Raw genomic sequence first — 57,671 nt, 5'->3', positions numbered from 1 at the left:
AACAACAAGGAATTTACCGCAAAAGCCTTCAATAAGGATGGCGACGAATTGAAGGTGGAAATCAACAGAAAAGGACTTCTTTTCCGTGTTCAGTTCCCGGACTACACCCATGACATCGCTTATCAAAATGCTATGTTAAGCCTTAGCTTTAAGTTCGAGGAAAATGCTCCGGAAGAAAAGGAAGAAAACGAGAAAGTAAATCCGGAAACACCAAATCCCGAAAAACCTAAGGAGGAGAATCAGCTGACCGATGGGATTTACTATGGAACCGCCAAGGAAGGCATCCATTTTCAGGAAAAGGGAGCGAATATCGTAAAGGTTCGGATTGAAAACGGAAAGATTGCTTCCGCAGAAAGTGTTGTTTTTACCGATGACACACAGCCGGATTTTTTTGCCAAATACAGAGATCAACTTTTGGAAAGAGTCAAGGGCCTGAACTCTGTTGACGAAGTGAAAAAATCCGTTAACGGTAAGAGTGGAAAGTATTATGACGGATTGGCAGGAGCCACCAGAACCCTTCGTTCCCATACCTCCGCCCTGGAAAATGCTTTAAATCAGGCGAAGAAGCAAGAAGGTCGGGAGGCTTTCCCCTTTAGCTATATGGAATTTGCAAGCCGCCCTAACCCCAGTCAGAGCGGTAAGACTTTGGATTTAAGCGAAACTCGCCTAAAGCTACATTTTCCCAATGGAGAAACGAAGGTTGTAAGTCCCGAGGAATTTACGCAGTACGGTATCAGCACCAGTCCTGCACAGGGCTCTCCCATTAAGGAAGGAACCAAGGAGATTCTGGTACATTTTCTGCAAAAGGATATGGATATCGACTTGGTCAGCGCCATCGTACCGAGAGCGGAGATTCGCAAGAAATATCCTACAGAAATCCACGTACATTACGCAAATGGAGACAGCTACACCATTTCACTGGATAAAGAGAACTTCCGGTATACCATTCCCGCCAAGGGAAAGATTGACCACATGCACTTAATGGATGGAGACAAGGAAGTGGCAAGATCCGTTTACGATGCCACAGCCAACCAGTGGAGCTTCTCCTTAAAGAACGTACCTCACGAAGGCTTCAGCTCCTGGGGTTATGAGCTTTACACCGTAAAGGTGGACACGAGCAAGGATAACTCCCCCATCGCTTCCTTTAAGCTGGACTCTCATTTGGCAAAGAAGGAATATCATGTGGGAGATGCTCTAAAGATTGATGATTTAATCGTAGAAGCTGTAACGGAGCAGGGTAACAATAAGCTGTACCAAAACTGGGAGCTGGCAAAGGCCGCAGGCTTTAGCTCCACTCCGGAAAATAACACAAGCTTAAATACTGTAGGCGAAAACACCGTTACCGTTCACTATCAAAAGGGCGACGTGGATTTATCCCAGAGCTTTACCGTAAATGTAAAGGATCTGGCTAATCAGGTTCCCGCCAAGGTGGAGATTCGTACCAAGGCAGGAGAACTGGTAAAGCGCTATAGCTTTACGCAGGAAGAATGGGAACAGAGTAGCGGAGGAATTAAGCGTTTTAATCAGTCTGTTCCCAAGAAGTTCCAAGAAGCTTGGAACGCCAAGGAGTTTATGGCAAAGGCCTATAATAAGGACGGTGAAGAGTTAACAGCAGTGAGTACCAGCAGGGGAATTATGTTCCGTGTAGAATTCCCGAACTACAGCTCCAGTAACTTTGTAGGAACCGGAACCTTCTCTTTAAACTTTAAGTTCGAGGAAAATGCACCGGTTGAAAAGGAAGAAACTGAGAAGCCTAAACCCGAAACACCAAAGCCAGACACTCCAAAACCTGATACGAAGCCGGAGACTCCTAAAGAGGAGACTCCGAAAAAGGACGAGACCGCGTCCTCTTCTACCATTGAGAAGCCAAAGGATAGCACTACCACCACGGAAGAATCCGTTGAAGCAGTAATCCCGAGACACGTAGAAGTATATTGGCGTGGAGAAAAGATTGTAGATAAAGACTACAGCTTGGAAGAAGTGAAGAAACGCAAAGGACAACTTATCTTCAAAGGTGTAAAGGTTCCTGCAAAAATGAAAGGACAGAACAAAGAGGATAACTTTACCATAGTAATAAAAAACAGCAAAGGTGAAAATCTCCCCTTTGAACTTAAAGACTATAGCTCTAATAGTCATGCCAGAATTCACATCCAATTGAAAAAGGTAAATCCTGAATGGACTCCCATGCGGATAGACTATGTCTGGAGCTATGAAGAGGATCCGACGGAAACTAAACCTTCCACAGGAGATGAAAGCTCAGTAGATGATCTTCTTCCCAGCCATGCAGAAGTTTTTTGGCACGGAGAAAAACTTGTGGAAAAAGACATTTCCAAAGAGCAGATTCAAGCTGCAAAGGGACGTTTAACATATGATGTTTCTATTCCGGGCAAAAAGAAGAGAAATTTCACCAGCGATTACAGCGTAGTTGTTAAAAACCAAAAGGGCAAGGAGCTTCCCCAGAATCATGTCGCTTGGAATCCCGATAAAATATCCAGCCTTATGGTAAACCTTAAGAATCCCCATCCTCAGTGGGGAAAAATGAATTTGACCTTCATTTGGAAATATGAGGAGGATACGGAAAATACCACTCCCGAAGATCCTAAGAAGGAGGAGGAAAGCAATCCGGCAGAGAAGCCTAAGGAAGAGACAGATCCCAGCTATATCAAAACCTTCTATGGAGAAAGCGAAGTTGTCCCCTATGACTACACCGTAAAGGTAAAGGTAACTTGGGATAGCAAGGCAAAGAAGATTCTCAAGGTAGAGGATAATGATACTTTTTCCGGAAGCAATTCCGGCTTCTGGGACAATGTAAGAAGAAGTTCTATGCCTGCTTTAACGGGAAAGAACAGAGATACTGTAGATGACATCGATGCAGTTGCGGGATGCACTTTTAGTAGAAATGCTTTGGTAGAAGCTGTTCGAAAGGCTATTCCGGAGGAATAAATGTAATAGAAATACAGGAGGTAGAAGCTTTTCTTCTACCTCCATTTTTCTAAACAATTTCAAAATTTTTATGATCAAAATTCTGAAAATTCTATTGACAAAATATTCACTTTTAGGGTAATATAACGACGTTCCTTTCCTCTACGGAAGGAACTCCGAGGTGTGGCTCAGTTTGGTAGAGCACCTGGTTTGGGACCAGGGGGTCGCAAGTTCGAATCTTGTCACCTCGATTTTTTATTGGAAAATTAGTTTTATTAAAACCATTAAAGGGGCTTTTATAAAGCCTCTTTTTCTTTTTGTTTCTTCTTTATTTCCATTTGCACATTTCAATGTAGTATTTGCACAAAAAGCTATTTTACAGTATATTTCAACAAATAAAACCAAAAAAAAGGATATAATATAGCATAATATTTCTATGGAAAATACTTTTTAGGGAGCGCAAAGAATATGAATCCATCAAAAATACAGCTTTCTTTTGAAGATATTTTATTAGAGTTTAATCAAGACACCCTACGATACTCTATTGACACCGGAAAGACCAAATGGGAAACAAAGGCAGATTTTTCTCCTTATATTGTTTTGCAGGAAAAGAAGGTTAACTTATCTACCGGAGCCAAACAGGGTAACGAGATCGCTACGGTAGGGAAAAAGCAAGATGAACCGGCAAGGTCTCTTCTCTACTTTAAAGATGCCAAGAGCAAAAGCCATGAGCTGATTCATACCGGTGTAGGGGAAGGAATTCGTAGCATTTACAAAGATTTTATTCTCCCTTCGTCCTATAACAATAAAAAAGAAGAGCTTCTCTCCTTCTCTTTTGAAACCTATGTCTGGATTGAGTACAGCACAAAGCAGGTCTATTTTGAATGGATTCCCTTAACAGAAGCGCCTATAGATTATATTGATAAAATCCTCTTTCCGGGACCTTTCTCTTTTCAGAAGGAAAGCTCTTCCTGGTACAGTATTATCCCTAAGGAGCAGGGCCTCCTGATTCCCAATACCTGGGACGTAAGCTTTCATCAGGACGGCTTTAAGGGACGCTTCGGTACAGCCAGCGCCTACCTCCCAATTTTCGGACAAATCAAGGATGGGGAGGGCTATCTTGCGGAAAGTCTTACCCCTTGGAACATGGGCTATGAAGCGGTACATGAAGCAGGTAGCATGGAAACCAGCATAGAATTTCGTATTGAACCCAGTCTTGGGCAAATGGAATATCGGCGGATTGTGCGCTATCTCTTCCTATCAAATTGCGACTACAACAGTCTTTTAAAGACTTATCGGAAGCTGGCAAGGGAGGAAGGCAAGCTAAAAACACTAAAGGAAAAGGAAGTTGCTAATCCTTCTATAGGAAAACTTTTGGGAGCTTCCTTTGTCCATAAAGGGATTAAAACCTGTGTCCAGCCGGATTCGGAATTCTTTGACAAGAATGCTCCGGATAAAAATAACCACCTCACTACTTTCCGAAAAAGGGCAGAGGAAATGAGAGCCCTAAAAGCGGATGGCGTAGAGAAGCTCTACTTCCATTTGGATGGCTGGGGAGATGCTGGCTACGATAATAAGCACCCGGATGTGGGGCCTGCCTGCATAGAAGCCGGTGGTTGGGAAGGTATGCGGGAATTGTCCGATACCATGAAAGAACTGGGCTTCCTCTTCGGTATCCATGACCAGTACAGAGATTTCTATAAAAAGGCGGAAAGCTATCAAGACGACCTTGCCTGCAAAAGTCCCGATGGCAGCATTTTCACCCACGCCCGATGGGCAGGCGGTCCCCAAGCCTACCTCTGTACCAGTCAGGCTACCTACTATGTCCGAAGAAACTTTGAGAGACTCTTGGGAGAGGGAATACATTTAGACGGAGCTTATCTTGATGTCTTTACCTGTAACGAGGGAGATGAATGTGCAAATCCCAGGCATAAAATGCGCCGCAAAGATTCCTATGAATACCGATGCCAGTGCTTCCGTTATCTTCTGAGTAAAGACATTTTGCCAAGCTCCGAAGAGGTAAATGATTGGGCTGTCCCTTGGCTGGTTTTCTGCCACTACGCTCCCTATGACTTTATGCTTCGGGAGCCGGGAAGCCCCAAGTACGGAATCCCCATCCCCATGTTTAATCTGGTCTACCATGACTGTCTGGTTATTCCCTGGATGATGGAAAAGCTGCCAGAGGAGGATTATATGCTTTATGCCCTGCTAAACGGCGGTGCCCCTTATCTTATTCGAGATCCGGCCTATCTCGGCATTGACGGAGCCTTTACTTTGGAAGAGGAAATGCCTTGGGAAAAGCATTTGGAAAGGGTACGCATCGTTAGCGATTTCCATGAAAATGTGGGAGATACCGAGCTTGTAAAGCATGAAATTCTGGATGATAAGGGATATCGGCAACGATCTACATTTGCAAACGGATATGCTGTAGAGGTGGATTTACAGACAGGTAGTTATAGAATTTCTAAAGACTAAGCCGGACTATTCCGCTAGGAAAGAAGCTTTGGATGCCTCCATTTCGCTTCAAAAATGTATCTTGTTTCACACAGAACATTCCTTTTTATAAAGTATATGCCTCTTCATAAAGCATATACCCATTCATAAACTGTAGTTCGTTTCAGAAAAAATTGGTTCATCGCAAGTGCTTGCAAATCACTTTTGCAAGACTTGTAAAGAATAAAGCAAGAGCAAAGGAGAAAATTATGAAAAAAAGAACAGAAAAACTCTTGGCATTGGCTACCCTATTAGCCATGGGAACTACTGCATTGGCTTCCTGCGGGAATAAGGCAGCAAGCGGAGAAAGTGCTTCCGGAGAAGCAAAGTCCGAAGGAAAAGTAGCCCTTTCCATGGCAATTTGGGATGAAAAGCAAAGAGCCATGACCGAGTCTTTAGCAGAAGCTTATACCAAGGCTCATCCGGATGTCAGCATTGAAGTACAGCTTACCCCCTATAAGGGCGGAGAATACTGGACCAAGCTGGAGGCTGCTGCCACAGGCGGAAAGGCTCCTGATGTATTCTGGTTAAATGTACTCCATACCGACAGCTATGTGGATGGGGGAATCCTGGCAGATCTTAGCGATGCTATCGCCAAGTCCGATATTAAGGATAATTTCCCTGAGTCTTTGGTAAACAACTATGTTCGTGACGGAAAGAACTACGCCGTTCCTAAGGATTTTGATACCAATGCCCTTTGGTACAACAAGGAAATCTTTGATGAGGCCGGTGTAAGCTATCCCACAAACGATATGAGCTATGAGGACTTGGTAGCTAAGGCTGAGGAGTTGAAGCAGGCAGGTCTGGATGAGGGTGTTTATCCCTTTGCCTGCCCTGTAGACTTCCAAACCTGGTACTATCAGACCGTTTTTGCCAACGGTGGTTGGATTCTCAGTGAAGACAAGAAAACTTCCGGATATGAGGATCCCAAAACCCAGGGCGGAATTCAGTGCTGGATTGATATGATTGATAAGGAACTATCTCCCAGCTCTGCAGCTCTTTCCGAGACCTCTGCAGATGCCATGTTTGAAGGGGGACAGCTGGCAATGACCTTTGCCGGATCCTATATGGTTCCCGAGTATACTTCCAACGACAATATCAAGGATAAGATTGATTGTGTAGAGCTTCCCAGCTTTAATGGAGTAGACACAAACTGTATCAACGGTTTGGGCTTTGCGGTTTACGAGGGAAGTAAGAATAAGGAAGCAGCTACAGATTTCGCCATCTGGCTCAGCAGTAAGGAAGCTATGGACATTCAAGGAAATACCGGTGTGGTTATTTCCGCAAGAAATGAATCTCAGGATCTCTTTGCCAAGTCCAGCGACAAGTATGCTTTAGCAGTCTATACCGCCCACACAGACAAGGCATATCCCCTTCCTGTATGTAAAAATGCGGCACAGCTCTACGATATGGAATCTAAGGCTTTACAAAAGGCCTATAGCGGAGAGGAAAGTCTTGCAGAGGCTTGTAAGGCTTTAAAGACGGAAGCTGATGCATTCCTTGCCAAGAATCAATAAGCTTTACTATCCCGGGAGAAAAAGCTTCCGGGATATTTTCTCTTTAGGGTAAAGGAGTAAATATGAAATCAGCGGAGAAATTACAAGGGAAAAAGGCCGGACTATCCTGGAAGGTAAAAGACTGGATTGCAGCTTATATTTTTATTGCCCCGGTCACCATAGGACTTATGGTCTTTTATATTTGGCCCTTCATCCAAAACTTTTGGTTCAGTTTTAACGATGTCAATAAGTTCAATGTAACCCATTTTATCGGCTTGGATAACTATCGCCAGATGCTTTCCGACAAAGAGGTTTTTCAAAGCTTTGGAAACACCCTGAAATATGTGGTAGTGACCGTGCCGGTAGGCCTCTTTCTTTCTCTGGTCATTGCGGCCTTGCTGAATGCCAAGATAAAAGGAAAGTCTATTTACCGCACCCTATACTTCCTTCCCTCCGTCACCATGGCGGCGGCTGTTGCCATGGTTTGGAAATGGGTTTTTAACGAGAAAATGGGCATTTTAAATGCTGTAATCACCTCCTTCGGAGGCCCTCGAATCGGCTGGCTAACCAATTCCAAAACCGCTATTTTCGTCATTATGCTGGTAGGACTTTGGATGACTGTAGGTTATAACATGATTATTCTTCTAGCCGGTATGCAGGGAATATCCAAAACCTATTATGAGGCGGCAGCCATTGACGGTGCAGGTTCCCTGACTCAGTTTTTTAAGATTACCATCCCCTTACTGACCCCCACCATTTTCTTTGTCATGATTACCTCCATTATCAGCGCCTTTCAGGTCTTTGATGTAGTGTATATGATGGTATTGAAATCAAATCCTGCCTATGAATCCACCCAGACTGTGGTGATGCTCTTCTACCGACAGGCCTTTGATTACGGCTATAAGGGCTATGCGGCGGCCATTTCCATCTTGATTTTTGCTGTAATTATGCTGATTACCTTGATACAGTTCTCTGTACAAAAGAAGTGGGTAAATTATTAGAAAGGAGGAACATGATGAATCAGAAATTTTCTTGGAAAAAGCTCCTTGTTCATTTGGTTTTATTTGCCGGTCTCGGCGTAACCATCTTCCCCTTTCTTTGGATGGTGCTGACCTCCTTTAAGACCAGCGGTGAAGCCATGCAAATACCACCCACCATTTTCCCAAAGAAATTTATTACTGTGGCTTATACCCAGATTGTAAGTTCCCTGCCCTTTGCAAGGATTTATTTTAATACGATTTTATCTACAGTGATTACGGTAGTGGCACAGCTACTCTTCTGCGCCATGGCGGGCTATGCCTTTGCCAGAATAAAGTTTCCCTTTAAAAATCTCATCTTTATTCTGCTGCTTTCCGTCCTTATGGTGCCGGGACAGATTTTCCTGATTCCTCAGTATCTGATTATTCAGAAAATGGGGCTTTTGGATAGTATCCCCGCCCTCTTTATTCCGAACCTTTTCAGCGCCTTCGGAACCTTCTTGATGCGGCAATTTTTCCTCTCCCTACCGGAGGAACTGGAAGAAGCGGCCATTATTGACGGTTGCAACCGCTATCAGATTTTCGGGAAAATCATGTTACCCTTGGTGAAACCGGGGCTTGTGACCTTAAGCATTTTCACCTTTAAATTTGCTTGGAATGACTTTATGTGGCCCCTCATTGTAAACACCTCTCCCAAAAACATGATTCTGGGACCTGCCCTCTCCACCTTACAGGGCCAGTACACCACCCAGTATCCCATGCAGATGGCGGGAGCGGTGATGGCGGTGATTCCCGTCATTTTGATTTTCTTCCTCTTCCAAAAACAGTTTATCGAAGGGGTGGCACAATCAGGAATTAAGGGATAAAAGAGGATGCCTTCCCCTTTCTTTTCTTCTCCGGCATTTTCCTGTATAATTTGGAAATACTGTATGTACTAAGGGGGATTTCGATATGGAATGGCAAAACTTTACATTAATCGGCTTGGGTTTGATCGGGGGATCCATTGCGAAAGCCATCAAAAAAAAGTACCCGCAGGCAAAAATTTCCGTACTGGATAAGGATCAACATTCCGTAGACATGGCCATTTCGGAGGGAATCGTGGAGAAAGGACTGCAAAGTATTGAAGAAATCCCTTCGGATACGGAGCTTCTCTTTTTGTGCACTCCGGTGGAATGGAACCGAATATTCTTACGGGAACTGGCACCTAAGCTTTCCTCTCATACCCTGCTGACTGATGTGGGTTCCACCAAACGCTCCATTATGGAAGAAGCGGAAGCTTTAGGACTTGCCTCCCGTTTTTGCGGTGGACACCCTATGGCAGGTTCGGAGTCTTCCGGATACCAAGCCTCCGACTATCTTCTTTTGGAAAATGCTTATTATCTCCTGACTCCGGGGCAGGGCTTTCCTACAGAGTCTATCGAGAAAATGAAAAGTTTCCTCTCCTCCATTGGCAGCATTCCCTTTGTGATGAGTCCGGAGGAGCATGATAAGGCTGTAGCCTGTGTGAGTCATCTCCCCCACCTGATTGCTGCAAGTCTTGTAAAGCTTCTGAAGGAAGAGGATGAGAAGGGGACCATGAAAAAGCTGGCTGCCGGAGGCTTTAAAGACATTAGCCGTATCGCCTCCTCTTCTCCCATTATGTGGCAGCAAATCTGCCTCAGTAATAAGGAACCGATTCTGCAAATGATTGCCCATTACCAAGATTTACTGGAGGAAATCAAAGCTTCCATAGAAAAAGAAGAGCCCCAGGGTATTGCAGAGCTCTTCCGGGAATCCGGAGAATACCGGAATTCCATGGACAGCTCCGCCCAGGGGCTGATTCATAGCGAATATGCAATTTCTCTTCATGTGCAGGATCATCCGGGAGCCATTTCCATTATTTCCACCATTCTGGCTTCCAATATGGTCAGCATCCGAAATCTCGGCATCAATCATAACCGTGAAAAAGGGGAAGGTGCCCTGCAAATCTCCTTCTACACTGGAGAAGATTGTGAAATGGCGAAGAAGCTTCTCCATAAATATGGCTTTATCTTCTAAAGCTTGGGATTAGCTTCTTCGTCTTCTACAATTTCTGCCTTAAATACCATAATGGTATCTGCATCGGAACAGCAAAACTCTGCTGTTCCTTCTTCTTGTCCGGGAATCTTTCCGCCGTAACGTAATATATCAATATAAGGAAAGGCACAGTGCATGGCCATAGGGCAAATCTCTCCCCGCTCCGTATCAAAATCAAAGGTCTGTCCTACATGGTGTCCTCTATGGCAGCCCATCTTGCCTCTTCTGTCGGTAACCGTTAATTTGATTCTTGGTCTCTTTCCCATAGCGCCCTACTCTTTCTCAACAAAAATGTATATAAAACTGCATCTAAACAGCTTGGTTTATCTTCTTTATATTAAGACAAAGCAAGAAAAAAGGCTAGGAAAAAGCAAAAATTATGTTTATAATTTTATGCAGTGCATTTATCAAATATTCTTATACTATCCCTAAATTCCGGGGAGCCATTAAAGCTAATGATAAAAAATCCGGAAATATTTTCTTCTTACAGCTCCATTTGCGCCCTAAGCTCTTCCTGCAAGGACTTCTTCTGATCCTGCAATAAAAGGTACTGGTTATACTGTGAATAGGTTTCATTTCCTACCTCGGACAAGAAGGCCAAGGCATACTTACTCTTACTAAGCTCCGATAAGAAGAGCAGCAACTCCTGTCCTTCTCCAAAGACTTCTCCTAAGAAGTGAAGAGCGTTGCTGAGCATCTTCCCGGTTTCTTCCACATCCTTCTTTCTTGCCTCTTCTTTCTCTTGGAAAGCAAACTTCAGAAGCCCGAACTTTTCCTCCTCTGAGGCTTGGCTTTGTTCCTGTAAAAGCTTTAAGTACTCCGACAGGGTGCTAAGCAGATGGGCATAGCGCTTTTCCTGATCTTTGGAAAGCATTTTTGCTTCCTTAGCCCGTTTTCTCTGTTGCTCCAAAGTCCTTTCTTCCTGCCCCAGTACCTGCTCCAAGGGAAGCTCCTGCATTTTCTCCTTCGCCTTCTTTAAGAGACCGAAGATATGCTCCTGTTCTTTTTGTTCCTGCTTGTAACGATAAAATCCATTCTGCAAAGCCTCCACCAAAAGGGATAGCAAGCTGATTTTTTCGTCAAAGGGAGCCTGTACAAAGAGACTGACATCCTTGATTTCTTTTCCTGCCAAAATATCCGGTACATGATAGATTTCTCTGTATTTGCAATACAGGTCATAATAAAGGGCAAAGTCCTTAGCCACCTCTTCATCTGCAAGATATTCCGCCATCAGCTTTTCTTCCAAAGGATAATGAAGCTCCTCGTAGACCTGCATAATTTTGGACAAATCCTCCCAGGCTCTGGCGGTAACAAAGCGTTTTCCGTCTAAATCCTGCTTTACAAAGTAGAAATTTTCCTTCTTGATTTCCAGGTAGGAAAGGATGGCAGAATGAAGCCCTGCATTATAGGCATAGTTTTTAAAGCTGGAAAAATCCTCCTGAATCTCGATTTTTCGCAGTCTGTCCAAGGTTACAATGTCAAAGTCCCGAACGGATTTGTTATACTCTGTAGGGTTTCCTGCAGTCACCAGCACAAAGCCCTCCGGAACCTGATGCATACCGAAGGTCTTATACTGAAGAAATTGCAGCATGGTAGGTGCCAATGTTTCCGACACCGCATTGATTTCATCCAGGAAGAGGATTCCTTCGGAAATGCCGGTCTTTTCAATTTGTTCATAAACGGAGGCCACAATCTCCGACATGGTATATTCCGTAATAGAAACCTCCCTGTCTCCATACATTTTCTTGGAAATATAGGGCAGTCCGATGGCAGACTGTCTGGTATGGTGGGTAATGGTGTAGGAAATCAGATTGATGCCCAGCTCCTCTGCCACCTGCTCCACGATAGCGGTTTTTCCGATTCCCGGAGGTCCCATCAAGAACAAAGGTCTTTGCCTTTCCACCGGAATTTTATAGCAACCGGAGGCATCCTTTTGGTGATAGGCCTTCACCGTCCTTTTGATTTCTTCTTTTGCTTCTTCTATATTCATAAAGTTCTCCTTATAGTCTCTTCGCTTTTTTACTAATCCTTCTCCCTTTGGTACAGCTTCATCGCCCAGAAGGGAACATTGTCATCATCAATATCCTCTCCCTTGGGGAAGACAAAGGCGGTAACATAGGGCGGTGCCTCCTTGGGATAACGCCCCTTCCCATCGGTAAAATACATTAGCCCCTTTAAATTCTTCAGTTCTCCCCGTTTCTGTAAATCCGAAACATAGCGGAAAACCGGGCGGAAGTCCGTTCCGTAGCCTCCCTTTACCGCAAAATTTTTGCTGTATTGTTCTAAATCCTCTACATTTTCCAGACAAATGTCTTTCCGTAATTCATCATCACATTCCAGGATATGTACCTTTACCTTTTGGAAAAAGGCGTCCTTTTGCTTTAAAATGCCGGCAGTTTCCTCCAAAAAGCCCTTAACCATCTCCCCCTTGGTGGAATGAGAGGTGTCAATGGCAATGACCAGCTCCTGCAACTTTCTGCCTTCTCTATACTCGTTTTCCTCGATAAGGGGCATATTTCCGTACTGCTCTAAACCATAGTAATAATAGCCGTAGTCAAAGGAATCCAAATCTACTTCCATCTCTTCCCGATCCACGGACAACCTCCTAAGAAAATCCCTAAAATCCGTATATTTCTTCTGTTCCAAACGCAAAAACCAAGCCAGACTCCCCTGTTCCTCTTGTTTTTCCTTAGAGGAATGTTCGATTTCCTGCTCCGTCCTTTTACTGATGTCCTCCCATTCCTTGGAAAGCGCATCTCGCTTTTTCTTTGCTTCCCGCTCTTCTCTCTCCTCCTGCTCCTTACGCTGTCTTTCTTCCTCTTTTCTATCCCCCTGCTGTCCCCTAGAAGAATCCTCTCCTTGCTTATCTTCATGAAAAGGAGCTTTCCTGTCCCCGGAAGAGTCTTTAGAAGGCATAGATTCCTGAGCAGAACCATCCTTCGCATTAGGATCTATATCTTTAGAATCTGTATTTTGAGATTCGGTATTTTGGGATTCTATATCTTTGGAATCTTTATTTTGAGAATCTGTATTTTGAGAATCTCTATCTTTGGAATCTTCGTCCTTAGAATCCTTCTCTTCAGAATGCTCAGCCGAAGTATTATCACCACTGTCCTTTTTCTCCCCCTCATTCTCTTCCCCGGAAGGGTTGTCATTGGGCGTAAAATCCTCCGGCAAAGGAAGGGGCGCCCCATCGCTATCCCCCTCTCCTTCCTGTCCGGGAGCATCCTTTCTGTCTATGACCTTCCAAAATACATGGTCGTCCTTGTAAAACTCCCGTTCTAAGCGTTCCCAGGCATCATAATCCAAATCCGCCTCTTCCAAATACTGATAAATTCGCTCCGCACTTAAGGTTTTGATTTTCTCTTCCAATCTTTGGAAGGTATTCTCCCGATATTCCCCCGCAGGTCTTTTCAGTAAATCCACATCCAAAGAATCCAACACATATTCCACATGAATATCACAGGCCATGTTCCAAAGCTCTTCCTTCTTATCTTCATTTTTAAACATATGCCGAAAAAGGCAATGGAGCAGGCTATGCATATAAAGACGATTTAACTTTTGGGGGCTTTCCATAAAAAGCTGGAAGATGAACTCGGGATGAAAATGAATCCGCTCCCCCTCTGTTCCCATCCTTTGGGTATTAAAATCCATCTCATAGGGAAGCCTATCCAAAGCTCTTGCCAAATGCCGCATGGAAAGACTTAGTTCATAACGAGATTGATTTAAAATCCTGCTGCCAAGGTCATTTAAACTTCCCTGGGCGGTAGGACGTCTTTCTTCCCTCTTTCCCTTCATTTTCCTTCCTTTCCATACACAATTTCACAAAATTACTATATCCACGAGAATTTCGCTCAATCAGCGAGCATTATCCCGCATCATTTCTTCCAAATCATTCTTCCCTAAACTTTTCCTCTTACAAATCCGAAATATCAAAGAACATCTCCTCCTTTTTCTTGGGAAAATGCTTTTCCTGATAAGCTAAAAACAGGGCCGTAAGCTCCGGATGCTCCTGCTTCCACAAGAGAGAAAGAGCCTTCTCGCAGGCCTCCTTAGACAAAATTTCCAAAGACAAATAATAACGAATCCACTCCTCTTCTCCCTCTTCCAAGAGAAAGGAAATGGAGAATTCTCCTTCTTCTTTCAAAAAATGAAGATACTCTTCCTTGGCCCAGTCCAGTAATTCCATAGGATATCGGAGTCTGCAAAGGGCAATCAACACCGCCGCCTCTTTGGTATCATAGGTAGCCCTTTGGAAATGCTTATCATAAAGACGAAAATCTATTTGGGAACGACCTACTGTTTGCCTGTAGCTGTAGCCGCAGCCCTCTATCGTATCGTGAATCTGCCTGGCCATGGTATTTTCCCGAACCTTATCCACATATCCGGGAAAAAGCAGGGCACACTCCCCTTTTTCCATCGTCAGATGCAGAAGAATCTGCCTGTCACTGTCCCCTAAGATATCTCTAAGAATCTGAAAACGTCCCTCTCTAAGCAAATGTACATCAATTTCCTGCAGACTTCTGCACTGCCGGAAGCTGCCGTCATAATAATCTTCAATGCTGTCAAAGAGACGAATATGAGAAAGGTGAACACAGTTAAAAAAGGAAAAACTTCTTAGGGTGTGCACCGTCTCCGGAAGCTCCACCGAGCATAAATCCTCCCTGCCGTCAAAGGCATGGCTGCCAATCACCCGCACCGGAAGGATGAGTCCCGCTTCGTTTTCCACCATTTTCGGAATCAGCAAATGACGGATACGTCCCTCATATCCGGTGATTTCCGCATATTTTCCATTCCTATCTTCTTTCTCTTCAAAGAGAAATCCCATACTTTCCCCTTATTCCCCTATATTTCTAAACTATATTTCTAAACTATATTTCTAAACTATATTTCTAAACTATATTTCAGAAGATTTATAATCTCACCCTACATTTTATAATCTTCCCCTACATGAAGAAGTTCATAGCAAACGAGAGATTGCACGCTACCCGTAGGATACTCGTTAAGAATAAAAAATCCCATTCGCAGAATTCTAACACAGAATTGCGAATGGGAAAATCTCTTGATTCAATTCTTTATTAAATCTTTCCAACTAAGTCAATTCCGGGCTTTAAGGTCTTTTCTCCCGGTGTCCATCTTGCAGGGCAAACTTCATTGCCATGCTCAGCTACAAACTGGCAGGCCTGAACCTTACGAAGAAGCTCATCCGCATTTCTTCCGATATTTCCGGCACTTACTTCATAGGTTACAATCTTTCCTTCCGGATTCACAATGAAACTTCCTCTTTCTGCAAGGCTTCCGTTCTCCGGAAATACTTCAAAGGCCTTGGAAAGGCTATGGCTGGGATCGGAGAGCATCGGAAAGCTTAATTTTCCAATCTTGGAAGATGCATCGTGCCAAGCCTTATGCACGAAATGAGTATCGGTAGATACGGAATAGATTTCACAGCCAATCTTCTGAAACTCCGCATACTTGTTCTGCAAATCTTCCAACTCTGTAGGACAAACAAAGCTAAAATCCGCGGGATAGAAAAAGAATACGGACCACTTTCCTAAAATGTCCTTCTTCTCCACAGTGCAAAAGCTGTCCTTGTGGTAAGCGTTAACGGAAAAATCCTCCACTTCCTTGTTTAATAATGACATACTACCTCCTTTTTCTATAAGCTGTTACTACTATGGAGTAACAGAAGTTTTAAAACAATAATTATTATCATTATTCTATAGGAGTATTCTATCATTGTCAATGCAAAAATACAGTCGACTTTTTATTTTTGCTGTTGCTCTTTTATTTTTGCAAAATAGATTCCGTAAGTTCATCCAGCGTCTTTCCGTAGGCCGGTAAAAACTCCTCCATAAAAATACGAAGCTCCGGAAGCTCCTTCGCCAGATTTTCTATGATCTTTTCTGTGGATTGTAAAGCTGTGGAAAATTCCTGATTGCCGGCTCTGATTTCCTCCCTACACTTAATTAAGGCGGAAAGCTTATCCGCCGCCTTTAAGAGCCTATTTTCATAGACAGCATTCTCCTCCTCAGCCGGGAAGAACAGTTCCCTGTACGCCCCCTGCATATCCTTAGGCAAAGCCAGAAGCAATTGCTCCTCCGCCTCCTTTTCCACTTCTTTATAGGCGGCACGAAGAGTTTCCTTTCCATATTTTACGGGAGTGGGCATATCTCCGGTGAGAATTTCGGAGGCATCATGATACAAGGCTCTCAAGGCTAATTTTTCCGGAGAGAGCTTCTTTCCCAGGCGAAGATTTCCTATGGTCGCCAGGGCATGGCTTAAAATTGCCACCTCCAGGCAATGCTCGGAAAGATTCTCTTCCCTGGCATTTCGCATCAAAGCCCAGCGGTCAATGTATTTCATTCGGGAAAGCAGGGCAAAAAAGGAATAAATCAAGTTGTTCTCCTTTCTTAGTTCCTTCAATTATTCAAAGGCTTTTCTTCTTTCATAATTCCTTCGATTATTCAGAAGCTTCTCTTCTTTCATTGTTCCTTCAATTATTCAGAAACTTTTCTTCTTTTCTATCCATCTTCATTTTCCGAAAATCAATAAAAGGGCAAAAAGCAGAGTAATAATAAAGCAAAATGCAGAATCAGGAAGAAGGAAAAATGGTTCTTCTCATTTTCATTCAGAAGGAAGTAAATGGTAGCCGGGGGGCAAAGATAAAACAAGCTCCTGTAACCTTCCCCCAGTGCCTTCCCCTTCTCCTCTTTCCAACGCTTGGCAATGCTTCCTTCCAAAAAATACGCTAAGGCCATGGAAGAAAGGCAGTAGACGAAAAGAATGGTTATCTGCCAGGGCAGAAATCCTGTGGAAGAAAAGAGAAGACGAAAGATTACCGCCGCAAGGGGCGGACAAATGCTTAACATCAGACATAAAAATTCCTGATCCGGAGCACTTGGCTTTGCCTCCTTTCCCTTTTTGGAAAAGAGAAGAATTTCTCTTTTTTCAGAAGGATTCTTCTCATGCTGCATAGACTCTTCCGCTCCTATCTTGTTCCGCTGTTCTTCCGCATTTTGGGAAGACTTTGCCTCTTCCGCCCAAAGCTTTAAAAGCTCCTCCGGAATCTTCCTGCCACAGCCTTTACAAACCTTATCCCCCTTCTTTAACTCCGTGTAGCAATACCCGCAGACCTTTTTCGGCGTAATACGAATGACGGGAGTCTTACAATAGGGGCATACAGTAGCCGAATCTTCAATTTCCCTTTGACAATGCTTACATATCATGAAACACATCCTCTTCATAGGCATAGGGAAGAATTCTCTTCTTCCACTCCGCTTCTTCCAGTTCCTCAATTCTTCTTTGGAGGGAAAAATATCGTCCCTCTCGTCCTTCTTCCTCCCACCAAACCCGAAAGACTTCCGCATCCGATTCCTGATGCTTTAACAGCATCTCCTGCATCAATATCCTAAGTTCTCTTTGCAACTCTTCTATTTGCAGACTCTCTATCTCTATCTGCGGATTTTCTCTTCGAGAGACCGTACTTCGCAGATTTTCTCTTTGCAACGCTTCTTCTTTCATTCGATTCTCTTTTCGTTTACTGTGCTTATTTTCTTAAAAACACAATACTTTCTTTGCGAGAAAAAAGGAAGACCAACATCCCTGTCTTCCTTTTCCTTGTTAAATTCCTTTAAAAATTCCGAACTTATTACGAATACGAAATATCCTTATTCTGTTCGCTTACTTACAGCTCTTTCGTTTCCTAGTATTATCTTCTTCTACCCATCAAGCGAAGGATACGAATAAAGAGGTTAATGATATTCATATACAACTGTAAGGCAGTGTAGCAAGCATAGCTTGGAGTGGAGGGGAACTGCTGTCCTCTAGCCCAATCATATCCCACATACAAGGAGAAGATAAAAATACCGATTAGTAAGAAAATATCGGGATAAAAAATTCCCATAAAGAAAGTTACCAGCTCAGCTACCGCCAAGCCGATTAAAGCTATGAACAGTACTTTTCCTATGGATAGGAAAGCATTCGGCATAAATACCGCCGCAACCGTCATAGTAAGAACCACCACAAAGGTTAATACCGCCGCAATAAAAATCAAATGGGCAGGATAAAACATCAAGGTCAAGGAGAGAATAGCTCCAAAGCCTAAAACATTCATAGCGTAACCGATGATGGACAGAAGGTAATTTCCCTTTGTCGCAATCCAGCTCCCTACCAAACAGGTGACGAAAAACCCTATTGTAAATATTACAGGGTGAACAGAATAAACCTGCGGAAATACGTAGGGCAGTCTGAAGCACAAAAACGAGGTAAGTGCTAAACCGAAGAGCAGATGCACACCAATCAGTACATTATACTGCCTTCTGGAAAGCTCACGCTGGTAGGAAGGAATTTCCTGCTGCCAGTTCTGCATATTGTCATTCTCATAATTGTTCATGTTGTTCATATTCTCCATGAAGTCCTCCTTTCAGAATCTTCTACAGTATAGCATAGAAATACTATTTTGCACCAAAATTTCAAGAAAATTAATTTTTTCTCATTTCCCCCTTTTCCAAAGTAAACCAAAAGTCCACTCCGGTTAAAGTATTCTTACAGCCACATTCCTGATGATGGCTGTCCATAATAGCCTTTACAATGCTAAGCCCCAGGCCGGAACCGCCGTAGGAACGGGAATGTGCCTTATCCACCTTGTAAAATTTCTCAAACACTCTGGGTAAATCCTCTTCGGGAATGGGATTTCCGGTATTTCGCACATGGATTTCCACCGTCTTTGGTCCACGATTTTCCGTATAAATGCTGATTTGCTTCGGTTCTCCCACATGGTGAATGGCATTTTGTAAATAATTCATCAAGACCTCTTCCACCTTGAACTCATCTCCCCAAAGGAAAAGTCCCTCCGGAATATCCACCTCCACGGAAATCCCTTCCTGTTTCAAAAGAATCTCCATAGTGCTGAGCACTCCCTTGGTAAGCTTTGCCATATCCAAAAGGCTGAAATCCGGCAAATCCTTTCCCTGCTCCATGGCGGAAAGGCTCATCAGCTCTTTTACCATATGGTTCATTCGCTTCGCCTCATCCACAATGACGGAGGAATAATAGGCTCTGCTTTCCTCGTCTTCACAAAGTCCCTCTCCCAGTCCCTCCGCATAGCCCATAATCAGAGCAATTGGGGTCTTTAGTTCATGGGAAACATTGGCCACAAATTCCTGTCTTTTTTGGTCGATGAGATTTTTGTTCTCTATATCGCTTTGCAGTTCATTGTTGGCTTTTTTTAAATCTCCTATGGTATCCTCCAGCCTTTGAGAAAGGCTGTTCATGGACTCTCCCAAAACCTCGATTTCCTCCAGATTGCTCCCCTGAAAACGGGCGGTAAAATCCAGTTGGCTCATCTTTTGGGACAGCTTAGCCAGCTCCTTTAAAGGTCTTGTCACTCTTCGCCCGGTAAAATATACCGCCAGGGTACCGAAGAACAGAATACTGCCCCCTAAAAATAGGAGAAGGTAATTAAAGAAGGATACCGCTTCCTTTAAGCTGGCCAGGGGCATGGACATCATAAAGGAGGTACTGTTATTGGAAAAATATCCCCAGGCTTCCAGATATCCTGTTTCTTTATTCTCCCCCTTTGTTTTCAATATCGTGAAATTATCTCCCTTATTTAAAATCTTCCTTGTATCCTCATCCGCTTTTCCGAAAATATAGGAAGATAGTCTATGAATCAGGGACTGGGGATTGGCAGAGGAGGTATATACCCCGTCGCTACTGTCATCCATCACGATAATGGAGATATTTTCCTTCTCCGTTAAAAAGCGAACATATTTGCTGGCGGCAGTTTCCTTCCCTTCCTGACTTTCCGCTTCCGTAGGAAAGTCCTTGGAAAAGCCCTCTCCCTGCTGCAAAATCCGGTCCAGCTCCATATAAGCCTTCTCCAGCACATGCACCTTTCGTTTTTCATAAAGGCTTTCCAGAAAAAAGCTGTTTCCCACCAGAAGAAGAATCAAAAGCATGGAAAACACAAAGGCAAAAAGCAGGGTAAAGCGCCTTTGCAAACTGTTTCGTTTTCGACATTTTTCAGCCAAGATACCCTCCTATTCCACCTCGAATTTATAGCCCATGCCCCAAACTGTCTTGATATACTCTCCCTTGTCCATTAACTTGGCACGAAGCTTTTTCACATGGGTATCGATGGTTCTGGCATCTCCAAAGTAATCGTAATTCCAAACGTTGTTAAGAATTTTTTCTCTGGACAAGGCAATACCTTTATTTTCCACAAAATACTGCAAAAGCTCATATTCCTTAAAACTAAGCTCTATAGGCTTTCCGTTCACCGTAACGCTGTGGGCCGCCTCATCAATCACGATGCCTCCCACCTCCAAAAGCTCTTCCTTCTGCACCCCGGAACGGCGAAGTAAAGCTTCCACTCTCGCCACCAAAATCTTCGGGGAGAAGGGCTTGGAAATGTATTCATCCGCCCCGTAATCAAAGCCCTTTAACTCATCATTTTCCTCGGAACGGGCAGTCAGCATAATCACCGGTACCTTGGAATGCTCACGAATGGTCTTTAAGGTGGTCCAACCGTCCATCTTAGGCATCATCACGTCTAAAATAATCAGGGCAATGCTTTTCTCCTTGAAAAATAAATCAATGGCTTCCTCTCCGTTTCCGGCCAAAAGCACTTCGTAGTCCTTCATTTTCAGAAAGTCCTTCAGCAATTTCTGCATTCTTTCTTCATCATCCACCACTAAAATCTTAATCTTTTCCATTGCGCCCCTTCCTACCCTCCTAAAAGCTCCGGAATAAAGCGGGAGGGTTTCACCTTTTTACTGTATCGTTCTTTTGTGACATAGATGTGAATTTTCTTTCTGGCTCTGGTCAATGCCACATAAAAGCTTCTTCTTTCTTCTTCCAGTTCTTCTTGGGTTTTGGCTCTTCCGTCCGGAATAATTCCCTCGATGCAGTCCGGCAAAAAGACCTCATCAAACTCCAATCCCTTTGCCCCGTGGTAGGTCATGATTCGAACCCCTTCCCCGCTTTCTTCCTTCTGCCTTTGCAGGCAGTCCGCATTGAATTTTTCCACAAATCGGAAAAAGGCTTCCACCCCTTCCGTCTGCTCCGCCATGGCCGTAAGCTCCTCCAAAAGACTTTGTAATTCCTCAAAGTCCCGATTTCTCTTCTTGGCAAAGCTTTCTAAATACTGCTCATAGCCCATATCTTTTCGGATATAGAGGATTCTTTCCTGTACCGGAAGCTCCTGCATTTTCTGAAGCTGAGCTTCCAAAAGAAGCAGGGCTCTTTCCTCTTTTCTTCCTCTGTAAGCCTTTTTCAAATCTGAAAAGGGCCTTTCTTCCCTTTGGATTTTCTCCCGAAGCAAACCCCGATAGGGTTTATTCAGGATTTGCAGAAGCTCTCCCCTGCTTTCAATATTCATGCTCAGGCGAAGATAGGCCAGAATATCCTTTCCCACAAAGTGCTGAAAGACATTTTGCACCTCTTCCGTAAGGCTGTAGGGAATACCTCGCTCCATAAAGAGAGGCAGTAGGGCGGGGATTTGCTTTCTGCTTCTGCATAGAATAGCCATCTCTTCCAAGGGACAGCTTTCTTCCTTCGCTTCTTCGATATGCTGTACCAAAAGTTTTGCTTCTTCCTTTCCCGTGGCTAAGGCGTAATACTTAGCCTTCCCCCCGCTTCCCTGCCTGCCCTGAAGCTTCTTTTGAAAACGCTCCTTATTCTTTCCGATGAGCCTCTTGCTTAGCTCCACGATTTCCCTATAGGAACGGAAGTTATCGCTTAAAAAAATCCTTTCGCAGTTCGGGTAATCCTTGGTAAAGGAGAGAAGAATGCCGGGACTTGCCCCTCTGAAGCCGTAAATGCTTTGATCCTCATCTCCCACCACAAAGAGGGCATTGGGAGATTTTGCCAAGGCCTTGATAATCTCATACTGTACCAGGGAAAGGTCTTGAAATTCATCCACTAAAATATGGGAAAAACGACCTTGCCAGGCCTTTGCCAAGTCTCCCTTTTCCATCAGGATGCGGAGCACCTCTAAAAGCAGGTCCTCAAAATCCAGTTTTCCCCTCTTCTTCCTGCTCTCTTCATAAAAATGATAGAGAGCCAGAAAATCCTCCTGCTTCTCCTTTTGCAGGTAGGCAATTCTCTCCCTTTCCCCTATGGATTTAAAGTAGGAAATCCGGGCAATCAGGCCGGGAAGCAGCTCCTGCACCTCCTCCCGAAGAATTCCCTTTTCCAGATAGTATTGAGAAAGCCAATCCATCTTCTCATAAAGGTTCACAAGATCTTCTTTTTTGTAGCCCAGATCCTCTCGAAGTAAGGAAAAGCAAAGGGCATGAATGGTAGAAAATCTCGGTCTTCCCGCCCTAATCCCCATTTTTCGAAAAAAGCGTTCCTCCATCTCCTTACTGGAAGCTCTGGTAAAGGAAAGAAGCAGGATTTTTTCCGCAGGAACTCCCCTTTCCAAAAGGGTGCAAAGTCGTTCCGTAAGAACGGTGGTTTTCCCGGAGCCCGGTCCCGCCACCACCAGGGCCTTCTCCGCCCCTGTCTCTATCGCCTGTCTTTGCTCCCGGGTAAATTCCATGAATTCCTGCCTGCTCCTTTCCTAATGTTTCTTCTTTTTATCATTCATCTCTTTATGTAAAAGAATTATAGGCGATTGAGGGAGGGGCTTCAATCTATTCTTAAAAATCTCCCTTACAAAAAGTCAAGGCTTGCTTTATGTCATTTTTTATAAGCGAGATGTAAACAAATGAAAATAGTGATTATCCCTATAGGTCTGTAAGAGGGTAGTCTGAGCCCGTCGGTACTTGCGAAAAACAAAGGCACTGCCGTTTTTCGCTTAGTATCCGCTACGTGGCGAAGCTAGCGAGAGCGTGCCCGATTACAGACCTATAGGGAATAATCACGTTATAGATTATTTACAAATTCCTATAAAAAAAAGACAAGGCAAGCCTTGTCTTTTCCTTCAAATCTTACTGCTTGGGAACCGCCACGAAAACTTCCTCGTAAACTCTTCCCTTCTGGGTAAGGGCTCTGGCTTCCGCCATGGTGTCAAAGTAAATATCCACCATCTTTCCCTTTACACCGGAACCAATGTCTTCCACGGTATACACGGTATCACCGATAAAAATCTTGGTTCCCAGTGGCAGTACCGTTAAGTCTGCCGCAATGGTATGCTTCGCTTGGGTTTTTGCTCCGGAATAGGTCATTCCGTCTCCGCTGTATCCTACCAGCTGGAACTTTCCAAGGGATGCACCCTTCGTATAGTTTGCACTTTCTGCTGTTCCCTGACTGATTTCATTGGCAAGTCCTTCAGGGATATCGGTAAATTCAATAACATCTTCTTTGGCTACAGGGGGCGCTCCCACTTCTTCCGCCCTTCCCACGATGGAAAAGGAAGAAAGTAACATCAGGCTACTCAAGGAAAAAACGATTCCTTTTTTGATTTGTTTAAGCATAAAAATCCTCCTTGCTTTTTGCATTCTAGCACAGAGGAATTCTGTTTTTCTTTCATTTATCTTACAAAATCGCAAAAAAATCCGTTTTTTATGAATTTATGGTGATTTTCTCTAAAAAATCCTGCTTCTTTCCCCATAGAAAAACCACTAAAAGGAGTATTTCTTCCGGGGCAGAGCATGAAAAAAGCTCTTAAGGCAAAAGATTCTCCGCCTGATTCGCCAATAGAAGCTCTAAAGCCAAGCTGTCAGAGATTCTTCCCTTTCTGTTCTCTTCTTCTAAACGAAGTAAACTATGGAAGAGATTTTGCAAGCCGGACTGAGTATAGGTTCTGGCCTGGCCGATATACTTTCGAACTCTCCAGGAATCCATGGAAAGCCGAGTTTCCATCTCTCTCTCCCGAAGTCCCTCTGTCAAATATTCTCTGACGATAAGAAGCTTTTCCACATTTTTCCGAATCAGATTCTGAATTTTCGCCGGTTTTTCCTCTAAACGTAGAAGGTCTCCGTAATATTGAAAGACCTTTTCCTGATCTCCCCGGCCTAAGGCCTCAATCAAGTCAAAAACTCTGTCCTCCGGCAGCTTCTCCACCACCGCTTCCACCGCCTCTTGGGTAATTTCTTCCCCATCTCCGATATAGTCCACACAGTTCTTACAGGCATTCACAATACGATACAGACTGCTGCCGCTTCTGGAAAGGAGGAGACCAAGGACATTTTCCCGAATCTTCTTTCCTTCCTTTTTTAACTGCTGCAAAGCAAAACGCTGAAGAAAGGCCTGGTCCTGCTCCATGCAGGCAAGACAAAGCCCCCGTTCCTTCACCACTTTATAGAGGCTACTTCGTTTGTCTATCTTCTCTTCAATAAAAAGGAGCACCGTTTCCTTGGGACTGTTTTTCAAATACTGAATAAAATCTTCCGAAAGCTTTTTTCTACCGGTGCATTTTCCCTCAAAAACCATAAGTCGGTAGGGAGCAAAGAAGGGCAGAGTTTCCACCGCGGAAATCAGCTCATCCGTAGGGGGAAGCTCCTCCACCACCATGCAGTTAATGCCTTCATTTTCCGAAAATGCTTGGAAGAAGGCTTTCTTATAATAGGACAGCAAATAATCCTCCTCCCCATAGAGGAGATAAAGGGGCAGAAAATTCTTTTCTTTCAGATGTTCCTGAATCTTCTTCTGAGCCTCCAGAAACTCTTCTCTTTCGCCTTTTTTATATCCCAAACTGTCCTCCTTGCCGAAAAAAATGCTCTGTGCTAAAGTGGAGAAAACATTGAAAGGAATCTCCATGGAAAAGTACCGTACTCTGCTGGAATCATTTGAAAAACGAGGGAAAAAACCTCTTGCATTATATCTACATATCCCCTTCTGTGCAAGAAAATGTGCCTACTGCGATTTCCTCTCCTTTCCTTCCAAGGAGGAGCAAAAAATTGCCTACATGGCAAAGCTTCGGGAGGAATTGGAGTGGCGAAGCAGGGATTTTCAAAAGGGGCAGTATGAGGTCCTCTCCCTCTTTATCGGCGGAGGCACCCCCAGTGCCGTTCCATACGAAGAAATCGAAAAGACCATGGAAGTCATCCGAAACTGCTATCCGATCTATTCCGATTGGGAGGCCAGCATTGAGTGTAACCCGGAATCCGCAAGCAAGGAAGCCTTGGAGGCTTATCAGCGTTCCGGAATTAACCGTCTCTCCTTCGGTTTACAAAGTACCCAGGAGGAGGAGCTTCGTTTTCTGGGAAGGGAGCATCAGTTCTCCACCTTCCTCACCGCCTATCAGGAGGCCAGAAAGCTGGGCTTTAAAAATATCAATATCGATTTAATGAACGGAATTCCTTTGCAGACTCCCGAAAGCTATAAAAGGACCTTAAAAAACATCAGCCTCCTAAAGCCTGAGCACCTTTCCATTTACAACCTAATCATCGAAAAAGGAACCCGCTTTTATGCTCTGGCCAAGGAGGGGAAGCTGCCTCTTCCTTCCGAGGAAGAGCTTTTGGAAATGGATGCCCTTACGAAGGAATGGACCGGTAAAATGGGGATGTCCCCCTACGAGGTGAGTAATTATGCCAAGGAGGGCTTCTTTTCCGTGCATAACTACGGCTACTGGTCCAATGTTCCCTACCTGGGCTTTGGTATTCATTCCTCTTCTTATTTTCAGCATAAGCGGTGGAAAAATACAAATAAGCTCCCCCTATACCTCTCTTTACCCTTTTTCGAAAAAGGAGATTCTTCCGCTGTCCAGTCGGGGCAAAGGCCTGTTGAAAAAAGCCTTGACGAGACTTTTTCCTCTTCTACTTTTCTAAGTTTGCAAAAGCAAAAAAGCCATCCCTCCATCGAGGAACAGCTTTGTGAAGATGTGCAAGTCTTAACGAAAGAAGAGGAAATGGAAGAGTTCTTCTACCTTGGCCTGCGAAGAACCGCCGGCGTTTCCGAAATCGACTTTGTGAAACGCTTTTCCGTGGATATGCATAAGATTTTCGGTGCTGTGCTGGAAAAGCAATGTAAGGAAGGCTATCTGCTCCATGACAATGCCCACTATCGTTTTACCGAAGTGGGCATGAATCTTTCCAATGTTTTGCTGGCAGAATTTTTACTTTAAAAACTTTCCGGCGGCCGGCTTCAAAAATCGCAGGGCTTACGGAGACATTATGACATCTAACGATCTCGGTAAATATCATTTTCTTCATCATACATCATGGCCTGATTTCTGCCATGATACTTTGCGTCATACAGAGCCCGATCTGCCCGTTTTACCACCTCTTCCGCATCCTCATCGCTTTCATGAAAGCCGGAATAGCCTATGGAAACGGTCATATTCAGCTCTTCCTCTCCATGCTTAATCGGGTGGCTTGCCACCGCTTCACAAATTTTGTTGCAAACCTTTTCCGCATAAAGATCATTTAAATCATACAGTACACAAAGGAACTCATCTCCTCCCCATCGAATCACATCGTCGGAGGAACGCACCGTCTCCTGAATCACCTTCACCAAGTGCTGTAGACATTGGTCTCCAAAGCTGTGGCCATAGCGGTCATTATAGCTCTTGAAATAATCCACATCCATCATCAAAATCTTGGCATTGACTCCTATGGTTTTATAACGGTTATAACTATGCTCCAGAATACGCTTTCCGGCCTTTCGGCTTTTTGCCCCGGTAAGCTCATCCATGGCATTTTCCTCTGAAAGCTCCTGAATTCTGGAAACATACTTCCGTCTGGAACGGTAAAACAGCACCAGATTCAAAGACACAATCACAAAGGTGAAAATACCGCCTAAAAAGAACAGAATTCGATAGTTAATCTTCTGTATGGTTTTATCCATGAAATGGACATCCTTCTTAATATCCTCCACATCCAAATCCATGGAAATAACCCAGTCATAGGGCTTATAAAGCTTAGAGTAGATGATTTTTTCATCCACCTCTTCTCCCGCCTCATTACGGAAAACGATCTTGGTAAAAACCTGTCCATCCCGTAGAATTCCATCTAATTCTTCCTTATTATGAAAAATTCCGGAAAGCTTCTCGTTGGTGGAAAGGTATTTCCCCTCCATGCTCTTGTCTCTGGGGTGCATCAGGGTGACTGCATAATTGTCTCCCCCTTCATAGTTCAAGACCTTTTTCACCCAGATATAACTGTTTTCCCCATAATAATGCTGGTCAATACTTTGTCGGAAAAGCTTTTCCGCCTGCTCTTTCGGCAAAGCATCATGCAGATCATCCAAATCCTGCACCAAATTATCTACAGTTTGCTGGATATATGCCTTTTTCTGATCCAGGGTGATTCCCACCATGGATCTCCGGTAAGAGGTCCGGATATAGACCAAAAGCAAAAACAAAAACAGAATAGCCTGTGTAGAAGCTATCACAATTAAAAACGCAACTGAGCCTATTCCCTTTTCTTCTTCTTTTTTATTCATCTTCTTCCTTTAGTTTTTCTCTGTAGAAAGGGCAGAATAAGCTCCTGTACTTTCCCTGATTTTTCGGACAATGTCCTTTCCCCGGCACTTCCCTGTGCAGGGCGTTTACTTACTGAATATGGCGAATCCAACCCTCCGGGGCTTCCATTTCTCCATCCTGTATCGCAATAAGGGTTCTATATAACTCATCCATAATTTTTCCGGGCTTCTCCATACCGCTGGGGAAGCAAATTTCTTCCTCATGATTCTGAATTTTACCTACCGGAGAAATCACTGCTGCGGTACCGCAAAGTCCGCACTCCTTAAAGCTTTTCAGTTCCTCCAAACGGACAGCTCTCTCCTCCACCGGAATGTGAAGAATATGCTCTGCTACGTAGATTAAAGATTTTCTGGTAATGGAAGGTAGAATAGAATCGGACTTCGGTACCACCAAACGATCCTTTTCATCTACGAAAAGCACATTGGCACCACCGGTTTCTTCCACAAACTCCCTCTTTCCCGCATCCAGATAAAGATTTTCCGTAAATCCCTTTTCCACCGCAATTTCATGGGAATGTAAACTCATAGCATAGTTTAATCCTGCCTTAATGGCTCCGGTTCCATGGGGAGCCGCCCGGTCAAAATCGGAAATCATCAGCGCGATGGGTACCGCCCCTCCCTTAAAATAAGGGCCAACAGGGGTGGTAAAAATACGGAAGGTATATTCATCCGCAGGCTTTACCCCGATGACGATGCCGGAGGCAAATTCATAGGGACGGATATACAGAGTCGCTCCGGATCCAAAGGGAGGAACCCAGTCCGCATTGGCTTTTACGGTTTCATCCAAAGCCTCTAAGAAACGATCCTTAGGAAAGCCCGGCATCTCCAAAAACTCGGCGGAATGAAACATTCTTTCCGCATTCATATCCGGACGGAAGCAGACGATGGAGCCATCCTTCCAGCGATAGGCCTTTAAGCCTTCAAACACCTGCTGGCAATACTGCAGAATTCCTGCGGACTCATTGAGCACCACGTTACTGTCTTCGCTAAGACAGCCTGCATCCCAAGCCCCCTCCTTCCAATAGGAAATGTAACGCTTATCGGTTTTATGATATGCGAACCCAATGTTTGCGTAATCCAAGTTCTTTGCCATCTTCTTACTCCTCCTATTATTCTCGTCTACTTTTCTTACTATTATTAATATTGTTTCAAAATGAATGGAAAAAATGCCGTCTAGTCCTCATCCAGCTTTAGCACGGACATGAAAGCGCTTTGGGGAATTTCCACGTTACCGAACTGTCGCATACGCTTCTTTCCTTCCTTCTGCTTCTCCAAAAGCTTCTTCTTTCGAGAAATATCTCCGCCGTAGCACTTAGCCAAAACGTCCTTTCGAAGGGCTTTCACAGTTTCTCTTGCCACCACATGACCGCCGATTGCCGCCTGAATGGGAATCTCAAAAAGCTGTCTGGGGATTTCATTCTTCAGCTTCTCACACATTTTCTTTCCTCTTTCGTAGGCAGAGCCTGCGTGGACAATGAAGGAAAGGGCATCAATCTGCTGCTTGTTCACCAAAATATCCAGCTTCACCATCTTACCTTCCTGATAGCCCTTTAATTCATAGTCGAAGCTTGCATAGCCCCGGCTCCTGGATTTTAGGGCATCAAAGAAGTCATAGATAATCTCGTTTAAGGGTAAATCATACTTCAAAACCGCTCTGGTTTGATCAATGTATTCCGTACTCTTATAGATGCCTCTTCGCTCCTGACAAAGAGTCATAATGGCTCCCACAAATTCCGAGGTCACCATAATTTCCGCCTCCACAATGGGCTCTTCCATATGGGCAATCTCCGCCGGATCCGGAAGATTGGAAGGATTGGTCAGCTCCATCATGGAGCCGTCCGTCTTATACACATGGTAAATAACGGAGGGCGCCGTGGTTACCAGATCCAAATCGTACTCTCTTTCCAATCTTTCCTGTACCACATCCAGATGCAGTAAGCCTAAAAATCCGCAGCGAAAGCCGAAGCCCAAAGCCGCAGAGGTTTCCGCCTCATAATTCAGTGCCGCGTCATTTAATTGCAGCTTTTCCAAAGCATCCCGAAGATCCGGATATTTCTGGCTGTCGGAGGGATAGATTCCGCAGTATACCATGGACTGCACCTTCTTATAACCGGGAAGGGCTTCCTTCGCAGGCTTATCCACAGTGGTGACCGTATCACCCACCCTGGCATCCCGGATATTTTTAATGGATGCGGTAATATAGCCTACCATACCGGGAGTCAATTCCTCCCCGGGGATAAACTGTCCAGGCGCAAAGGTTCCCACCTCTGTTACGGTAAATTCCGCACCGGTGGCCATGAAACGAATATTGCTGCCCTTTTTAACGCTACCTTCCTTAATTCTGCAGAAAATGATAACCCCCTTATAGCTGTCATATAAGGAGTCAAAAACCAGGGCCTGCAAGGGATTCTCAATGGAACCGCCGGGAGGAGGAAGACGCTTTACCACCGCTTCCAATACCTCTTTCACATTCAAACCGGTTTTCGCGGAAATCCGGGGGGCATCCAAGGCTTCAATACCGATAACGTCCTCGATTTCATGGGCTACCAAATCCGGATCCGCGGAGGGCAGGTCTACTTTATTGATGACCGGAATAATTTCCAGATTATGATCTAAGGCCAAATAGGTATTGGCCAAAGTCTGGGCTTGAATTCCCTGTGTGGCATCCACCACCAAAATAGCACCGTCACAGGCCGCCAATGCACGGCTTACCTCATAGTTAAAGTCCACGTGTCCGGGAGTATCGATAAGATTGAAGATGTATTCTTCCCCATCCTCCGCCTTATACACAATACGAACGGTCTGGGATTTGATGGTGATTCCTCGTTCCCGCTCAATGTCCATATTGTCCAGAACCTGAGACTGCATCTCTCTTTCCGTCAAGGTGCCTGTCATTTCAATGATACGATCCGCCAAAGTGGATTTTCCGTGATCGATATGGGCGATAATACAAAAATTGCGAATTCGCTCTTGCTTAATTTTTTCCATTCTGTCTCCTATAAAGAATGAATAGGGGGTTCCTTTCCTAAATCTAAGGCATATCCCCCATAAAACTCATCTTTCATGCAATAGAATCATTCGGAACTATACCATAAGAAGGAAGATTTTTCCACAAAATGCTATTGCTGTATTTCCCTCCTGTATTTATACTACATTTTATCTCTGTATTTCCTTTATTTTTCTGCATACACGCCTTGACAGTTCTAGCTGTTTTCGCTATTATTGTTGCGTATGTTTTCAAACTGTCCGTGTCCAGATATTTGAAAACAAGAGAGAATACAAGAATACATTCTATTTTGTTCCCATAGGATTTTGTTTTCCGCGGCAGGAAAGTCTTATGGAAGAAAGGGTTTTAATCATGGCAAATATCAAATCTGCAAAAAAGAGAATTCAGGTAGCGGCACAGAGAAATGAAAGAAACAAGGCAATCCGTTCCGAAGTTAAGACTTACATGAAGAAGGTTTTCACTGCTGTAGAGGCCGGTGACAAGGCAACTGCCGAGACCATGCTGGTTAAGGCACAGAAGAAGATTGCAATGGCACGTAGCAAGGGCATCTACAAGGCTAACAACGCTTCTCGTAAGATTTCTCAGATTTACACAGCTGTAAATAAGATGCAGTAAACTGCACAAAAAGGCTCCCCTATTTTGGGGGAGTTTTTTTATTGCTTTTTTCCGGCTTTAGGACTAGGATAGGGGAAATATCTTTTTGTTTTCAATATTTTCTTTACAGCTTCCATACCGCTAACTTTTCTTTATCGCATTTATTTTGCATTCTTTTTGCATTCTTTTTGCATTCTTTTTGCATTCTTTTTGCATTCTTTTTGCATTCACAGGCTATTCATCATCCATAATATTTATCTTTAACTTCTTCTATCCAAGGAGCACAATATGTTTCTTTCCCGTCCCCTATTCTTTTTGGCTCTCTTTGCCCTATTGGGAGAATTGATTCTTACTCCCGAAATTCCTTTTTCCTACCGTTTCTTATTTCTCTTTTGCCTGCTGTTTCTATCCCTCTTTCTCTTCCGGCAAAAGAAAAATCGGCTGTTTTTTTGCTCCCTCCTTTGCCTTACTCTGTTTATGCTAAACTTCTATTCCGTAAATCATCGTTACCGGGCGGAAAGGGAAAGCATTGGTTATATCCTTCCTTTACAGGCTGTACTGAGAGGTAAAGTGATGTATGTCGAGGAGCAGGAAAAGAAATGGAAGCTCCTTCTCAGCTCCTGTATCGTAGATACCGCCTTGAAAAAAAAGAATTCTTCTTTAAAGAATGAAGAAAAATATCAAAAAAGAAATGATCTGCACTTTCAAAAGCTGATTCTTTATCTCCCGAAGGAATCCACCTGGGAAAGTTCTATGCCCCTTCCGCTTCCGGGACAAATCTGCTCTGTGAAAGGTCATTTTTTAGAGCTTAGCCCTGCCACCAACGAAGGGGAGTTTTCTCTCCCCTCCTATTATAAGGGGGAAGGAATTTCCGGTGTATTTCAAGCCAAGACTATAGAGCTGGTCCGGGGAGAGTCCTCCCCCTTTGCCAAAGAGTTGTTCACTCTGAAGCAAAGCCTTGGAAACAGAATAGATGCACTTTTCCCTGAAGAGACGGCAGGCTTTTTAAAAAGTCTATTCTTGGGAGAACGTTCAGGAATCACCTTATCGGAAAAAAGCCTCTATCAAAGTGCCGGTATATCCCATATTCTGGCCATATCCGGCCTGCATCTTTCTCTTCTGGGAGGCTTTTTCTACCGGCTGCTTCGGAAAATAAAGCTATCTTCCCTACTTTCCTCTCTTATCACTTCCTTCTTTCTTTTCTCCTATTTTCTTTTTACCGGTTCTTCCCACTCCGCCTTTCGGGCGCTTTTCATGCTTTTTCTCCGTTTTGCCGCCATACAGCTTGGCAAAGGAAAGGATCTGCTGTCTCAGCTTTCCTTCGCTTTACTGTTTTTACTTTGGCTGAATCCTCTCTCCCTCTATTCCATCGGCATGCAGTGCTCCTTTTTCACCCTCTTTGTTTTCTTTCTTTTGGAAGAAAGACCCGGAAAAGCAGTTCGAAAAAAGAAAGAAAAAGCCCTTTCCAAAATTTGTAAAAAGCATACGCTTGGCTTTTCCAAGCATCCCTCTCTTCTTTTGAAATTTCCTGCTTATCTTTCCAAGCTTATTCCCTGCTTACTTTCTACTCTACCCCATCGTTTACAAGGCAGCTTCCTTTTTTATCTGGCTATGCTCCCACTTTTTTCCTTAACCCAGTTCTCTTTTCCCCTATATGCCCCTTTATTAAACCTGCTTCTACTCCCGCTCCTTCCCTTTTTCTTTCTCCTTGGGGCAGTATCTATCTTTCTTTCCTATCTGCCGGAGCAAGATTTTCTACTTCTTCGTCTTCTTAGCTTTTCCTCCCGATTTCTGCTAAACCTTCTGTTTCAAATTTTTCACCTTTTCATGGAAAAAAGCCTTGCTCTCCCCTTTTCTCAGATTCTCTTTGGGAAAATGCAAGTAATCTCTGTGATGTTTTATTTTCTTTTTCTCTACCTTCTCTTTTTCTTTCCCAAAACTTTGAATGGAAGACATTCAATCCCCTGTCTTTGCAGAGTGCATCCTATTTTCTTGTCCCTTTTACTCTCCCTGGGCTTTTTGCTTTCCCTTCCTCTCTACCTGCCCAAGCCCCCTAAAGAACTGGAAATTGCCGCCCTTGATGTGGGCCAGGGTGATGGCTTTGTTCTTCGAAAGGGAAATCTGGTCTTTACCATCGACAACGGTTCCACCAGTAAGAACTTATTTCCGGAACAAATCTTCTTTCCCTATTGTAAGGCCAAAAGAATTCAGCATATCGATTATGCCCTGCTCACCCACTGTGACCGGGATCATATCAGCGGTATACAGGCTCTCTTGGAAAAGAATCCCTCAATAAGCTTATCCCATTTAATTCTTCCCGCCTCCGCCTTGCAGGATCATCGTTATGACTTGTTAAAGCGTTTAGCCTACAATCACGGAGCGGATGTTTCTTATTGGCAAAAGGGAGATGAACTGGTCTTTTCCGAACAGGGAATCCGTCTTTCCGCGAAAGAAAATGCTTGGGCAGAAAATCTCTCTACAAGCAAAAAAAGAGGCCCCGATACCAGGGGGCATCAGCTTCATATTCGTTGCTTTTATCCCAATGATTCTGCCCATATCGAAGAAGCTAATGCCCACTCCATCGGCTGCCTTTTGGAGTACGGACATTTTCGTATGCTTTTCACCGGAGATATGCCTAAGGAGTCTGAAGAGGCACTATTGGAAAATTGCAGGGAGACGGAAGCATCTCCCATAGTCGATGTTTTGAAGCTCGCACATCACGGATCCAAAACCTCCTCCTGCCCCAGTTTTCTGTCGGAAACCCGGGCAAAATTTGCCTTATTTTCCTATGGAAAGAAGAATCGCTACGGACATCCTCACAAAAGCACTGTGGAAAACTGTAAGAAGTATCGGCTCTTTCCTTTGGAAACGGCCAAGCTGGGAGAAATTCTCATCAAGACAAATGGAGAGCAGTTTGAAATCACTGCTCCCCAAGCTTAAGTATTTTCCAAAGCATCCGGACGCTTAATCACAGCAGCGCCAAGACCATTCTCTCCAATATGGCAGGATATCAGTAAGGACAGAGGAGAAATCACAATTTCTTCCTCATAACGATTGGGAAAGGTCTCTGCCAGCTGTGTGCGAAACTCTTCCGCCTGGGCCAGATTGTCCGTATAAGCTACAGCAATATAGGACTTTCTAGCCTCCGGATCTCCCATTCGTTCCAGACTATCCTTCAAGCCTTCAATAATGGCTTCCCGAACTTGTCTTTCCGTCCTTACCTTCTTAAAGGAGTCTAACTTTCCTCCCTTATTGATGGATAGAACCGGTTTAATCTGCAAAAGACTGCCGATGGCTGCGGCAACCGGTGTAATTCTGCCGCCCCGTTTAAGGTACTTCAAGGTACTTACCCCGATATAAATGCCGTTATCTCCCGCAATGGAATTCAAAAGATGCTGTATTGCCTTCCCCGTATATCCCTTCTCCGCCAATTCTTTGGCGAAGAGGCATTGCATTCTCTGGGTAACCGAAACCCCTCTGCTATCCGAAACAAATACTCTGTCCAAATAGGGTTCTTCCTGGGAAAGCATCAGAGCTGTCTGGGTGGAACCGGACAGTCCGGAGCTTAACGGAACATGAACGATTTCATCATTTTCCAAAAGCAGGGCATCCCAGGCCTTCATGAGACTCTCCATGGAGGGCTGGGAAGTGGAAACTTCCTCTCCCTCTGCCAGCTTTTCAAAAAAAAGCTCCCGACTCATATTGATTCCTTCAAAGTACTCCTGATCTCCCATTCGAAAGGGCATGGGAACTACAGTAATCCCGAATATCTCACTTTCTTCCTTCCGTATTCCCGATCCGGAATCTGTACAGATTCCTATTTTCATGAATAACTCCTTCCAGGTACTCTAGCGTCCTTACTTCTAAGCTTCTCTATACTTCCGTCCTTGGCTATACTTCCGGCCTTGGCTACACTTCCGGCCTTGACTACACTTCCGTCCTTGGCTACACTTCCATCCTTGGCTATGCTGCCACTCTACGCTATACTTCTTTACTTCTCCAGCAGGCTCTTTCCTGTCATTTCCTTCGGCTTTGGAATACCCATCAAATCCAAAAGGGTTGGAGTTACATCCGCAAGGCATCCCCCTTCCTTCAGCTTTAACGACTTGTCCGCTGCCACAAGGATGAAAGGTACCGGATTGGTGGTATGGGCGGTATAGGGCTCTCCCGTCTTCTCGTCCACCATCATATCCGCATTTCCGTGATCGGCCAGAATGAAGAGATTACCTCCCACTTCCTGCACAGCCTCCACAACCTTTCCCACGCACTCATCCACCACTTCAATAGCCTTGATGGCTGCAGGAAGAACACCGGTATGTCCTACCATATCCGGATTGGCAAAGTTTGCCACAATAGCATCATATTTTCCGGAACGAATCGCCTCTGTAAGCTTCTCCGTTACCGTGTAACAGCTCATCTCCGGCTTTAAATCATAGGTTGCCACATCCTTGGGAGAGGGAACCAGAATACGATCTTCACCGCTAAAGGGCTCTTCCTTTCCTCCATTAAAGAAGAAGGTAACATGAGCATATTTCTCCGTTTCCGCAATACGAAGCTGAGTCTTTCCCAGGGAGGACAGATACTCTCCGTAGGTATTGGAAATATCTTCCTTATGGAAAGCCACTTCCTTATTGGGAATAGTGGGGTCATAATCGGTGAAGCAGACAAAATATACCTCTTTTCTGGCCCCACGGTTAAAGAAGCTAAAGTCATCATCACAGAAGCAATGACAGATCTCTCTTGCTCTATCCGGACGGAAGTTAAAGAAAATGCAAGCATCTCCGTCAGAAATAAGATGAGTCGCTCCATTTTTCTCGATTACCGTAGGTAATACGAATTCATCAAAAACTTCCTTGGCGTAGGACGCACTGATAGCCTCCTCTACGGAAGACGCCTTCTCACCGATTCCTTGGGTCATCGCCAGGTAAGCCTTTTCCACTCTGTCGTAGTTTTTGTCTCTATCCATAGCATAGTATCTTCCGGCAATGCTGGCTACTTCTCCCACACCGATTTCCTGCATTTTCTTTTCAATCTGCATAAGGAAATGCTTTCCGGAATCGGGAGGAGTATCTCTTCCATCCAAAAAAGCATGAAGATAAACCTTCTTAAGACCGGCACGCTTTGCCAGCTCCAAAAGTCCATAAATATGTTCAATGTGAGAGTGTACTCCTCCATCGGACAAAAGGCCCATAAAATGTAAGGCGGAGTCCTTTTTCTTGCAATGCTCCACAGCGCCCTTTAAGGCAGCATTTTCAAAAAAATCTCCATCCTGAATAGCCTTGGAAATACGGGTCAATTCCTGATAAACAATTCTGCCCGCTCCCATGTTCATGTGTCCAACCTCGGAATTTCCCATCTGTCCGTCGGGAAGACCTACAGCCAGTCCGGAAGCCTGTCCTTCCACATAGGGATAATCCTTTTTCAAATGATCCATCACCGGCGTATTCGCCAAAGCGATAGCATTTCCCTCTTTGCTCTTCCGATCTCCGTAGCCGTCCAGAATTAATAAAACTGTACTTTTTTTCATCGCAACGCCTCTTTCTCTATATCTAATTTTCTCTATACAAAACACTCTTTGCCATCTTCCTTTTTCTTTCATTTTTCTTGGAAAACAGCAGTCTTAGGAACTCATCCCTAAGCTTAGAGTCTAGCCTAAACTGTTCCTTCCGTCAATGCAAGCTTTCACGGATTTCCCCTCCCCACAATGAAAAAAGTATTAATTTTTCAAATTTCACACAATTCATTTTTGTCCACATAAGATAGGAATATTCCGCGCATAAAAAAATCCACAAGTCTCTCCCTCTTTTTTATGGAAAAGACTGTGGATTTATAAAACAGATGCTTACTTTTGCTGAATAGAATTTCTGTACTTTTCTTTCAGCTGAAGTGCTTTTTAATAGTTGTCAGCCTTACGCTCGAAGTAAGCCTTAGGATGATTACAGCATGGGCAAGTCTCAGGTGCTTCCTCTCCCTCATAGATGAAACCGCAGTTTCTGCAGTGCCACAGGGTAGGCTGCTCAGCCTTAAAGGTAGTATCATCCAAGATTCCCTGCAAAAGCTGTAAGAAACGCTCTTCATGAGTCTTCTCAACCTGAGCAACAAGGCGGAACTTTGCAGCAAGCTCCTGGAAGCCTTCCTTTGCCGCTACTTCTGCAAAGGTCTTATACATATCGGTCCACTCATAATGCTCACCGGCAGCTGCCGCCTTCAAGTTCTCCTGGGTGTTTCCGATTCCGCCGCCAAGTCCGGCCAGCTCCTTAAACCACATCTTTCCGTGGTATTCCTCATTGGCCGCAGTCTCCTCTAAGATTGCTGCAATCTGCTGATAACCGTCCTTCTTTGCCTGAGAAGCAAAATAGGTGTACTTGTTTCTTGCCTGAGACTCTCCTGCAAAGGCAGTCCATAAATTCTTCTCTGTTTCTGTTCCCTTATAATTTGCCATGCTACTCTCCTTTCCCGACAAGCATTATCGCCTGCCTAAAAATTGAAACAGAGGAGCGCTCCTCCTCTGTTTCAAGACTCAACCTGCGCTATTACAAAAACATTTTATAATAGCCACAAGAAAAGACAAGTTTTTCCTTTGTACAATCTGCTGTACTTGCCCCAAGTGTTACCAGGACAGGCACTACACTCTTACCAACTGTTGTGCTTAGCTGAAGTATCTCTTCAACAGACCCTGGAATGCCTTACCGTGTCTAGCCTCGTCACGAGCCATCTCATGAACAGTATCGTGGATAGCATCCAAATCCTGAGCCTTAGCTCTCTTTGCAAGATCAACCTTACCTGCAGTAGCACCGTTCTCAGCCTTTACACGAGCGATAAGATTCTCCTTTGTGGAAGGAGATACAACCTCTCCTAAGAGCTCTGCGAAACGAGATGCGTGATCTGCCTCTTCGAAAGCAGCCTGTCTGTAGTAATCACCAACCTCAGGGTATCCCTCTCTGTAAGCTGCTCTACTCATAGCAAGGTACATACCAACCTCACAGCACTCTCCCTCGAAGTTAGCTCTTAAATCCTTCTTGATATCCTCGGAAACATCCTTAGCTACTCCGATTACATGCTCTGCTGCCCATGTAAGCTCTCCGCTCTGCTCAACGAACTTGTCGCTGCTAGCCTTACATACAGGACACTTCTCAGGAGCAGTCTCTCCCTCATACACATAACCACATACTGAACAAACCCAAGTCTTCATAACTTCTCTCCTTTTCCGCCTTTTTTAAGGCAAATGCTCAAACTCAACTTATTTTTGTGAATCCCGGGAGCCCTCCAAAGCTCCGCATTCATCACATATTCCTCGGAACACCAAATCATGACCTGTAATGGCTCCCGGAATATACATTTCCGCCTCCGAATCCAGTGCTTCCGCAACCTTCATAGGAATGTCATAAACCTTCCCGCATCTCTCACATACAAAGTGATAATGGGGTTTTACGGTAGGATCGAAACGATCCGCTCCTGATACGAAGCTAAGTTTCCGAATTTCTCCTAAATCCGAAAGTAACTTTAAGTTCCGATATACCGTTGCCAAACTGATGCTGGGATCCTTTTGGCGTAGTTCTGCAAATATTACATCTGCAGTAGGATGGTCTTCATGCTCCCTAATCTGATCCAGTACCTCTGCACGCTGTCGTGAATAATTCATCGGCCGTCCTTTCTTTTATTGCTTTGTCTTTCAAAAGTTCCTGAGGCTTTCAAAAAACAAAATTGATAATTACTATCAACATGGCATACTATAATCGCTTTTTTTGTCCTTGTCAACGGATTTTGAAAATTTTTTTGTTTTTTAAAAAATACTGAAAGTTAGTTCCATCTAACTATTTTTCCTCTTTCTTCTCTTGCTTTACGAGGAAATGGCATAGCTTTCACCAAGCCTTCGTTCCTCCGGTTTCACGATATACCGGTTCCGATCGGGATATTTCGATAGACCGGTTTCGATATAAGATAGAACAAAAAAAGAAGTCACCATAGTTAAACTATGATAACTTCTTTCCATAGACATAATAATCCATTCTATTTTTAAGTGGGACTCCACCGGAAGAAAAGAATCAGCAGATAAACCTTGCCTCTTCTTTTTTCTTTCAACTCCAATGGTCTTAAAAATACTATAAAGCTTATCTAAGGAGAGAAAGAACTCCCTGTGGCTGCTGGTTAGCCTGAGAAAGCATAGACTGTGCAGCCTGGTTAAGAATGTTATTCTTAGTGAAAGCTGCCATTTCCTTAGCCATATCCGTATCACGGATTCTGGACTCAGCTGCAGTCATGTTCTCGTTAGTGGTCTTAAGGTTGTTGATGGTGTGCTCAAGACGGTTCTGAGATGCTCCAAGCTTTGCTCTGTGTGTAGATACAGTGTTGATAGCCTCGTTGATCTTGGTGATAGCAGAGTTAGCATCAGATACTGTAGACACTGAGATTGCACTAACACCTAAGCTGGTTGCATCCATCTTTGCAGCGGCAATCTCCAAAGTCTCTCCGGAAGTTGGTCCAATCTGAACAGTGATAGCGGAAGAAGCACCGATTGGCTTAACACCGTTGTAGTCAGTGGTGGAAGCAATTCTGTCGATTTCTGCCTTCAAAGCAGTAACCTCTTCTCCGATAGCTGCACGAGCGGTACTGTTGTAGGTTCCGTTAGCAGACTGGGTAGCCAGAGTTACCATACGCTGTAACATAGAGTGAGTCTCTGTTAAAGCACCTTCAGCAGTCTGGATTAAGCCGATTGCATCACTTGCGTTTGCAGAAGCCTGATCAAGACCGTTGATCTTGGAACGCATCTGCTCGGAAATAGCAAGACCTGCTGCATCATCTGCAGAACGGTTGATTCTATAACCGGAAGACAGCTTCTCCAAGTTCTTCTGTCCGTTAGAAGCGTTAGAAGAAAGGTTTCTGTAAGCGTTGTTTGCTGCAATGTTGTGTTGAATAACCATAGTAATATCCTCCTGATTTCGGCATGCCAGAACCTCCCTGTCCTATGCAAATCTCCTTTTCCGGCGCCAGAAAAGAAGAATTTTCTTTGCCTTTTCTTGTCTTTCGACTGATTTTGCCTTTTGGCTGTTAGGGTCCGAAGACCGGTGTCCTCTTCCTATGGAAGAGATGTTTTGTAGCAAGTTTTTTTGTTTTATTCTTGTTACAGTATATATATCGGAGGCAAGTATTAAAAAATAAGTATTATGTGAAAAATTTTTTTTATGATAAAATATCGATGGTATTTATTGCTTTATTACTATTTATGAGAAAAAAGGAAACTCTTTGTTTTCTATTACTTACAACAAAGGAGAAAGGATAAATTTCATGGGACAGATTCAGGTAGAAAGAACGGACATTGAGGGATTATGCATTATTACGCCCACCATCCATCAGGACAGCAGAGGCTATTTTATGGAAAGCTACAATGAAAGAGATTTTAAGGAGCAGGGACTTAATCTTCGTTTTGTACAGGACAATCAGAGTATGTCTGTAAAGGGTGTATTACGGGGACTGCATTTTCAAAAGCAATATCCCCAGGGAAAACTTGTTCGCGTATTAAAAGGAAGAGTTTATGATGTGGCTGTAGACTTAAGAAAGAACAGCAAAACTTACGGTAAGCATTTCGGCATTACCCTTAGTGAAGAAAATAAAAAGATGTTCTATATTCCGGAGGGCTTTGCTCATGGCTTCCTTGTACTTTCCGATACCGCGGAATTTGCCTATAAGGTAACAGACTTCTACCATCCCGGAGACGAAGGCGGTCTGGCATGGAATGATCCAAGCATCGGCATTCAGTGGCCGGAGTTAAAGGGTACTTATGCCGGAAATGCGAAAAAAGACGGTTACGCTATGGAAGACGGCAGTCCTCTTCTTCTCTCCGAAAAGGATGAGCTCTGGCTTCCTTTGGCAGAAACCTTTTCCTTCTAAAGCATGCGTATTCCTACTCTTTTTACTTATACCGTTCCTAAAGACTTTGCAGATAAGACGATAGAAGCTTTTCTTCTGGAACAGGGTTACACAAAAAGCCTTCTTTCCGCTTTAAAGAGAGTTCATTTTTTTGAGGCGGAAAGGGAGCATTACGGGATTGAAAAAAATGGTCAATGGGCCTTTACCGTGGATCATTTGGCGGAGGGGGATTGCCTGTCTGTCTACCTTCCCGCGGAGGACGAGAACAGTGCTCCGCCTTATGACTTTCCTTTGGACATTGTTTATGAAGACCGGGATATCCTCCTGCTAAATAAGCCTGCAGGACTTCCCTGTCATCCCTCTCCGGGACATTTTGAAAAGACTTTAGCCGGTGCCGTAGTTTTTTATCAGATGCAGAATACTTCTGCATCTTCTTTTGTTTGTCACTTTATCCACAGATTGGACTTGGATACCAGCGGTTTAATCCTTCTGGCGAAGAATCGTCTGGCGGCATCGATTCTAAACAAAGATATGAAGGAGGGACGCGTCCAAAGAAGCTATCTGGCTTTTTGTCAGGGAAATCCCGAATTTTCCCTAGGTTCTGTTCCTGGATTCAGACGTGTTCATGAGAGCGAAAAAGAAGAATTTGATTATGCCTTTGCCATATCTGCGCCTATCGCCAGAGTAGAAGAAGAAAAAATGCTGAGAACCGTGGATTTTCAAAAAGGGCAGGAAGCCCTCAGTTATTTTAATGTCTTAGACTATTTTCCCGGGAAAAACTATTCTCTTCTGCAACTCCAGCTGGCCACCGGCAGGACCCATCAGATTCGCGTCCACCTCTCTTACCTCTCCTGCCCCCTACTGGGGGATAGTCTATACGGCAATGGGAAAGAAAGTGTTTTTTTACAAAATATAGGCTTGTCCCGTCAGGCTCTCCACTCCTACTCCATTTCCTTTACCCATCCCATTCGAAAAGAAAAAATGTTCTTTCAGCGAGAGCTGCCTCCGGATTTATCTATGCTCCAAACATAAACTTCAGGGCAAAAGAAAAAAGGATGCTAAAAGAAAAAAAGGATGCCAAAAGAAAAAGTGCTCAGACCCGGTCTGAGCACTTTTTCTTTTATCTTATGTAACGTCTCTTTTAATTCATAACGAGTATCGTGCGCAAAGCGTGCGATATCTCGTTTAGTTAAGCTTTTTTATTTTCCTTAGGCAATACAATATTTAAGAATACTGCAATGATAGTTGCCAATACTACAGGAGACTTTCCAAAAATCATGGTGAAGGATGTCGGGAACTGTCCTAAGGATGCGGGAGCCTGTGCAATTCCCACACCAACTGCTGCTGCAAGTCCTACCACTGTAGTAGAGCGTGCAGTCAACGGTTCCTGGGTAATCAGCTTAATTCCAGTCATCGCGATGGTGGAGAATACGGTAATGGTAGCTCCTCCCAATACGCACTGAGGAATTGTGGTAAGTAATGCGGAGAACTTCGGGCAAAGACCGCAAGCCAGGATAAACAAACCGGTTGTTGCGAACACTCTTCTTGCTACTACCTTGTTGGAAATTACGATACCTACGTTCTGAGAGTAAGTCGCAGTTGGAAGTCCGCCAAAGAATGCAGTCAGGAAGTTGGTTGCACCGTAAGCAATGATTCCGCCACGAAGCTCATCATCACTGGGCTCTCTGTTAAATCCGCCCATGGTGGTTGCCGTAAAGTCACCGATAGCCTGAATGGAGTTAATCGCAAAAAGTAAACCGATGGAAATACAAGCAGGTACACTAAACTGAACACCAAAAGGCAGGAAGTGAGGAAGAGAGAACCAGGAAGCGGTTCCGATTTCCTTGAAAGAAATCATTCCAAAGCCAAGAGCCACCAAATATCCCACTACCATTCCCAAAAGGATGGAAGCCAGTTTAAAGACACCCTTACCGAAGGTGCTGAAGCACATTACAGCAATCAAGGTGATAAAAGCCACAAGCCAGTTCTGCCAAGAGCCGTAAATCAAAGCTGTGGTAAGTCCCTTCTTGGCAATCAACTCAGCGTTGTTTGCCACTCCACCTGCCATATAGTTTACCGCTGTGGGATAAAGAGAAAGGCCGATGGTAAACACAACGGTTCCGGTAATAAGTGGAGGGAAGAATTTACGAATTCTTTTTACAAAGATTCCTACAATAATTGCAACAATTCCACCAACCATCATAGCACCCACGATGGTTCCTACTCCGCCGCCTTCTCCGGCAATCGCCTGCATACTGGGAAGGTATGCAAAGCTGATTCCTAAAATCATCGGAAGACCTGCTCCAAATACGCCCTTCTTTAAGGGAAAAAGCTGGAAGAAGGTACAAATTGCAGACATCGTCAAGGATGCCTGAATCAAGATAATTCTTTGTCCGATTTCCAATCCTGCTACGTTGGAAATAATAATAGCCGGCGTTACACAACCGATAATCATGGCTACCAGATGCTGTAACGCCAAAGAAATGGTAGGTGCCACATCCGGCTTTCCATCCCATTTAAACAACTCGTCCATTTTGTTTTGCTCTACACCCATTTTCGCTCCTCCTGACCAAAAATATTTTTTGGGAACAAATTAATTTTTTGACTTCACTTATACTAGCTAAATTTTTAACAGAATACAACTTGGCATTTCTTACAGAAATCATTTTCCCCTTTTGTGAAAGATTCTTAATGAAATGCAAAGTAGCCTTCCTCTGTTAATAGCGCATCCATGCGGATATCCGTTTTCTCCATGGGAATCTTATCGTAAAGTAAGCAGGAAAAGCATAAACATAGCTTTTTCCCCCTGCTCTTTTCCAAGAATCGATCGTAGTAGCCTGCTCCATGTCCCAGTCTGCCTCCTCTTTGATCTGCCATTACACAAGGTATCAAAGACAAATCAAAGCACCGGTCCGTGGAAGAAGGGATTTCTTGCCTTGGTTCTAAAATTCCATAGGTCTGGGGAATCAGCTCCTCCATACTATGAATCTCTACCGCCTCCATCAGATGCTCTTTTCCCGGAATACATCGGGGAACGCACACTCTTTTCCCCATCTGTAAAGCCGTTTCCAAAATGATTCTGGTGTCCACCTCCCCTTCCATACTCACATAGGAGAAGATCCTTTCCGCTTCCAGAAAAAAAGGAGATTGCAAAAGGCGAAGATGAATTTCCCTATTGGCCTTGTCCAGCTGTTCTGCGGAAATTCCTCTCTTTCTTTCCTTTGCAAGCTCTCTAAGTGCATCCTTTTTCTTTTTCTGATCCAAAAATGAAAAAAATGCCATACTTCCTCCTAAAGACAGTTCAACCCTTACAAGGAGAAAGTATAGCATGAATCTTTTTAATTATAAACAAAAATAAAATTTATATAAGCAAATTATAAATTGACTTCCCTATTTTATTTCACAATAAAGTAGGAGAGCTATCTCTTTATTCTGTCACCGGAACCTTTGTCCAATCCAGCTTTTTCAAGTTTTCCATAAGCTCTTCTATGGTTCTTCCCCTTACCTCCACACGCTTTACAGCTGTTTTTTCCACATCATGAATCGTCTCTGTTTCTGTTGCGCTCTCCTTCGTCTTTTCTGTTCCCGATAATTTATCCTTGGAATCCGCCTTCTCTACCTTTTGTGCCTTACCCGCTTTTTTACCGCCCTTTAACGCTTCCTTTTCTGCCGCTCTCTTCGCTTCCTGCTTTTCTTCCAGTTTCTTTGCTTCCCGCTTTTTATCCTGCTCTTCCGCAATCTTTCTGGCAGAGCTTGTACTCTTCTCCAAGCTGGCAATCAGCATGGTGGTGCCGTCCTCTTGGGTTTTTGCCGCAATACTCTTGATGTCCTCCACATTGGTCTTATTGGCCCCGTTATCATTCCCTATCCCTGTCTGTGCCATAAGCATAGACTTTACGGTCTGATCCAATGTATTTAATTGCTCTCTTTCAAATTTCTTATCCGTTGCCATTTTTTCAATTTCTTCATTGCTTAGAACAACGGTAAATTCCTTATTGCTCTTTCCTGCTAAGGCATCATTCTCTTTTCCCTTTTCCGCAATACGAAAATCTACAAAATTTCGAGAACGGCGCAGATTCTTTAAGTAGGTTTTCGCCTTGTCAGAAAGTCCCTCCTCGGCACTCAGTGCTTTCGTCTTTTCCGCCTTAGTCGCCTGTGTCCCCTTGGCTGCCACTTCCTTCGCTCTACCGGATAGCTCCAAGCTGTCTCTTTGTACTACAGCTTCTTTCCCTCCTGTAGCCTTTGCAAGCTCCGCTTCCTTGCCGGAGGCTTGTTTATCCACTTTTTGGCTTTCCTTGGTTTTTCCGCTCTCAACCTTGGATAAAATCTTGTTTTGGTAGGAATCCTTTCCTACGGCACGCACATTTTCCAGCATATTGCCTCCTTTACTACAGCCCATTTCCGGAAAAAACTAAAGTATTTCCAAAAATAAGCAGGTGAAAAACGCCCTTATACAGGGAGAAACATTTCTATACAGGATATTTCGTCATTTTCTCTTAAAAAATAAGGATATAGAGTATTTCCCTCTATATCCTAGTAGATTATTTCTAAATTTTTGATAGCCGTTCTAAAAATGGCATAATTCAAAGCCTTAAGAGAAGGTATCTCCCTATATTCGTCAAAAGGATTGTAACTCCGCTTTAGCAAATCCCCATAAAGGAAAAGCTGAAATGAATCCTATCCTTGACTTTCACCAAAAACTCCTCATGGGTATGGGAGCCCCAGCTGTCATCTCCTCCCACCCCCATCTGGGCCTTGGAAAGACGCAGGATACTATGATGAATCGGAGGAAGTTCATAACCGTGGCAGGCATTTTCAATTTCATGGGGAGTCCAGGGCAGAGCTGAAACATTCATTTGCCCCTCTTCATTTTCCGCTAAGAAAACTAAGCCCCTACCCTTCTCATCAGTGAGAGTCGCCAGTCGTACCTCCGCCTTGTTTCCGGACTCCTGGGGGAAAACATAGGGGACAAAATTATCCCTTACCTTCCCATGATAAATGCCCAATTTTCCGCCATGCTTTCTGTCGGCATAACAGTCCTCTTCGCCCAAGCCGTACCAGGAAAAGTTTTCCAAATCCGCATTTAGAGTAAAGAGAGCCCCAAATTCCGGAAGCTCGGACAGTTGTTTCAGAAGGACAGGATCTCCCTCCTTGGGCAGACTATAGTCCAGACTTACGCTGATTTTTCCATCCGGGAAAACGCTGTATTGCATCTGGCAGCTGCTTCTCGGATTGGTAGGTAAATGATAGCTGTAACGAATAAGGAAGCAATCCTTCTCCATTTTCATCAGCACCTCTTGCGGTTTTTCCAACATTAGGCTTGCCTCAGGGCTTCTTGTACTTAAATACTGACTTGCTGTTTTCCACTGGGCATAGCGAAAAGCCATCAGATTTCCCGTGTCATTGTCGGTGGGAGCACGCCAGAAGTTAGGTCTTGGCATGGCCTCCAAATACTCTTTTCCTCCATATCGGTAGGATACCAGCCCGCCCTGAATCAAAGAAAAGATTGCCTCAAAAGAACTGCCTCGTACACCAATGTTGTGGGGCGAAGATAGAATCTGAAAATCTTCCGGAATCCCTTCCGAGGTATCGCTCCATTCTTCCAAAAGCTTCTCCCAGCTTCTCACCCAATGTTCCTCCTGTTGTTCTTCCCCCAACAGATACAGCCTCAAAGTCTCTTTTTTCTCTACCGTATAGCTTCTTTCCGAAAAGGCCATCTCCAAGCCTTTTTCTCCGTACAAACTATCCTTCTTTAAATGAAAACTAATCCGAAGAGTATACTCTCCCTCCAATTCTTCTTTTAAAAACGGATTAGGGATTCTCCCCTCAGATTGGGGCGGAACATTTGTCTCCAACAAACACTCCTTCCAAAGCTTTCCGTAACGATAAAGGGATAGTTTACAATCCAGTTCTGAAGTGGATTGGAAAAGAGAACGATTCTTTATCAAAATCTCCTCCTCTTCCAGGGTACAAAAAATATTTTGATAGAGATATTTCACTTCCTGCATCTGGGGCTTTGGATTTCTATCCCCCCCAAAAACAATGCCGTTGGCACTGAATTGAAAATCCGAAGGCCTGTCGGAAAAATCTCCCCCATAGGCTAAAAATTTTTCACCGTAACGATTTTTCTTCCAAAGGCTTTGGTCCACATAGTCCCAAATAAAGCCTCCCTGAAACAAGGGCTCCTCCTCCGCATACTCCGTGTACTTATACAAAGCCCCTAAGGAATTCCCCATGGAATGGGCATATTCACAAAGCAGGAAGGGCTTTTCCCTGTGCTTGGAAAGATAGTCTTTGATTTCCGTAACCGGTGGGTACATTCGACTTTCCATATCACTGCTGTCCGGATAGGAGCGGTCATTAAAGAGTCCCTCATAATGCACCAGTCTGGAGGAATCCAAGCTGCGAAGACGTTTTGCCATCTCATGAATGACAGATCCACCGAAGCTTTCATTTCCGCAGGAGAAAATCAGGATGGAGGGATGGTTTTTGTCCCTCTGCCACATATTTTCAATTCTTTGTAAAAGCATGGCCTCCCATTCTTTTTTATCCTTGGGAAGCACATAGTCTATATCTTTTGTAAAGGCATAGGTGTCCCAGCTGCCGTGGGTTTCCATATTACACTCATCCATTACATAAAGGCCGTACTCATCTGCCAGACGGTAGAGGGCGGAATTGTTGGGATAATGAGAGGTACGAAGGGCATTGATATTGTTTCGCTTCATGGTTTGGATATCCTTCTCCATCTCCGAAACACTTACTGCTCTTCCCGTTAAGCTGCTGAAATCATGCCGGTTTACGCCCTTAAATACAATCCGCTTTCCGTTGATTTTCATCAGTCCGTCTTCTAAAGCAAAATGTCGGAACCCGGGTTTTTCCACGATATATTCCAGTACTTCTCCCTCCTCCGTGCAAAGCTCCAGCACCAAAGTATAAAGATTGGGAGCCTCCGCAGACCAAAGCTTGGGCGCTTCTATGGAAATGGAAAATTCCGCTATGTTTTCCTCTGAAGCAACCTGTTCCTTTGATACGGTCTGTTCCTTTGATACGGTCTGTTCCTTTAGCTCGGTCATTTCCCCCGAAACAAGGATTTCTCCCTTAGAAACAATCTTTTTCTCTGAAGCAAAGCCTCTTCCCTTAGGAAGCGTTATTCCTCCATCATAAAGAGTATAGCGAAGAATGCCCTTTTCTTTCTCTTCTCCTTTTACCTTCTCCTGGGCTTCGATTCTTCCCAAAAAGCAAAGCTTTCCTTCTTTAAAGTCCCGGCTCAATTCCGTCTGAAGATGCAGGTCTGCCAAATGCAGCTTGGGCAGGGTATAGAGATAAACATCCCGGAAAATTCCGGAAAAGCGGAAGAAGTCCTGATCCTCACACCAGGAGGCTGCGGACCATTTGTAAACCTGAACCGCCAGCTTATTTTCCCCCTCCTTTAAAAAGCCCTCCAGAGAAAATTCAGCAGGAGTGAAGGAGTCGCTGTGATAGCCGATATAAGCTCCGTTACAATACAGCGCAAAGGCACTTTCCACCCCTTGAAAAGAAATATGCACCGGCTGCTTTCCCCACTCCTTCGGCAGGATAAAATATTTTACATAGGAAGCCACCGGATTAAAATGCCGGGGAATTTCTCCCGGACGGATGCTTTCATGTCCCTCCCAGGGGTACTGCACATTGGCATACTGGGGTGCATCATAGCCCTCCAGCTGGATATGGGCAGGCACCACAATATCTTCCCAATCCTTACAGGAATACTCCGGGCTTTCAAAATGCGGAATACTGTCCTCTATTCTTCTTGCATAATGAAACTTCCATAAGCCATTCAAACTTTTTCGCAGGGAACTTTTTCCCAGCTTTTCTTCTGTAGCATTGCGGTAGGCAATATGATCCGAATGGGGCAAAAGGACGTTTTCCTGATAATATTCCGGATTTTTGATTTCTTCATAACGAAACATAGATTTATTCCTCTCCATACGAAGTATAAACTAACTCTATTTACTCGTCTGTTATTCTACGGCAAAGCCAAGCCTCCCGTCCATAGTTTCCCCTTCCCATAGGATTAATTTTGAGCAAAATGAGTCCTATTCCGGATTTTTGAAAATAAATTTTATTGTGTGTATAAATTCCATTTTTAAAGAGAAAAGTTCTTTTTTATATCCTCTTTTTTTACAAAAAATAAAAATAATATTTATTTAATTTTGCTTTACAAAAGAAATTTTTCGTGCTATCCTATAGACACAAGAAAGAAAAAAACAGCAAAAAATCTTTAGCTCGAAGAGAAAGAGTTAGAGATTTGCAAAGTGCAAACGGAAGGTTTGCGAACTATAATCAAGAAAGAGAGGTACAATCCAATGGACGAAGAACAGTACTTCTACTGGAGACTTAACTGAGTAGAGAAAACCTAACTCTTGTATAGCAGGAATTATGCTATCGGTTTGCAGAAGACTTTCTTCTTATTTTCTGAAAAGAGCAGGTTTCCAATAGAATCGGTTTCCCATCATAAACGCTTTAAATATATAAAATCATGGTGAAATTCCATTTTGAAATTATAGAGAAGCGATTCTGAAAAGGTGGTACAAACCAATGGCTAGATAAGACAATTGAATATTAAGCATTTCCTGAAGATGAAACCCGATGTTTCCCGAGGAATGCTATCGGATGTACAGCATCCACGATGAAAACAATGACGAGCCTCTTCTCTGAAATAAGAGGAAAGGGAATTCCGATACGAATGTTTCAGAGAAGGAGCATTAGTATAGAGGAGGAATTAATCGTAAGAAAGGCAAAGGACTTGCTTTTCAAAAGATAGATAAGCGATAAGTGAATCGTTTATCATACAAAAGAATATTGAATAAGAAACAAGAAAAGTAGAATAAAGCTACTAAGCTTGAAAAAAGTCCCTTCATAAAGGGATTCCAGTGATGGACGAAAAAGCAGTCTATTCATATAAAAGAAAGGATCTTCGAATGTATACTCGAAGGTCCTTTCTCTTGTTTCTATAATGTCCTGTAGCGTTTCATCAATACGTCTTGTTCTAGAAGTCCGTCCCATTCTATAAGCCCGTCTTGCCTTATCGCCCGGAACTTATTGTTTTTTTCCTATCATTTCCTGACAGATCTTCAAAAGCACCGGAATCATCTTTTTGAAAGAATTCAGATTCAAATATTCGTAAATACCATGGTAGTTCTCTCCTCCTGTAGACAGGTTGGGGCAGGGTAAGCCCATGAAAGAAAGCTTGGCACCGTCTGTGCCTCCACGAATGGGGCAGACCTTCGGGGTAACTCCCTCTTTTTCAAAGGCTGTTTTTGCCACATCAATCAAATACATATGAGGGCGAACCTTTTCCACCATATTATAGTAGCTGTCTTTCACTTCTACGGAAAACTGTGCCCCCTTCTCTCCGTATTTCTGATTCAGCTTCTCTCCCGCCTCCTGGAAAATTCTCTTCTTCTCTTGGAATTTCTCCCAATCATGGTCACGGATAATATAGTCCAAAGTAGCCAGACTTTCCTCTCCCACAAAGGAACATAGATGGAAGAATCCTTCATACCCTTCCGTGTTGGCAGGCGTACAGTTTGGCAGTAAAGCATTAAACTCCATCGCCAAAAGATTGGCATTCATCATCTTATCCTTTGCAGAACCGGGATGGACATTCACGCCATGAATCTTCACCTTTCCGCTGGCAGCGTTAAAATTCTCATATTCCACCTCTCCCAGAGTGCCACCGTCCACGGTATAAGCCACCTCTGCGCCGAAAAGAGGAACATCAAAGAGGTCTGCTCCTGCCCCAACCTCTTCATCCGGTGTAAAACCTATGCAAATGTCTCCATGACGAAACTCCGGATGGGTCTGAATATATTCCACCATAGCCATGATTTCCGCAACGCCCGCCTTATCATCCGCTCCCAATAAGGTTTTTCCGTTGGTAACCATTAAATCCTGTCCAACCGCCTCTAAAAGCTTTGGAAAGACTTTCGGAGAAAGAACTTCGGTTTCGTTTAAAGCAATATCTTTTCCATCATAATTACTTACAATTCTGGGCTCCACATTCTTACCTCTTGCAGAGGGAGAAGTATCCATGTGGGCAATAAATCCTAAAGCAGGAGTCTTTTCCTGCTCTTCCTTCGATAAATTGGAAGGAATTTTCCCGTATACGTAGGCATGGTCGGTACACTGTACGTCCTTTACCCCCAGTTCCTTTAAATCCGCTTCCAGAACTCTTGCCAGATCAAACTGCTTCTCGCTGGAAGGAATCTTTTCCTGATCCGGTACGGATTCCGTATCAATTTTTAAGTAACGAATCAAACGTTCTACTGCATCCATAATTTCTCCTTTACTTGTACTCATTGCTTCAGTCACTATTTGTTCCCTTAATCGGTAGACTTTACGGTACTGTCTCTTTCACTTCTATGGTCATCCCGAAGATAACTGTCCTCTGAAACCGGTCGCATTTCCTCCAAACGATAGGGAGTCTCCTGATACACAAAATTTAACCAATTACTATAGGTACAGTTGGAGCTGGAACGCCAGGATAAAATCGGGGTATTCTCCGGATTGTCATCAGGATAATAGTTCACCGGAACCTCCGGATTTATTCCTTTGGCCAAATCTCTTTTATACTCCTTATCCAAGTCATACCGGTCATACTCGGAATGGCCGGTAACAAAGATTTGGCGGGAAGAGCAGGCCAAAATCAAGTAGCTTCCCGCCTCTTCACTGTCCGCTACCACATAAAGCTCTTTATTTTTCTTTACTGCCTCTTCATCCAGTCCGGTATAACGGGATTGGGGAACATAAAACTCATCATCCATTCCCCTCATCAGCATTTTCTTTCTATGAAGAACCCTGTGGGAATAAATTCCGCTTAATTTCTTCTCCAAAGGCACTTTCTGAATTCCATAATGATAGTACAGCCCCGCCTGGGCTCCCCAACAGATATGGAAGGTGGAAAACACATGGGTTTTTGACCATTCCATAACCTCCGTAAGTTCTTTCCAGTATCCAACCTCTTCAAAAGGCATCTTTTCCACCGGAGCTCCGGTGATGATTAGGCCGTCAAAATACTCGTCCTGTACAGAAGAGAAATTCACATAAAAGGTATTTAAATGAACGGAGCTGGTATGGGTAGAAACATGGGATTCCATCTTCATCAGTGTGATTTCCGTCTGAATCGGAAAGTTGGAAAGCACCCTAAGTAAATCCAGCTCCGTATCTTCCTTTAAGGGCATCAGGTTGAGAATGGCAATATGCAGAGGTCGAATATTCTGAGATACCGCCCTCTGTTCATCCATAACGAAAATATTTTCCTTCTCTAATATATCCTTTGCAGGCAAATGGTTCTGTACTTTAATTGGCATAGCTTCCCCCTTTTCTTCTATCCGAAACGCTTATACAAGGTGGCATGATCCTTAATACACTGCCAGGTGCTGGAGCTGTAGCCGGTTACCACCAAAAGATTCTTTCCATTTGCTCCTTTTCCGCTGCTGACAGCGCAAAACATGGATTGACGAACAAAGCCCGTTTTCGCCATAGTCACACTGGCGCCTCCGGTATCCTGCCCTTTTATTCTTTGTACAAACAGGTTCGTCAGCTTAATACCGTTCTCGTGCTTATTGGTGGCAGGAATCTGATAGTTCTCCGTGGAAAGAACCTCTCTGGCTATGGAATTTCGCATAGCCGCCGCCATAATTTCCCCAATATCCTTCACATTCATATGATGGGTACTGTGATAAAGCCCTGTAGCATTCTGGAATTTACAGTCTGAAGATAGCCCCAAGTCCTGGGCTTTTTTATTCATTAAAGCTACAAATCCTGCTTCAGAACCGGCAATTTCCTTAGCCAGAGCCAATACCGCATCCGCTCCGGAGGGTAGAATTACCCCATAGAGTAAATCCTTTACCCGAACCTGCTCCCCTGCTACAAAACCGCAGTTGCTGGCACCTCTTGCCTTCACATAGTCCACAATATCCTGGGTAATGGTAATCTTCTTTTCTAAATCCGGAAGATTCTCAACCGCCACAAGTAAAGTCATCACCTTTGTCATAGAGGCCGGATTCATGCTTGCAGAGCTGTTCTTCTCACCTAAGATTGTACCTTGATCCAAGTCAAAAACCACTGCATAATTGGCATTCACATCTGAGCCGATAGACTTGGTTTGCCCATTTCCCGAAAGCTTCGCCAAATTCCACTTTCTTTCCTGGGTAACAGCAGTATTTTGACCGCTACTCTTCGTCGTATTTTGAGAGGATGTGCCACCCGGATTGGCTACCGGGTTGCTTCCGCCGGAATTCGCAGATCCACTATTTCCGCTCCCATTATTCCCCTGATTATTATAAAGAAGATCTTCAATATACTGGTAGGTGGGATCCTTTCCTCTTCCTACACCGTTTCCATTAACGGAAACCGGACCGTAGTCTGAAATTCCGTAAACTCTCTCTTCCGCATAAATCAATGTACTCTGTAATATGGATAATAACAACACCATAGAGCACAAGCATTTTTTGATTCTCATTCTTTTTCTCATCTTTTCCTGATTACTTCTTCCTCTAATATTTTAACTTTTTAAAAGAAAAGTCTATCCCTTCCTGTTAAAAATTTTACCATTTCACTTGAATCCCAATTCCTCTTTCCTATTACTCTCTTCATAATCTTGGAATACGGGAAAACATTTTCATCATAAAGGGCAAAGCAGAAAAGCACAAGGGATAAAGCTTACAAAATCATGTCAACTATACGCCGGCCTTTGTTATACACAGATATCCGCCTTGATTTTTTCAAATATTTTCTCTCCGATTCTTTTTACATTCTTAATTTCTTCAATACTGGAAAATCCGCCGTATTCCTCCCTGTAACGAATGATATTTTTCGCCGTGGCGGGACCAATCCCTTTTAAGCTTTCCAGCTCCTGCTCTGTAGCGGTGTTGATATTGATTTTCTTTTCCATCTGATTTTTTGGAATTCCCTCTCGGCTATCTGCTATACCGTCTTCTTTCTTTTCGCCGACTTCTTTCTTTTCGCCATCCTCTCCGATTTCTGCTTTACTTCCTGCTTTACTTTCTTCTTCGCTATCTTCTTTACTTATCTCCGGATCCTCTTCTTTTTTCGCCTTTTTACTCCCTTCTAGGTTTTCCCGCTTTTCTTGGCTTTCCACTTCTACCGAATCTTCTATTTTTTGATTTTCTCGTCCCTCTTGCTTTTCTTCTGCAGTTTTGCTCTGCTCTTCCGGCAGCTTTACCTTTCTCTTTGCCTCTAAGCTTTCATAAGCGCCCCGGGCCAGAAACGCTTCTTTCTCTTCCCCCGCAGCCCCCTTATAGATAATCTTTCTTTCCCGTTCCTGATTCATCAAAAATAAAAATCCCAGAAGCATAATCATCAGAAGCAATAAAATAATTTTTCCCCGTTTCAAGGAAGACAGACATAAATTGGGCATAAGAAGCTCCTTTCTGAAAAATAAATAGATAGCAGAATCCTTGAAAAAATGAACTAATGGCAGAATGATTGAAAAAATGAATAAATGGCAGAATACTTGAAAATGAACTAATAAATAAATGAATAGGTGAAAATCAGAATACTAAAAAAGAAAGGTATAGGTGAAAATAAGAAAACATGAAAACAAATAGATAGATGGAAATAAGAAAACGTGAAAACAAATGGATAGATAAAAATAAAAATATCTGAAAATGGATGAATAAAAGAACAGATAAAACAAGAAGAATAGAATCTTAATAAAACTAAAGAAGAAGACTATGAACTTTAGTATACCATATTCTTCCTTATAAATTCTCTTCGCATAAAGAATTTATAAGGAAGAATATTTCTATAAAAAAATTTTAAAAAACAGAAAAGGCTATGCTTCCGATTCCTTCTCTGCCAAAATCAACTCTTTGGCATAGGGCAGGGTTTTAATCCAATCGCAGAAGGTATGCCATTCTTCTAACTTATGGCTCTTTCTGGAAAAATACATATTGATAAGACTCTCGTAATTCATGGTACAGGTCCGCATTTGCTGATAAGAGCTGGGAAGCAACTGGATAATGGTGTACCAATCCTCCTTGTTTTTCTTCTCCAGAAAACGAAGACGAATGCGTTCCAGATCCTCCACGGTTCTTTTTAAACTCTCCAGCCCTTCCTCGGTGAGATGGTCATGGGAAAAGTCCTCAATGCTAAATTCCTTGGAATGGATTTTGTGCATGGTAGAGGTGGAATTGGCTACAGTTGCCACTTTATATGTGTCATACTCCTTCCACCAATAAAGAGGAGCCGTGATGTCCACGGAGACAAAGATTTGGCGGATAAACTTTCTATGATCGGAACCGGCCAGTCGTAAACGCCTTGCCAGATTCATGTCATTGGGTCCAAGCTGATAATTTCCTTCTTCATCATAATAAGAGTCCGCCCTATCCCAGGAATTCATAGGATTTCTGGCACCTCTCATGGCATTTTCTATATTCATTACAGATGTTCTTTCACACTTTAACATAGCTCTTCCTTTCTCATGCAAAACTGATGGCAGTATAACATGGGACGTTTTTCTAAGCCAGACTAATATAGCTTTTTAGAATACTTTTAGCCTTTTTCCTTTATAGCGCGATTACTCCGGACTTTCGCTTCCGTTATTTTTTTAGAACATTTTTCCTAAAAATCAAAGTTTATCCCCCTATTCTTTAGCCTTTTTGAGCAAATCGTGCTATAATACACTACAGCGTTTGGTTTTTATACTTGAAGAATTATGGAGGTAGAACATGACAGTACCTGAGAGACTTTCCGCACTTAGAAAGATTATGAAGGAAAAAGGCATTACTATGCTGATTGTTCCCACTGCGGATTTCCATCAAAGCGAATATGTTGGAGAGCATTTTAAAGAGAGAATGTTTATCACCGGATTTACCGGTTCTGCCGGAACTGCTCTTATCGGTTTAGAGGAAGCAAGACTTTGGACTGACGGTCGTTATTTTATCCAGGCTGCTAAGCAGTTGGAAGGAACCACCGTCGAGCTGATGAAGATGTTCGAGCCGGGAGTACCTAGCCTGGAGGCCTTCTTGGAGGAGCATTTGAAGGAGGGCGATACCCTTGCCTTTGACGGTCGTGCCGTATCCGTAGGAGAAGGGCAGGAATACGCTCGTATTGCCGAGAAAAAGAAAGCTAAGATTCTCTATGACGAGGACTTTGTGGATCCGGTTTGGAAGGATCGTCCGGCACTTTCCGAAGAGCCTGCCTTTGATCTGGATGAAAAATATGCCGGTGAAAGTGTAAGCAGTAAGATGGCTCGTATTCGTAAGGAAATGGAAGATGCGGGATGCAATACCCATATCGTTTCCACCCTGGATGATACCTGTTGGACTCTGAATATTCGCGGTAATGATATCGAATTCTTCCCTCTTGTTCTCAGCTATGCCATCATTCGTATGGATCGTTTCGACTTATACATTGACGAAAGAAAGCTGGACAAGGCTTTGCAGGAAAAGCTGGCTAAGGATGGTGTAGTGCTTCATCCCTACAATGCCATTTATGAGGATGTAAAAAAGCTTTCCGACAGAGATATCGTCATGATTGACCCGAGCAAGCTAAACTATGCTCTCTTCAACAATATTCCTAAGTCTGTAAAGACCGTAGAAAAGAGAAATCCTGCCATCTTAATGAAGGCTATCAAGAATCCTGTTGAGATTGAAAATATTCGTAAAGCCCAGATTAAAGATAGCGTTGCACACCTTCGCTTTATGAAGTGGCTGAAGGAAAATATCGGTAAGATTAAGATTACAGAGATGTCTGCCGCAGCAAAGCTGGATGAGTTCCGTGCCGAAATGGGCAACTTTATTCGTCCAAGCTTCGAGCCCATTTCTTCCTTTGGTCCTCATTCCGCTATTGTGCACTACACCTCTTCTCCTGAAACCGATGTGGAATTCCATACCGGAACACTTTACTTAAGTGATACCGGAGCAGGCTTCTATGAGGGTTCCACAGACATTACCAGAACCTTTGCTTTAGGAGAGGTTCCTCAGCAGATGAAGGATGATTTTACTTTGGTTGCTATCAGTAACCTCCACCTTGCCAATGCAAAGTTCTTGGAGGGATGTACCGGTTTGGTATTGGATATCCTTTCCCGTCAGCCATTCTGGGATAGAAACTTGAACTTCAATCATGGTACAGGCCACGGCGTAGGATATCTTCTGAACATTCATGAAGGCCCTGCAGGCTTCCGTTGGAAGTTCCGTGCCGGAGAAACCGAAGTACTTCAAGAGGGCATGGTGATTACCGATGAGCCGGGATTCTATGTTGAAGGCTCCCACGGTATCCGTCTGGAAAATGAACTTCTCGCCAGAAAGGGAGAGAAGAACGAGTATGGACAGTTCATGTATTTTGAAACCATCTCTCTGATTCCTTTCGACCTGGATGCCATCAATCCGGATATGTTAAATGCTGAGGATAAGAAGCTCTTAAACGACTACCATGCAAGAGTTTATGAGACCATTGCTCCACTACTTAAGGAAGACGAGAAGGAATTCTTAAAGAAGTACACCAGAGCAATCTAATCTATAATTCTATATTAAAATGAAGAGACTGTAATATAGAGTCCTCAAAAAAGAAAAAAGTGTTCAGATGCAAATAATCTGAACACTTTTTTGGTATAAGCCGCAAATTATGCCTAAAAATATCAGTACTTATACCGCTTGTTACATTTACAGGAAAAGGGACCATAAAAAATCAAAATAAATAGATTTTCGTCAATATAGGTCTGTACATGGGGTAGTCTGAGCCCGCCGGTACTTGCGAAAAACAAGAGAAACGAAGTTTTTCGCTTAGTATCCACAAGGACAGACTTTTCATCAGAAAAGTCGTCCTGTTACAGACCAACTTCCGAAGGAATTTGCTTTGCGATCGAGTAGGAGGCGGCGACTA

General features: G+C 43.6%; 44 protein-coding genes and 1 tRNA gene (1 of these 45 running past the window's edge). 13 read left to right on the top strand and 32 right to left on the bottom strand.

From position 1 onward, the window contains the following. From RYO92_RS00225 to RYO92_RS00195, 7 genes are all read left to right on the top strand, one after another. Window positions 1–2,943, top strand: the 3' portion of a protein-coding gene (locus RYO92_RS00225; RefSeq protein ID WP_315369087.1) for a bacterial Ig-like domain-containing protein. It extends 2,025 nt beyond the left edge of the window; 2,943 of the gene's 4,968 nt are visible here — the last part of the coding sequence; its start codon lies off the left edge, out of view; its stop codon occupies window positions 2,941–2,943. Between the two features lie 156 nt (window positions 2,944–3,099). Further along, window positions 3,100–3,173 (top strand) — tRNA-Pro (locus RYO92_RS00220). 217 nt (window positions 3,174–3,390) lie between these two features. Continuing rightward, window positions 3,391–5,397 carry a DUF5696 domain-containing protein gene (locus RYO92_RS00215; protein WP_315369086.1) on the top strand — a complete coding sequence of 669 codons (2,007 nt, stop codon included), beginning with the start codon at window positions 3,391–3,393 and terminating at the stop codon, window positions 5,395–5,397. 227 nt (window positions 5,398–5,624) lie between these two features. After that, the gene (locus RYO92_RS00210; RefSeq protein WP_315369084.1) at window positions 5,625–6,932 is read left to right on the top strand and encodes an ABC transporter substrate-binding protein; all 1,308 of its coding nucleotides are present in this window, start codon (window positions 5,625–5,627) and stop codon (window positions 6,930–6,932) included. Window positions 6,933–6,994: 62 nt separating this feature from the next. After that, window positions 6,995–7,912, top strand: coding sequence for a carbohydrate ABC transporter permease (locus tag RYO92_RS00205; RefSeq protein ID WP_007157971.1), 918 nt, complete (start codon window positions 6,995–6,997; stop codon window positions 7,910–7,912). Window positions 7,913–7,926: 14 nt separating this feature from the next. Beyond that, complete coding sequence (locus tag RYO92_RS00200; RefSeq protein WP_315365998.1) at window positions 7,927–8,754, top strand: carbohydrate ABC transporter permease; 828 nt, start codon at window positions 7,927–7,929, stop codon at window positions 8,752–8,754. An 85-nt stretch (window positions 8,755–8,839) separates the two neighbouring features. Next, window positions 8,840–9,925, top strand: coding sequence for a prephenate dehydrogenase (locus RYO92_RS00195; protein ID WP_315369083.1), 1,086 nt, complete (start codon window positions 8,840–8,842; stop codon window positions 9,923–9,925). Here the strand turns inward: RYO92_RS00195 and RYO92_RS00190 are convergent. The 14 genes from RYO92_RS00190 to holA all read right to left on the bottom strand — a co-directional run bounded on the left by RYO92_RS00190 (window position 9,922) and on the right by holA (window position 24,583). After that, window positions 9,922–10,209 carry a TIGR04076 family protein gene (locus RYO92_RS00190; protein ID WP_308579699.1) on the bottom strand — a complete coding sequence of 96 codons (288 nt, stop codon included), beginning with the start codon at window positions 10,207–10,209 and terminating at the stop codon, window positions 9,922–9,924. The two genes, RYO92_RS00195 and RYO92_RS00190, sit on opposite strands and share 4 nt — an antisense overlap. A gap of 218 nt (window positions 10,210–10,427) precedes the next feature. Next, window positions 10,428–11,933 (bottom strand): ATP-binding protein, encoded by a 1,506-nt coding sequence (locus tag RYO92_RS00185; protein WP_315369082.1) that lies wholly within the window; start codon window positions 11,931–11,933, stop codon window positions 10,428–10,430. A gap of 32 nt (window positions 11,934–11,965) precedes the next feature. Beyond that, on the bottom strand, window positions 11,966–13,741 hold the full coding sequence (locus tag RYO92_RS00180; RefSeq protein ID WP_315369081.1) for a vWA domain-containing protein: 1,776 nt from the start codon (window positions 13,739–13,741) through the stop codon (window positions 11,966–11,968). A 118-nt stretch (window positions 13,742–13,859) separates the two neighbouring features. Then, the gene (locus RYO92_RS00175; protein ID WP_315369080.1) at window positions 13,860–14,771 is read right to left on the bottom strand and encodes a leucine-rich repeat domain-containing protein; all 912 of its coding nucleotides are present in this window, start codon (window positions 14,769–14,771) and stop codon (window positions 13,860–13,862) included. A gap of 250 nt (window positions 14,772–15,021) precedes the next feature. Next, window positions 15,022–15,585: an alkyl hydroperoxide reductase subunit C gene (gene ahpC / locus RYO92_RS00170; RefSeq protein ID WP_007157979.1), complete on the bottom strand. Its 564-nt coding sequence runs from the start codon at window positions 15,583–15,585 to the stop codon at window positions 15,022–15,024. A 142-nt stretch (window positions 15,586–15,727) separates the two neighbouring features. Then, the gene (gene yfbR / locus RYO92_RS00165; protein ID WP_315365773.1) at window positions 15,728–16,339 is read right to left on the bottom strand and encodes a 5'-deoxynucleotidase; all 612 of its coding nucleotides are present in this window, start codon (window positions 16,337–16,339) and stop codon (window positions 15,728–15,730) included. Window positions 16,340–16,488: 149 nt separating this feature from the next. After that, complete coding sequence (locus RYO92_RS00160) at window positions 16,489–17,169, bottom strand: zinc ribbon domain-containing protein (protein WP_315369079.1); 681 nt, start codon at window positions 17,167–17,169, stop codon at window positions 16,489–16,491. Further along, entirely contained in the window at window positions 17,159–17,464 is a 306-nt protein-coding gene (locus RYO92_RS00155) for a hypothetical protein (protein WP_315369078.1), read from the bottom strand. Before RYO92_RS00155 ends, RYO92_RS00160 begins: the two co-directional genes overlap by 11 nt. 187 nt (window positions 17,465–17,651) lie before the next feature. After that, window positions 17,652–18,353 carry a Bax inhibitor-1/YccA family protein gene (locus RYO92_RS00150; RefSeq protein WP_315369077.1) on the bottom strand — a complete coding sequence of 234 codons (702 nt, stop codon included), beginning with the start codon at window positions 18,351–18,353 and terminating at the stop codon, window positions 17,652–17,654. 70 nt (window positions 18,354–18,423) lie between these two features. Beyond that, window positions 18,424–19,974 (bottom strand): sensor histidine kinase, encoded by a 1,551-nt coding sequence (locus tag RYO92_RS00145; protein WP_315369076.1) that lies wholly within the window; start codon window positions 19,972–19,974, stop codon window positions 18,424–18,426. Between the two features lie 9 nt (window positions 19,975–19,983). Next, window positions 19,984–20,658, bottom strand: a complete 675-nt coding sequence (locus tag RYO92_RS00140) for a response regulator transcription factor (RefSeq protein ID WP_315369075.1) — start codon at window positions 20,656–20,658, stop codon at window positions 19,984–19,986. An 11-nt stretch (window positions 20,659–20,669) separates the two neighbouring features. Further along, window positions 20,670–22,487, bottom strand: a complete 1,818-nt coding sequence (locus RYO92_RS00135) for an ATP-dependent helicase (RefSeq protein WP_315369074.1) — start codon at window positions 22,485–22,487, stop codon at window positions 20,670–20,672. Window positions 22,488–22,878: 391 nt separating this feature from the next. After that, window positions 22,879–23,364 carry a 3D domain-containing protein gene (locus RYO92_RS00130; RefSeq protein ID WP_040649514.1) on the bottom strand — a complete coding sequence of 162 codons (486 nt, stop codon included), beginning with the start codon at window positions 23,362–23,364 and terminating at the stop codon, window positions 22,879–22,881. A gap of 190 nt (window positions 23,365–23,554) precedes the next feature. After that, window positions 23,555–24,583: a DNA polymerase III subunit delta gene (gene holA, locus RYO92_RS00125; RefSeq protein WP_315369073.1), complete on the bottom strand. Its 1,029-nt coding sequence runs from the start codon at window positions 24,581–24,583 to the stop codon at window positions 23,555–23,557. 64 nt (window positions 24,584–24,647) lie between these two features. Between holA and hemW the strand changes: the two genes are divergently transcribed. Continuing rightward, window positions 24,648–25,955, top strand: a complete 1,308-nt coding sequence (hemW, locus tag RYO92_RS00120) for a radical SAM family heme chaperone HemW (RefSeq protein ID WP_315369072.1) — start codon at window positions 24,648–24,650, stop codon at window positions 25,953–25,955. Between the two features lie 56 nt (window positions 25,956–26,011). Here hemW and RYO92_RS00115 read toward each other — a convergent pair whose 3' ends face one another. From RYO92_RS00115 to lepA, 3 genes are all read right to left on the bottom strand, one after another. After that, window positions 26,012–27,274, bottom strand: a complete 1,263-nt coding sequence (locus RYO92_RS00115) for a sensor domain-containing diguanylate cyclase (protein WP_007157990.1) — start codon at window positions 27,272–27,274, stop codon at window positions 26,012–26,014. Between the two features lie 109 nt (window positions 27,275–27,383). After that, window positions 27,384–28,448, bottom strand: coding sequence for a branched-chain amino acid aminotransferase (locus RYO92_RS00110; RefSeq protein WP_314834051.1), 1,065 nt, complete (start codon window positions 28,446–28,448; stop codon window positions 27,384–27,386). Between the two features lie 38 nt (window positions 28,449–28,486). Next, window positions 28,487–30,301, bottom strand: coding sequence for a translation elongation factor 4 (gene lepA / locus RYO92_RS00105; protein ID WP_040649564.1), 1,815 nt, complete (start codon window positions 30,299–30,301; stop codon window positions 28,487–28,489). 370 nt (window positions 30,302–30,671) lie between these two features. Here lepA and rpsT point away from each other — a divergent pair, with 370 nt between their 5' ends. Then, window positions 30,672–30,935, top strand: a complete 264-nt coding sequence (gene rpsT / locus RYO92_RS00100) for a 30S ribosomal protein S20 (RefSeq protein ID WP_040649565.1) — start codon at window positions 30,672–30,674, stop codon at window positions 30,933–30,935. A gap of 267 nt (window positions 30,936–31,202) precedes the next feature. Then, complete coding sequence (locus tag RYO92_RS00095) at window positions 31,203–33,854, top strand: ComEC/Rec2 family competence protein (RefSeq protein WP_315369071.1); 2,652 nt, start codon at window positions 31,203–31,205, stop codon at window positions 33,852–33,854. Here RYO92_RS00095 and RYO92_RS00090 read toward each other — a convergent pair. The 6 genes from RYO92_RS00090 to RYO92_RS00065 form a co-directional block, all read right to left on the bottom strand. Further along, window positions 33,851–34,741 carry a DegV family protein gene (locus RYO92_RS00090; RefSeq protein WP_315365605.1) on the bottom strand — a complete coding sequence of 297 codons (891 nt, stop codon included), beginning with the start codon at window positions 34,739–34,741 and terminating at the stop codon, window positions 33,851–33,853. The two genes, RYO92_RS00095 and RYO92_RS00090, sit on opposite strands and share 4 nt — an antisense overlap. Window positions 34,742–34,905: 164 nt before the next feature. Beyond that, complete coding sequence (gpmI, locus tag RYO92_RS00085) at window positions 34,906–36,441, bottom strand: 2,3-bisphosphoglycerate-independent phosphoglycerate mutase (RefSeq protein WP_315369070.1); 1,536 nt, start codon at window positions 36,439–36,441, stop codon at window positions 34,906–34,908. 366 nt (window positions 36,442–36,807) lie between these two features. Beyond that, window positions 36,808–37,356, bottom strand: coding sequence for a rubrerythrin (gene rbr, locus RYO92_RS00080; RefSeq protein WP_007158000.1), 549 nt, complete (start codon window positions 37,354–37,356; stop codon window positions 36,808–36,810). A 207-nt stretch (window positions 37,357–37,563) separates the two neighbouring features. Next, window positions 37,564–38,106: an NADH peroxidase gene (locus RYO92_RS00075; RefSeq protein ID WP_183683332.1), complete on the bottom strand. Its 543-nt coding sequence runs from the start codon at window positions 38,104–38,106 to the stop codon at window positions 37,564–37,566. Between the two features lie 48 nt (window positions 38,107–38,154). Further along, on the bottom strand, window positions 38,155–38,556 hold the full coding sequence (locus RYO92_RS00070; RefSeq protein ID WP_314669071.1) for a Fur family transcriptional regulator: 402 nt from the start codon (window positions 38,554–38,556) through the stop codon (window positions 38,155–38,157). Window positions 38,557–39,025: 469 nt separating this feature from the next. Beyond that, entirely contained in the window at window positions 39,026–39,835 is an 810-nt protein-coding gene (locus RYO92_RS00065) for a flagellin N-terminal helical domain-containing protein (RefSeq protein ID WP_315369068.1), read from the bottom strand. Between the two features lie 364 nt (window positions 39,836–40,199). Here RYO92_RS00065 and rfbC point away from each other — a divergent pair, with 364 nt between their 5' ends. Together rfbC and RYO92_RS00055 are read left to right on the top strand one after the other, a co-directional pair. Beyond that, window positions 40,200–40,802 (top strand): dTDP-4-dehydrorhamnose 3,5-epimerase, encoded by a 603-nt coding sequence (gene rfbC, locus RYO92_RS00060; protein ID WP_315369067.1) that lies wholly within the window; start codon window positions 40,200–40,202, stop codon window positions 40,800–40,802. Between the two features lie 3 nt (window positions 40,803–40,805). Further along, window positions 40,806–41,813: an RluA family pseudouridine synthase gene (locus tag RYO92_RS00055; protein ID WP_315369066.1), complete on the top strand. Its 1,008-nt coding sequence runs from the start codon at window positions 40,806–40,808 to the stop codon at window positions 41,811–41,813. A gap of 157 nt (window positions 41,814–41,970) precedes the next feature. Here the strand turns inward: RYO92_RS00055 and RYO92_RS00050 are convergent, their stop codons facing one another. The 9 genes from RYO92_RS00050 to RYO92_RS00010 form a co-directional block, all read right to left on the bottom strand. Then, complete coding sequence (locus RYO92_RS00050) at window positions 41,971–43,335, bottom strand: uracil-xanthine permease family protein (protein WP_183683339.1); 1,365 nt, start codon at window positions 43,333–43,335, stop codon at window positions 41,971–41,973. 134 nt (window positions 43,336–43,469) lie between these two features. Beyond that, window positions 43,470–44,063, bottom strand: coding sequence for a 5-formyltetrahydrofolate cyclo-ligase (locus RYO92_RS00045; protein WP_314343726.1), 594 nt, complete (start codon window positions 44,061–44,063; stop codon window positions 43,470–43,472). A 145-nt stretch (window positions 44,064–44,208) separates the two neighbouring features. Then, entirely contained in the window at window positions 44,209–45,156 is a 948-nt protein-coding gene (locus tag RYO92_RS00040; protein ID WP_314343728.1) for a DUF6033 family protein, read from the bottom strand. A 265-nt stretch (window positions 45,157–45,421) separates the two neighbouring features. Next, complete coding sequence (locus RYO92_RS00035; protein WP_315369065.1) at window positions 45,422–48,730, bottom strand: glycoside hydrolase family 2 TIM barrel-domain containing protein; 3,309 nt, start codon at window positions 48,728–48,730, stop codon at window positions 45,422–45,424. Between the two features lie 1,129 nt (window positions 48,731–49,859). Then, on the bottom strand, window positions 49,860–51,098 hold the full coding sequence (gene pepT, locus RYO92_RS00030; protein WP_314966196.1) for a peptidase T: 1,239 nt from the start codon (window positions 51,096–51,098) through the stop codon (window positions 49,860–49,862). A 47-nt stretch (window positions 51,099–51,145) separates the two neighbouring features. Beyond that, entirely contained in the window at window positions 51,146–52,132 is a 987-nt protein-coding gene (locus tag RYO92_RS00025; RefSeq protein WP_314636663.1) for a homoserine O-succinyltransferase, read from the bottom strand. Between the two features lie 17 nt (window positions 52,133–52,149). Further along, window positions 52,150–53,298 (bottom strand): D-alanyl-D-alanine carboxypeptidase family protein, encoded by a 1,149-nt coding sequence (locus RYO92_RS00020; RefSeq protein ID WP_315369064.1) that lies wholly within the window; start codon window positions 53,296–53,298, stop codon window positions 52,150–52,152. A 222-nt stretch (window positions 53,299–53,520) separates the two neighbouring features. Further along, window positions 53,521–54,204, bottom strand: coding sequence for a ComEA family DNA-binding protein (locus RYO92_RS00015; RefSeq protein ID WP_315369062.1), 684 nt, complete (start codon window positions 54,202–54,204; stop codon window positions 53,521–53,523). Between the two features lie 417 nt (window positions 54,205–54,621). Beyond that, a complete protein-coding gene (locus RYO92_RS00010) occupies window positions 54,622–55,254 on the bottom strand; it encodes a hypothetical protein (RefSeq protein WP_314966202.1) in 633 nt (210 codons plus the stop codon). Between the two features lie 262 nt (window positions 55,255–55,516). On the opposite strand from RYO92_RS00010, the gene RYO92_RS00005 reads away from it, so the two are divergent. After that, complete coding sequence (locus tag RYO92_RS00005; RefSeq protein WP_315365898.1) at window positions 55,517–57,304, top strand: aminopeptidase P family N-terminal domain-containing protein; 1,788 nt, start codon at window positions 55,517–55,519, stop codon at window positions 57,302–57,304. Window positions 57,305–57,671 lie beyond the last annotated feature (367 nt).

Origin of the sequence: Oribacterium sinus, assembly GCF_963553175.1 — a bacterium.
GTDB classification, from domain to species: Bacteria; Bacillota; Clostridia; order Lachnospirales; family Lachnospiraceae; genus Oribacterium; species Oribacterium sinus_B.
This window is presented reverse-complemented; position numbering and strand designations above follow the sequence as displayed.

Excerpts from the sequence above, each read along its gene's own strand:
- RYO92_RS00215 (WP_315369086.1), top strand. The coding sequence starts at position 3,391 with ATGAATCCATCAAAAATACAGCTTTCTTTTGAAGATATTTTATTAGAG.
- RYO92_RS00210 (WP_315369084.1), top strand. The coding sequence starts at position 5,625 with ATGAAAAAAAGAACAGAAAAACTCTTGGCATTGGCTACCCTATTAGCC.
- RYO92_RS00205 (WP_007157971.1), top strand. The coding sequence starts at position 6,995 with ATGAAATCAGCGGAGAAATTACAAGGGAAAAAGGCCGGACTATCCTGG.
- RYO92_RS00200 (WP_315365998.1), top strand. The coding sequence starts at position 7,927 with ATGAATCAGAAATTTTCTTGGAAAAAGCTCCTTGTTCATTTGGTTTTA.
- RYO92_RS00195 (WP_315369083.1), top strand. The coding sequence starts at position 8,840 with ATGGAATGGCAAAACTTTACATTAATCGGCTTGGGTTTGATCGGGGGA.
- RYO92_RS00190 (WP_308579699.1), bottom strand. The coding sequence starts at position 10,209 with ATGGGAAAGAGACCAAGAATCAAATTAACGGTTACCGACAGAAGAGGC.
- RYO92_RS00185 (WP_315369082.1), bottom strand. The coding sequence starts at position 11,933 with ATGAATATAGAAGAAGCAAAAGAAGAAATCAAAAGGACGGTGAAGGCC.
- RYO92_RS00180 (WP_315369081.1), bottom strand. The coding sequence starts at position 13,741 with ATGAAGGGAAAGAGGGAAGAAAGACGTCCTACCGCCCAGGGAAGTTTA.
- RYO92_RS00175 (WP_315369080.1), bottom strand. The coding sequence starts at position 14,771 with ATGGGATTTCTCTTTGAAGAGAAAGAAGATAGGAATGGAAAATATGCG.
- ahpC (WP_007157979.1), bottom strand. The coding sequence starts at position 15,585 with ATGTCATTATTAAACAAGGAAGTGGAGGATTTTTCCGTTAACGCTTAC.
- RYO92_RS00160 (WP_315369079.1), bottom strand. The coding sequence starts at position 17,169 with ATGATATGTAAGCATTGTCAAAGGGAAATTGAAGATTCGGCTACTGTA.
- RYO92_RS00155 (WP_315369078.1), bottom strand. The coding sequence starts at position 17,464 with ATGAAAGAAGAAGCGTTGCAAAGAGAAAATCTGCGAAGTACGGTCTCT.
- RYO92_RS00150 (WP_315369077.1), bottom strand. The coding sequence starts at position 18,353 with ATGGAGAATATGAACAACATGAACAATTATGAGAATGACAATATGCAG.
- RYO92_RS00140 (WP_315369075.1), bottom strand. The coding sequence starts at position 20,658 with ATGGAAAAGATTAAGATTTTAGTGGTGGATGATGAAGAAAGAATGCAG.
- RYO92_RS00135 (WP_315369074.1), bottom strand. The coding sequence starts at position 22,487 with ATGGAATTTACCCGGGAGCAAAGACAGGCGATAGAGACAGGGGCGGAG.
- RYO92_RS00130 (WP_040649514.1), bottom strand. The coding sequence starts at position 23,364 with ATGCTTAAACAAATCAAAAAAGGAATCGTTTTTTCCTTGAGTAGCCTG.
- hemW (WP_315369072.1), top strand. The coding sequence starts at position 24,648 with ATGGAAAAGTACCGTACTCTGCTGGAATCATTTGAAAAACGAGGGAAA.
- RYO92_RS00115 (WP_007157990.1), bottom strand. The coding sequence starts at position 27,274 with ATGAATAAAAAAGAAGAAGAAAAGGGAATAGGCTCAGTTGCGTTTTTA.
- lepA (WP_040649564.1), bottom strand. The coding sequence starts at position 30,301 with ATGGAAAAAATTAAGCAAGAGCGAATTCGCAATTTTTGTATTATCGCC.
- rpsT (WP_040649565.1), top strand. The coding sequence starts at position 30,672 with ATGGCAAATATCAAATCTGCAAAAAAGAGAATTCAGGTAGCGGCACAG.
- RYO92_RS00095 (WP_315369071.1), top strand. The coding sequence starts at position 31,203 with ATGTTTCTTTCCCGTCCCCTATTCTTTTTGGCTCTCTTTGCCCTATTG.
- RYO92_RS00090 (WP_315365605.1), bottom strand. The coding sequence starts at position 34,741 with ATGAAAATAGGAATCTGTACAGATTCCGGATCGGGAATACGGAAGGAA.
- gpmI (WP_315369070.1), bottom strand. The coding sequence starts at position 36,441 with ATGAAAAAAAGTACAGTTTTATTAATTCTGGACGGCTACGGAGATCGG.
- rbr (WP_007158000.1), bottom strand. The coding sequence starts at position 37,356 with ATGGCAAATTATAAGGGAACAGAAACAGAGAAGAATTTATGGACTGCC.
- RYO92_RS00075 (WP_183683332.1), bottom strand. The coding sequence starts at position 38,106 with ATGAAGACTTGGGTTTGTTCAGTATGTGGTTATGTGTATGAGGGAGAG.
- RYO92_RS00070 (WP_314669071.1), bottom strand. The coding sequence starts at position 38,556 with ATGAATTATTCACGACAGCGTGCAGAGGTACTGGATCAGATTAGGGAG.
- RYO92_RS00065 (WP_315369068.1), bottom strand. The coding sequence starts at position 39,835 with ATGGTTATTCAACACAACATTGCAGCAAACAACGCTTACAGAAACCTT.
- rfbC (WP_315369067.1), top strand. The coding sequence starts at position 40,200 with ATGGGACAGATTCAGGTAGAAAGAACGGACATTGAGGGATTATGCATT.
- RYO92_RS00055 (WP_315369066.1), top strand. The coding sequence starts at position 40,806 with ATGCGTATTCCTACTCTTTTTACTTATACCGTTCCTAAAGACTTTGCA.
- RYO92_RS00050 (WP_183683339.1), bottom strand. The coding sequence starts at position 43,335 with ATGGGTGTAGAGCAAAACAAAATGGACGAGTTGTTTAAATGGGATGGA.
- RYO92_RS00045 (WP_314343726.1), bottom strand. The coding sequence starts at position 44,063 with ATGGCATTTTTTTCATTTTTGGATCAGAAAAAGAAAAAGGATGCACTT.
- RYO92_RS00040 (WP_314343728.1), bottom strand. The coding sequence starts at position 45,156 with ATGCTGGAAAATGTGCGTGCCGTAGGAAAGGATTCCTACCAAAACAAG.
- RYO92_RS00035 (WP_315369065.1), bottom strand. The coding sequence starts at position 48,730 with ATGTTTCGTTATGAAGAAATCAAAAATCCGGAATATTATCAGGAAAAC.
- pepT (WP_314966196.1), bottom strand. The coding sequence starts at position 51,098 with ATGGATGCAGTAGAACGTTTGATTCGTTACTTAAAAATTGATACGGAA.
- RYO92_RS00025 (WP_314636663.1), bottom strand. The coding sequence starts at position 52,132 with ATGCCAATTAAAGTACAGAACCATTTGCCTGCAAAGGATATATTAGAG.
- RYO92_RS00020 (WP_315369064.1), bottom strand. The coding sequence starts at position 53,298 with ATGAGAAAAAGAATGAGAATCAAAAAATGCTTGTGCTCTATGGTGTTG.
- RYO92_RS00015 (WP_315369062.1), bottom strand. The coding sequence starts at position 54,204 with ATGCCCAATTTATGTCTGTCTTCCTTGAAACGGGGAAAAATTATTTTA.
- RYO92_RS00010 (WP_314966202.1), bottom strand. The coding sequence starts at position 55,254 with ATGTTAAAGTGTGAAAGAACATCTGTAATGAATATAGAAAATGCCATG.
- RYO92_RS00005 (WP_315365898.1), top strand. The coding sequence starts at position 55,517 with ATGACAGTACCTGAGAGACTTTCCGCACTTAGAAAGATTATGAAGGAA.